Origin of the sequence: Flavobacterium gawalongense (assembly GCF_007097265.1) — a bacterium.
In the GTDB taxonomy this organism is placed as follows: domain Bacteria; phylum Bacteroidota; class Bacteroidia; order Flavobacteriales; family Flavobacteriaceae; genus Flavobacterium; species Flavobacterium gawalongense.
The window spans coordinates 1-57,671 of record NZ_VJZP01000017.1 but is presented as its reverse complement, the minus strand read 5'-3'; the positions used below and the strand labels follow the sequence as shown (position 1 = coordinate 57,671).

54 protein-coding genes and 1 tRNA gene (1 of these 55 running past the window's edge) are annotated in these 57,671 nt (G+C 32.4%); 19 read left to right on the top strand and 36 right to left on the bottom strand.

All coding sequences use genetic code 11. The features are described 5' to 3' along the window. From FNW38_RS10430 to FNW38_RS10370, 13 genes are all read right to left on the bottom strand, one after another. Window positions 1–206 carry the 5' end (the start) of a GNAT family N-acetyltransferase gene (locus FNW38_RS10430; RefSeq protein WP_143387331.1) on the bottom strand. The gene continues 238 nt to the left of window position 1, outside the view, so the window shows 206 of its 444 coding nt (coding positions 1–206); its start codon is at window positions 204–206; its stop codon lies off the left edge, out of view. 88 nt (window positions 207–294) lie between these two features. Then, on the bottom strand, window positions 295–1,155 hold the full coding sequence (gene atpG, locus FNW38_RS10425; protein WP_143387330.1) for an ATP synthase F1 subunit gamma: 861 nt from the start codon (window positions 1,153–1,155) through the stop codon (window positions 295–297). 87 nt (window positions 1,156–1,242) lie between these two features. Beyond that, window positions 1,243–2,820 (bottom strand): F0F1 ATP synthase subunit alpha, encoded by a 1,578-nt coding sequence (gene atpA / locus FNW38_RS10420; RefSeq protein WP_073209437.1) that lies wholly within the window; start codon window positions 2,818–2,820, stop codon window positions 1,243–1,245. 38 nt (window positions 2,821–2,858) lie between these two features. Then, on the bottom strand, window positions 2,859–3,392 hold the full coding sequence (atpH, locus tag FNW38_RS10415; protein WP_143387329.1) for an ATP synthase F1 subunit delta: 534 nt from the start codon (window positions 3,390–3,392) through the stop codon (window positions 2,859–2,861). Window positions 3,393–3,397: 5 nt separating this feature from the next. Further along, window positions 3,398–3,898, bottom strand: a complete 501-nt coding sequence (locus FNW38_RS10410) for a F0F1 ATP synthase subunit B (RefSeq protein WP_143387328.1) — start codon at window positions 3,896–3,898, stop codon at window positions 3,398–3,400. Between the two features lie 116 nt (window positions 3,899–4,014). Further along, window positions 4,015–4,206: an ATP synthase F0 subunit C gene (atpE, locus tag FNW38_RS10405; RefSeq protein WP_073353856.1), complete on the bottom strand. Its 192-nt coding sequence runs from the start codon at window positions 4,204–4,206 to the stop codon at window positions 4,015–4,017. Between the two features lie 96 nt (window positions 4,207–4,302). Next, a complete protein-coding gene (gene atpB, locus FNW38_RS10400) occupies window positions 4,303–5,436 on the bottom strand; it encodes a F0F1 ATP synthase subunit A (protein ID WP_143387327.1) in 1,134 nt (377 codons plus the stop codon). Window positions 5,437–5,556: 120 nt separating this feature from the next. Next, the gene (locus FNW38_RS10395; RefSeq protein ID WP_143387326.1) at window positions 5,557–5,949 is read right to left on the bottom strand and encodes a hypothetical protein; all 393 of its coding nucleotides are present in this window, start codon (window positions 5,947–5,949) and stop codon (window positions 5,557–5,559) included. A 107-nt stretch (window positions 5,950–6,056) separates the two neighbouring features. Next, a complete protein-coding gene (locus FNW38_RS10390; RefSeq protein ID WP_143387325.1) occupies window positions 6,057–6,284 on the bottom strand; it encodes an AtpZ/AtpI family protein in 228 nt (75 codons plus the stop codon). Continuing rightward, window positions 6,253–6,660 (bottom strand): bactofilin family protein, encoded by a 408-nt coding sequence (locus FNW38_RS10385; RefSeq protein WP_143387324.1) that lies wholly within the window; start codon window positions 6,658–6,660, stop codon window positions 6,253–6,255. Before FNW38_RS10385 ends, FNW38_RS10390 begins: the two co-directional genes overlap by 32 nt. 2 nt (window positions 6,661–6,662) lie before the next feature. Beyond that, window positions 6,663–9,290 carry a type IX secretion system periplasmic lipoprotein PorW/SprE gene (gene porW, locus FNW38_RS10380; protein WP_144064522.1) on the bottom strand — a complete coding sequence of 876 codons (2,628 nt, stop codon included), beginning with the start codon at window positions 9,288–9,290 and terminating at the stop codon, window positions 6,663–6,665. 265 nt (window positions 9,291–9,555) lie between these two features. After that, complete coding sequence (locus FNW38_RS10375; protein WP_143387322.1) at window positions 9,556–10,251, bottom strand: ABC transporter ATP-binding protein; 696 nt, start codon at window positions 10,249–10,251, stop codon at window positions 9,556–9,558. Window positions 10,252–10,312: 61 nt separating this feature from the next. After that, window positions 10,313–11,776 carry a DUF5687 family protein gene (locus FNW38_RS10370; RefSeq protein ID WP_143387321.1) on the bottom strand — a complete coding sequence of 488 codons (1,464 nt, stop codon included), beginning with the start codon at window positions 11,774–11,776 and terminating at the stop codon, window positions 10,313–10,315. 124 nt (window positions 11,777–11,900) lie between these two features. Between FNW38_RS10370 and FNW38_RS10365 the strand changes: the two genes are divergently transcribed. From FNW38_RS10365 to FNW38_RS10355, 3 genes are all read left to right on the top strand, one after another. Then, a complete protein-coding gene (locus tag FNW38_RS10365) occupies window positions 11,901–12,953 on the top strand; it encodes a ferredoxin--NADP reductase (protein WP_143387320.1) in 1,053 nt (350 codons plus the stop codon). Window positions 12,954–13,175: 222 nt separating this feature from the next. After that, the gene (locus FNW38_RS10360) at window positions 13,176–13,748 is read left to right on the top strand and encodes a helix-turn-helix domain-containing protein (RefSeq protein ID WP_143387319.1); all 573 of its coding nucleotides are present in this window, start codon (window positions 13,176–13,178) and stop codon (window positions 13,746–13,748) included. A 108-nt stretch (window positions 13,749–13,856) separates the two neighbouring features. After that, window positions 13,857–15,335, top strand: a complete 1,479-nt coding sequence (locus FNW38_RS10355) for a serine hydrolase (protein ID WP_143387318.1) — start codon at window positions 13,857–13,859, stop codon at window positions 15,333–15,335. Window positions 15,336–16,027: 692 nt separating this feature from the next. Here FNW38_RS10355 and FNW38_RS10350 read toward each other — a convergent pair. The 3 genes from FNW38_RS10350 to FNW38_RS10340 all read right to left on the bottom strand — a co-directional run bounded on the left by FNW38_RS10350 (window position 16,028) and on the right by FNW38_RS10340 (window position 19,661). Continuing rightward, the gene (locus tag FNW38_RS10350; protein WP_143387316.1) at window positions 16,028–17,050 is read right to left on the bottom strand and encodes a glycosyltransferase family 9 protein; all 1,023 of its coding nucleotides are present in this window, start codon (window positions 17,048–17,050) and stop codon (window positions 16,028–16,030) included. Between the two features lie 192 nt (window positions 17,051–17,242). Continuing rightward, window positions 17,243–19,021, bottom strand: a complete 1,779-nt coding sequence (locus FNW38_RS10345; protein ID WP_218043719.1) for an ATP-binding protein — start codon at window positions 19,019–19,021, stop codon at window positions 17,243–17,245. 34 nt (window positions 19,022–19,055) lie between these two features. Further along, window positions 19,056–19,661: a DUF4254 domain-containing protein gene (locus tag FNW38_RS10340; RefSeq protein WP_143387314.1), complete on the bottom strand. Its 606-nt coding sequence runs from the start codon at window positions 19,659–19,661 to the stop codon at window positions 19,056–19,058. A gap of 86 nt (window positions 19,662–19,747) precedes the next feature. Here FNW38_RS10340 and upp point away from each other — a divergent pair, with 86 nt between their 5' ends. Further along, window positions 19,748–20,401, top strand: coding sequence for a uracil phosphoribosyltransferase (gene upp / locus FNW38_RS10335; RefSeq protein ID WP_143387313.1), 654 nt, complete (start codon window positions 19,748–19,750; stop codon window positions 20,399–20,401). Here upp and FNW38_RS10330 read toward each other — a convergent pair. Beyond that, complete coding sequence (locus FNW38_RS10330) at window positions 20,396–21,325, bottom strand: DUF6427 family protein (RefSeq protein ID WP_143387312.1); 930 nt, start codon at window positions 21,323–21,325, stop codon at window positions 20,396–20,398. The two genes, upp and FNW38_RS10330, sit on opposite strands and share 6 nt — an antisense overlap. 145 nt (window positions 21,326–21,470) lie before the next feature. Between FNW38_RS10330 and FNW38_RS10325 the strand changes: the two genes are divergently transcribed. Beyond that, a complete protein-coding gene (locus FNW38_RS10325; protein ID WP_143387311.1) occupies window positions 21,471–21,701 on the top strand; it encodes a DUF6341 family protein in 231 nt (76 codons plus the stop codon). Between the two features lie 29 nt (window positions 21,702–21,730). On the opposite strand, the gene purD is transcribed toward FNW38_RS10325, so the two are convergent. After that, window positions 21,731–23,005, bottom strand: a complete 1,275-nt coding sequence (gene purD / locus FNW38_RS10320) for a phosphoribosylamine--glycine ligase (RefSeq protein ID WP_143387310.1) — start codon at window positions 23,003–23,005, stop codon at window positions 21,731–21,733. Between the two features lie 133 nt (window positions 23,006–23,138). Between purD and FNW38_RS10315 the strand changes: the two genes are divergently transcribed. Genes FNW38_RS10315 through FNW38_RS10305 form a run of 3 tightly spaced genes read left to right on the top strand, consistent with a single transcriptional unit; the run spans window position 23,139 to window position 26,730 of the window. After that, window positions 23,139–24,461, top strand: a complete 1,323-nt coding sequence (locus tag FNW38_RS10315; RefSeq protein WP_144064542.1) for a phenylacetate--CoA ligase family protein — start codon at window positions 23,139–23,141, stop codon at window positions 24,459–24,461. Beyond that, window positions 24,458–25,546, top strand: a complete 1,089-nt coding sequence (gene wecB / locus FNW38_RS10310) for a non-hydrolyzing UDP-N-acetylglucosamine 2-epimerase (protein ID WP_144064523.1) — start codon at window positions 24,458–24,460, stop codon at window positions 25,544–25,546. The genes FNW38_RS10315 and wecB overlap by 4 nt, the downstream gene beginning before the upstream one ends. Then, window positions 25,546–26,730 (top strand): glycosyltransferase family 4 protein, encoded by a 1,185-nt coding sequence (locus FNW38_RS10305; RefSeq protein WP_144064524.1) that lies wholly within the window; start codon window positions 25,546–25,548, stop codon window positions 26,728–26,730. The genes wecB and FNW38_RS10305 overlap by 1 nt, the downstream gene beginning before the upstream one ends. Here the strand turns inward: FNW38_RS10305 and FNW38_RS10300 are convergent. Together FNW38_RS10300 and FNW38_RS10295 are read right to left on the bottom strand one after the other, a co-directional pair. Continuing rightward, window positions 26,727–28,094: an undecaprenyl-phosphate glucose phosphotransferase gene (locus FNW38_RS10300; protein WP_144064525.1), complete on the bottom strand. Its 1,368-nt coding sequence runs from the start codon at window positions 28,092–28,094 to the stop codon at window positions 26,727–26,729. The genes FNW38_RS10305 and FNW38_RS10300 overlap by 4 nt on opposite strands. A gap of 61 nt (window positions 28,095–28,155) precedes the next feature. Continuing rightward, window positions 28,156–29,139, bottom strand: coding sequence for a UDP-glucuronic acid decarboxylase family protein (locus FNW38_RS10295; protein WP_143387306.1), 984 nt, complete (start codon window positions 29,137–29,139; stop codon window positions 28,156–28,158). A 208-nt stretch (window positions 29,140–29,347) separates the two neighbouring features. Between FNW38_RS10295 and FNW38_RS10290 the strand changes: the two genes are divergently transcribed. Then, window positions 29,348–30,424 (top strand): glycosyltransferase, encoded by a 1,077-nt coding sequence (locus tag FNW38_RS10290; RefSeq protein ID WP_144064526.1) that lies wholly within the window; start codon window positions 29,348–29,350, stop codon window positions 30,422–30,424. On the opposite strand, the gene FNW38_RS10285 is transcribed toward FNW38_RS10290, so the two are convergent. The 8 genes from FNW38_RS10285 to FNW38_RS10250 all read right to left on the bottom strand — a co-directional run bounded on the left by FNW38_RS10285 (window position 30,393) and on the right by FNW38_RS10250 (window position 39,933). Then, on the bottom strand, window positions 30,393–31,697 hold the full coding sequence (locus FNW38_RS10285) for an O-antigen ligase family protein (protein WP_144064527.1): 1,305 nt from the start codon (window positions 31,695–31,697) through the stop codon (window positions 30,393–30,395). The genes FNW38_RS10290 and FNW38_RS10285 overlap by 32 nt on opposite strands. Then, a complete protein-coding gene (locus FNW38_RS10280; RefSeq protein ID WP_143387303.1) occupies window positions 31,660–32,733 on the bottom strand; it encodes a hypothetical protein in 1,074 nt (357 codons plus the stop codon). Before FNW38_RS10280 ends, FNW38_RS10285 begins: the two co-directional genes overlap by 38 nt. An 8-nt stretch (window positions 32,734–32,741) precedes the next feature. Further along, complete coding sequence (locus FNW38_RS10275; protein WP_143387302.1) at window positions 32,742–33,833, bottom strand: glycosyltransferase; 1,092 nt, start codon at window positions 33,831–33,833, stop codon at window positions 32,742–32,744. 57 nt (window positions 33,834–33,890) lie between these two features. Beyond that, on the bottom strand, window positions 33,891–35,114 hold the full coding sequence (locus FNW38_RS10270; RefSeq protein WP_235890188.1) for an MATE family efflux transporter: 1,224 nt from the start codon (window positions 35,112–35,114) through the stop codon (window positions 33,891–33,893). A 185-nt stretch (window positions 35,115–35,299) separates the two neighbouring features. Continuing rightward, window positions 35,300–36,292: a hypothetical protein gene (locus FNW38_RS10265; protein ID WP_143387300.1), complete on the bottom strand. Its 993-nt coding sequence runs from the start codon at window positions 36,290–36,292 to the stop codon at window positions 35,300–35,302. 9 nt (window positions 36,293–36,301) lie between these two features. Further along, window positions 36,302–37,981, bottom strand: coding sequence for a DUF6909 family protein (locus FNW38_RS10260; protein ID WP_143387299.1), 1,680 nt, complete (start codon window positions 37,979–37,981; stop codon window positions 36,302–36,304). A 35-nt stretch (window positions 37,982–38,016) separates the two neighbouring features. Then, a complete protein-coding gene (locus FNW38_RS10255; RefSeq protein WP_144064528.1) occupies window positions 38,017–39,504 on the bottom strand; it encodes a GH3 family domain-containing protein in 1,488 nt (495 codons plus the stop codon). A 33-nt stretch (window positions 39,505–39,537) separates the two neighbouring features. Continuing rightward, on the bottom strand, window positions 39,538–39,933 hold the full coding sequence (locus tag FNW38_RS10250; protein WP_314895781.1) for a peptidase: 396 nt from the start codon (window positions 39,931–39,933) through the stop codon (window positions 39,538–39,540). Window positions 39,934–40,263: 330 nt separating this feature from the next. On the opposite strand from FNW38_RS10250, the gene tatA reads away from it, so the two are divergent. Then, complete coding sequence (tatA, locus tag FNW38_RS10245) at window positions 40,264–40,440, top strand: twin-arginine translocase TatA/TatE family subunit (protein ID WP_143387296.1); 177 nt, start codon at window positions 40,264–40,266, stop codon at window positions 40,438–40,440. Window positions 40,441–40,481: 41 nt separating this feature from the next. On the opposite strand, the gene FNW38_RS10240 is transcribed toward tatA, so the two are convergent. After that, window positions 40,482–42,605 carry a Tex family protein gene (locus FNW38_RS10240; protein ID WP_144064529.1) on the bottom strand — a complete coding sequence of 708 codons (2,124 nt, stop codon included), beginning with the start codon at window positions 42,603–42,605 and terminating at the stop codon, window positions 40,482–40,484. 121 nt (window positions 42,606–42,726) lie between these two features. Here FNW38_RS10240 and FNW38_RS10235 point away from each other — a divergent pair, with 121 nt between their 5' ends. Beyond that, a complete protein-coding gene (locus FNW38_RS10235; protein WP_235890187.1) occupies window positions 42,727–43,011 on the top strand; it encodes a DUF1294 domain-containing protein in 285 nt (94 codons plus the stop codon). Here the strand turns inward: FNW38_RS10235 and rpiB are convergent. Further along, window positions 43,001–43,429 (bottom strand): ribose 5-phosphate isomerase B, encoded by a 429-nt coding sequence (gene rpiB, locus FNW38_RS10230; protein ID WP_143387293.1) that lies wholly within the window; start codon window positions 43,427–43,429, stop codon window positions 43,001–43,003. The genes FNW38_RS10235 and rpiB overlap by 11 nt on opposite strands. 723 nt (window positions 43,430–44,152) lie before the next feature. Beyond that, the gene (locus FNW38_RS10225; RefSeq protein ID WP_143387292.1) at window positions 44,153–44,386 is read right to left on the bottom strand and encodes a DUF2007 domain-containing protein; all 234 of its coding nucleotides are present in this window, start codon (window positions 44,384–44,386) and stop codon (window positions 44,153–44,155) included. A 119-nt stretch (window positions 44,387–44,505) separates the two neighbouring features. Between FNW38_RS10225 and rnr the strand changes: the two genes are divergently transcribed. From rnr to FNW38_RS10210, 3 genes are read left to right on the top strand one after another with little or no spacing between them, the layout of a single operon-like run. Next, a complete protein-coding gene (rnr, locus tag FNW38_RS10220) occupies window positions 44,506–46,698 on the top strand; it encodes a ribonuclease R (RefSeq protein ID WP_144064531.1) in 2,193 nt (730 codons plus the stop codon). A gap of 5 nt (window positions 46,699–46,703) precedes the next feature. After that, complete coding sequence (locus FNW38_RS10215) at window positions 46,704–47,369, top strand: head GIN domain-containing protein (protein ID WP_144064532.1); 666 nt, start codon at window positions 46,704–46,706, stop codon at window positions 47,367–47,369. A 38-nt stretch (window positions 47,370–47,407) separates the two neighbouring features. After that, entirely contained in the window at window positions 47,408–48,085 is a 678-nt protein-coding gene (locus FNW38_RS10210) for a LysE family translocator (RefSeq protein ID WP_143387289.1), read from the top strand. A gap of 642 nt (window positions 48,086–48,727) precedes the next feature. Here the strand turns inward: FNW38_RS10210 and FNW38_RS17490 are convergent. Next, window positions 48,728–48,798: transfer RNA gene (locus FNW38_RS17490), tRNA-Cys, on the bottom strand. 104 nt (window positions 48,799–48,902) lie between these two features. Further along, window positions 48,903–49,262 (bottom strand): dihydroneopterin aldolase, encoded by a 360-nt coding sequence (gene folB, locus FNW38_RS10205; RefSeq protein ID WP_143387288.1) that lies wholly within the window; start codon window positions 49,260–49,262, stop codon window positions 48,903–48,905. A 127-nt stretch (window positions 49,263–49,389) separates the two neighbouring features. On the opposite strand from folB, the gene FNW38_RS10200 reads away from it, so the two are divergent. The 4 genes from FNW38_RS10200 (at window position 49,390) to FNW38_RS10185 (ending at window position 52,812) form a co-directional block, all read left to right on the top strand. Continuing rightward, window positions 49,390–51,492 carry a glutamine--tRNA ligase/YqeY domain fusion protein gene (locus FNW38_RS10200; protein WP_144064533.1) on the top strand — a complete coding sequence of 701 codons (2,103 nt, stop codon included), beginning with the start codon at window positions 49,390–49,392 and terminating at the stop codon, window positions 51,490–51,492. A 307-nt stretch (window positions 51,493–51,799) separates the two neighbouring features. Further along, entirely contained in the window at window positions 51,800–52,132 is a 333-nt protein-coding gene (locus FNW38_RS10195) for a YtxH domain-containing protein (protein WP_143387286.1), read from the top strand. A gap of 41 nt (window positions 52,133–52,173) precedes the next feature. Continuing rightward, window positions 52,174–52,524 carry a phage holin family protein gene (locus tag FNW38_RS10190; protein WP_143387285.1) on the top strand — a complete coding sequence of 117 codons (351 nt, stop codon included), beginning with the start codon at window positions 52,174–52,176 and terminating at the stop codon, window positions 52,522–52,524. 3 nt (window positions 52,525–52,527) lie between these two features. After that, window positions 52,528–52,812, top strand: coding sequence for a DUF6327 family protein (locus tag FNW38_RS10185; RefSeq protein ID WP_143387284.1), 285 nt, complete (start codon window positions 52,528–52,530; stop codon window positions 52,810–52,812). Window positions 52,813–52,842: 30 nt separating this feature from the next. Here the strand turns inward: FNW38_RS10185 and FNW38_RS10180 are convergent, their stop codons facing one another. Beyond that, a complete protein-coding gene (locus FNW38_RS10180) occupies window positions 52,843–53,832 on the bottom strand; it encodes an SPFH domain-containing protein (protein WP_144064534.1) in 990 nt (329 codons plus the stop codon). A 77-nt stretch (window positions 53,833–53,909) separates the two neighbouring features. Here FNW38_RS10180 and FNW38_RS10175 point away from each other — a divergent pair, with 77 nt between their 5' ends. After that, the gene (locus FNW38_RS10175) at window positions 53,910–54,551 is read left to right on the top strand and encodes a porin family protein (protein ID WP_144064535.1); all 642 of its coding nucleotides are present in this window, start codon (window positions 53,910–53,912) and stop codon (window positions 54,549–54,551) included. An 87-nt stretch (window positions 54,552–54,638) separates the two neighbouring features. Here FNW38_RS10175 and gltX read toward each other — a convergent pair whose 3' ends face one another. Together gltX and FNW38_RS10165 are read right to left on the bottom strand one after the other, a co-directional pair. Further along, the gene (gene gltX, locus FNW38_RS10170; RefSeq protein WP_144064536.1) at window positions 54,639–56,150 is read right to left on the bottom strand and encodes a glutamate--tRNA ligase; all 1,512 of its coding nucleotides are present in this window, start codon (window positions 56,148–56,150) and stop codon (window positions 54,639–54,641) included. An 82-nt stretch (window positions 56,151–56,232) separates the two neighbouring features. Further along, a complete protein-coding gene (locus FNW38_RS10165; RefSeq protein WP_144066687.1) occupies window positions 56,233–57,042 on the bottom strand; it encodes a Fic family protein in 810 nt (269 codons plus the stop codon). Window positions 57,043–57,671 lie beyond the last annotated feature (629 nt).

The following is a 57,671-nucleotide window of genomic DNA, read 5'->3' as shown; positions in this document are numbered from 1 at the left end:
CAAAGTTTTGTTCCCGACCAAAATCCTGAAACAGCAACACAAACATCATTTTCAAAAACGGCTACTTGCTTGTAATTGTGTGGAATCATCTCAACCAGATACGATTCATATTTTTCTAAAGTAAATGTTGGATATAAAAATCGCATTACTTCAATGTTGCTAAGCATTTCATCTAATGTGGTCAGTTCTTTAATTTCTAATTTCATTCTTCCTACTATTATTTTAAACTATAAAATTAAACAAAAAAAGAGCCAACATCTGTTGGCTCTTAATATATTTTGAATCAATAATTTATTATCCATTCAATGCTTCGGCACCACCAACAATCTCTAAGATCTCATTAGTAATAGAAGCTTGACGTGCTTTATTATAAGTCAATTTCAATTGATTTCTCAATTCCGTTGCGTTATCAGTTGCTTTGTGCATGGCAGTCATACGTGCTCCGTGCTCTGAAGCAAATGAATCACGAATTCCTTTATACAATTGTGTTTTCAATGATTTTGGAATCAAAGTCAACACGATTTCTTCTTTTGAAGGTTCAAAGATATAATCGCCAGCTGAAACTGTAAGATCAGATTTTATTGGTGCTAATGGCAAAAATTGTTCTGTTTGAACGATTTGTGTAGCAGCATTTTTAAATTGGTTGTAAATCAACTCAATTTTATCATATTCACCAGAAACGAATTTCTCCGTTAATATATCCGCAATTTTAGCAACATTATCAAAAGTCAATGCATCAAAAATAGCACTTTGATTATCCACAATCGAAAGTGATTTGCTCAAAACATCATTTCCTTTTTTACCAATAGCAAAAATATCAACTTGTTTTCCTGCATAAAACTCAGAACGGCTTTTAGCTTCTTTGATAACATTCGTATTAAATGCACCGCATAAACCTCTATTTGAAGTTATGGCTACAACTAAAACTTTCTTTATCTCACGTTGTGTTGTAAATTCCCCACCTGCATCACCTTCAAGTGTAGCAGAAAGATTTTGCAATAATTCCGTTAATTTTTCGGCATAAGGGCGCATTGCTGTGATTGCATCTTGTGCTTTCTTTAGCTTTGCTGCAGAAACCATTTTCATTGCCGATGTAATTTGCATCGTAGATGAAACGGAAGTAATTCTATTACGGATTTCCTTTAAATTTGCCATTTTATTTATCGTAGATTGTAAAAATTGTAAAATGTATAATGTAAAAAGTGTCTTTCGATACCATTTACATTATACAATATACATTTCTTAGTTATATTTTGCTGATAATTCTTTTGCTACAGTTTCGATTACATCTGTAATTTCGTCTGTTAACTTTCCTGCTTTCAAAGCATCAAGAGTTGCTCTGTGTTTGTTGTTTAAGAATTCCAAGAAATCTTTCTCAAATTCTCTTACTTTATTCACAGGAACATTTCTCAATAAGTTTTTAGAACCAGCATAGATAATCGCAACTTGGTCTTCAACAGTATAAGGATCATTCAAACCTTGTTTCAAGATCTCAACGTTTCTTTTTCCTTTTTCAATTACGTTCAAAGTAACTGCATCTAAATCAGAACCAAATTTAGCAAAAGCTTCCAATTCACGGAATTGAGCTTGATCTAGTTTTAAAGTACCTGCTACTTTTTTCATTGATTTAATTTGTGCATTTCCTCCAACACGAGATACAGAAATTCCTACGTTAATCGCAGGACGAACCCCTGAGTTAAACAAATCTCCATCAAGGAAAATTTGACCATCTGTAATCGAAATTACGTTTGTTGGGATATATGCAGAAACGTCACCAGCTTGAGTTTCAATAATTGGTAAAGCAGTCAATGAACCACCACCTTTTACAATTGATTTCAATGAATCTGGTAAATCGTTCATGTTTTTAGCAATTCCATCATCAGCAATTACTTTACAAGCACGTTCTAATAATCTACTGTGAAGGTAGAAAACGTCTCCAGGATATGCCTCACGTCCCGGTGGTCTTCTTAATAAAAGAGAAACCTCACGGTAAGCAACAGCTTGTTTAGATAAATCATCATAAACAATTAAAGCCGGACGACCTGAATCTCTAAAATATTCTCCAATTGCAGCACCTGCGAAAGGAGCGTAAACTTGCATCGGAGCCGGATCAGAAGCATTAGCAGCAACAATAATGGTATAAGCCATTGCGCCTTTTTCTTCTAACATTTTAGCAATTCCAGCTACAGTTGACGCTTTTTGTCCAATTGCAACATATATACAAAATACAGGTTTTCCTGCATCGTAAAATTCTTTTTGATTTAAGATAGTATCGATACAAACAGTTGATTTACCTGTTTGACGGTCACCAATAACTAGCTCACGTTGTCCACGTCCAACTGGAATCATTGCATCTACTGCTTTTATTCCTGTTTGTAATGGCTCAGTAACCGGTTGACGGAAGATAACTCCAGGAGCTTTTCTTTCCAAAGGCATTTCGTATAAATCTCCACCAATTGGTCCTTTTCCATCAATTGGAAAACCAAGAGTGTTTACTACACGACCTACCATTTGTTCTCCTACTTTAAGAGAAGCAATACGTTGTGTTCTTTTTGCAGTTGAGCCTTCTTTGATTCCTGTTGATGGTCCTAAAAGTACCACACCTACATTATCTTCTTCAAGATTCAAAACAATAGCTTCTAAACCATTGTCAAATTCAACTAACTCTCCATATTGAACATTAGAAAGCCCGTAAACACGAGCAATACCATCTCCAACTTGAAGTACTGTTCCTACTTCTTCCAGTGTAGCACCAGATTCAAAACCTTCTACTTGCTTTCTTAATATTGCTGAAATTTCAGCAGGTTTGATTTCCGCCATCTTAATTTATAATTTAGACACTTAAATGTGTAATAAAACTAATTACTTAACTCTCTTTTTAATACTTGTAATCTGTTGGCTACTGAAGCGTTATACTGCTTGTCTCCTATTCTTAGAATAAATCCTCCAATGATTGAAGCATCTACTATATTTTCTATTGTGATTTTTTTATCTGAAAGGGTTGCAATTTTCGCTAAAACTTTAGCTTCTAATGCTGCATCCATAGGAATAGCTGTAGTTACCTTTGCTACCTCAATGCCATTCATCTCGTCAAACAATTTGTTGTATTCTAAAGCAATAGCTTCAAGAATTTCGAATCTTTTGTTTTCGAACAACAAATGGAAAAGTCCTTTTGTTACCCCATTCGCATCTGCAAAAACTTCCAATAGTGCACTTTCTTTCACTTCAACTTTAATGGTAGGATTTCCAATGAAAGTGTTCAATTCCTTATTTCCATTGATTGTTGAAGCAATTAAAGTCATATCGCTGCTCACCTCATTGTCCACTCCAATGGAGTTTGCTAAGTCTAGAATTGCCTTTGCATAACGAATTGCTGCTCTTGTACTTGCCATAATTGTTAGTTTATCTTTACGTCACCTAACATTTTCTCAACTAATTTAGTTTGAGCTTCTTTGTTAGATAATTCGTCTTTCAATATTTTTTCTGCGATACTCAATGACAAAGTGGAAACCTGTAATTTCAATTCGGCCATAGCTGCATTTTTTTCACTTTCAATTGCTGCTTTCGCTTGCTCGATCATTTTCAGACCTTGAGCTTGCGCTTCGTTTTTAGCATCAGCAACCATTTTCTCTTTCATTTCACGAGCGTCTTTAAGCATGTTGTCACGCTCTAATCTTGCTTCTTGTAAAATGCGTTGGTTATCCGCTTGCAAATTTTGCATTTCTTTTCTAGCGTTCTCAGCTGAAAGCAATGCGTTTTTAATTCCTTCTTCTCTTTCATTAACTGCATCAAGAATAGGTTTCCATGCGAATTTTTTTAACAAGAATATCAATCCAACAAATATTACTATCTGCCAAATAAACAAACCAAACGAAAAATCATTTATTAACTTATCCATTATATCTAATTATAAATTTTAAAGTATGAATTGCTTTTAATCGCAATTTTTAATGTTTTAATTTTAAAAACAATAGTCACAACCAACCGTTGTAACTATTGTTCTTTAAGTTTTAATTAAGATGCGAATAATGCAGCGAAACCAATACCTTCAATAAGTGCAGCTGCAATAAGCATAGCTGTTTGGATTTTTCCAGAAGCTTCTGGTTGACGAGCAATAGCGTCCATTGCTGAACCACCAATTCTACCAATACCTAAACCTGCTCCAATAACAATCAATCCTGCTCCTACAATAGTTGGAATTTCCATAATATATAAATTAAAAATTAAACATTCTTGTTTGAAAGCTATACGCTTTAGGCAGTAAGCCCGTATGCTAAATAGCCTTGTGCATATAGCATATGCCTAATGCGATTCTTCGTGATGATGCTCTTCGTTTCCTGCTCCAAAATAAAGTGCAGATAACATTGTGAAAATATACGCTTGTAAAAACGCCACTAATATTTCAAGGATAGAAAGCGCAAATGCCAATCCAAAAGACAGCGTACTTCCAATCCAGCTTTTAAAGATAAACATTAAACCGATAATACTCATTAAAACTACGTGCCCAGCCAAAATGTTAGCATACAAACGTATCATTAATGAAAATGGTTTGATGATTGTTCCTAGTAACTCTATTGGAGCCAAAATAAATTTCATTGGAGTTGGCACACCTGGCATCCAGAAAATGTGTCCCCAATAACTTTTATTTGCCGAGAAAGTTGTGATTAAATAAGTCAATAAGGCTAAAGACGCTGTAATAGCAATATTCCCAGTTACGTTAAACCCCAGTGGTGTTAAACCTAAGATATTAAGGAAGAAAATAAAGAAAAATATAGTTAACAAATAACTCATATATTTTTTATATCCTTTTTCTCCAATGTTTGGAATTGCGATTTCGTCTCTAATATAGAGTACAATAGGCTCAAAAAAACGTCCGGCTCCAGAAGCGATTCCGTTATTTTTACCGTAAGATTTCGCTAAACCTGCAAACAATAAAAACATCAAAACTGCTATTCCTAAAATTCCCACAACACTTTTAGTAATCGATAGATCAAGTGGGGTTGCATTTGTAGGATGACCGTGTTCTCCTTCTGTTAAAGTTCCATCCGCCTCCGTTTTGTATATTTTTTCGTGGTGCAATACATAATAATTACCATTATGTTCTGCCGTTTTTTCGCCATGATGAAATTTTGAAGAAGAAAAAACCTGAAGACCATTATCCCAAAGAATAATTGGTAATGAAAAACCATAATGCTCACCCGTTTCTTCATTTACAGATAATGTAAAATCATGAGCATCCAAAAGGTGATGATTGATAAATTCCTTGATTTTAGATTTTACATCTGTTGGTTCAGCATGAGCCTCTTCTGTCACTTCATGAGCAGCTTCCGTTTTTACTTTCACAGAACCCTCTTCAGGATTTGCAAAACTAATTAGAGGAAGACACGCTACTAAAGCTACTAATATAAATCTAAGTGGTTTGTTTGAAATCACCATAACAGTTAATTATCTTAATTTATTACGTTTCTGAAATTTGGTGCAAAGGTACATTTTTTATTAATATTCAAAAGAATATAAAAAATTATTTTTGGAACATTTGACACATAAATGACATATTCATTGCTTTTCATTTAATATGCGTATCGTTAATATCGTTTCAATTGCTAAAAAGAGAATAAACATTACAAAAAAATTCTTTTTCTCTACCGCAATGTTTTGAGTTGAAACCTGTAATAATGGTCTTAAAATCAAATAACAAAAAACCATTTTAATGCTTGTTCCCAGAAGAAATGACATTCCAACATTATCAAAACTGCGTTCTTTGACTTTCAACAAAACAATAAAGACTATTGTTGATAAACCTAAAAAAAGTAAATAAAGCGTTTCTATCGAATAATAAAAAGCTTGGTCATTTATATGTAAAACATAAAAAACAATTTTATGAAGGAGGTAAGCTAATCCAGCCAATAACAGTAAGCTTAGAAGCGGTTTGGAATTTTGTAAATTCATTGGGTTTGTTTTTTGTCGCAAAGGCACTACGGCGCAAAGTTATTTTGATTTGTAACAAAATCACAATGTTTTATAGTTGGTTCTTAATGACTTTGTCTTTTGGAAAATTACTGCTTTTTGTTGATTTCGTTTACTTGTCTTATTACATTATACAAAGCCAATGCAACACCAACCATCACTAAAATTTTATTGTAATACACTTTTGGATGGGGATGATTTTCGTCTAACCAGTCTCCCAGATAGGAAAACAGAAAGATGATTGCCCCCATTTGAATCGGGATATTAATCAGGGCCAGCCACTTACTAGCTTGTTTTTTGTTGGGTTTGTTCTCCATCGTTTGGCATTAGATTTTTTATATTGGTCTTCATTGCACAAGAAGCACTAAATTCAGCACCGGGTTCCACAGACAATTTCCCTACTGAAACTTCGCCTTGAATACTTGCTTTGGATTTTACATTCAAGATTTCAGTTACATGAATTTTACCATTGAACTTCCCTTCTATATCAGCATTTTTGCAAACTATATCACCGGTAACGCTTCCCGCAGGTCCAATAACAATTTTACCACTGGATTGAAAATTGCCTATTAATTCCCCATCCAATCTAAAATCGGCCTGAGAAATAATATCCCCTTTTATAGTGGTTCCCTCTACTATTCTATTGGTTTTACCCAAAAGATCAGTATATGATTTTGGCTTTTTATCAAACATGATTATGGGTTTTTAGGGGCTAAATAAGCCTCAAGATTTTTCTTGATTTGGATTACTTTATAGTTTTCTGCGGAAACAACTATTGCTGGTTCGTCAATTTTATACTTCTTATTTTCTTTTAAAACCTGAATGATATTTTTTGCATAAGGCTCCGAATTAATTCCATGAATGGTAATGAAATTTTCTTTTTCAGTATAAATATCATAGGAATAGGAAATCGTCTGAAAATTCTCATTGGCAATGAACAACTTCAATTTATCTTCAATTGCCTTTGTGTTTTTATCGGCTCTTGCGGCTACTTTATAAAGAATTTTCCAATTCTTCGCATCAACAATACTAAAATCCTTTTCTTCTAAAAACGGAATTTGAGTGGTCAGGATTTCTACGGATTTTTTACCTTCTTCACTGTTAGGATAGTTATCCGCCAATTCCTGCAATGCTTTTTTATAGGCTGACAATCCTCTAAGTTTTCCAAGAGTGGTTGCTTTTAAAAGTTCAAATTTTGAAACAATTTCATCACCAGAAAACTGATTAATCAAATCGTCAATTTTTGCTAGCACAACAGCATATTGCTCTTCTTGATACAATTTATACCATTTGTTATATACTTTCTCCGGTGATTCATTATCTGAAGCTACATTCGAATTGGTATTGTTTATTATTTGTGCATAACGAGAATTTGGAAATTGACTCGAAATTTTGTTTTTAATGGCCTCCGCTTTAGCAGCATCTGTAATTTGGTAAATTTTATATAAATTATAAAGTGCCGGAAGAATCAGTTTTTCTTCTGGATTATTTTTTAATAACTGTTCCAGTTTAGCGCTGGCCAATTCATATTCTTTGAATTTTTCTTTATAAATAACCCCAAGTTGATAATAGGCAAAATTACGTTCTTTGGCAATGCTGTCAATCGCGGTTTGATTTGTTGGAAGTTGTTTTAGATAATAATCGGTGGTGTATTTTTCAACTGGCTTGTCTACGGCTAATTTATCTTCCGATGTCGCTTTGTCTCCGTTTATGGAGTCTTTCACAGCAAAATCAGTTTTATTGGCTGACAATCTCCAATTCCCGTTTGAAGATCGGTCTCCCCATGTTTTTTTAAATTCCAGTTTTCCAAAAGCAATAGTCGTAGGATTATAAAAATAGAAAACACTGGTCTGTTGTCCGGAAATACTGGTCATAGTGGGTGGTGCCAAGGATGATTTCTTCGCTGGTTTTCCTGGTTCCTGGTTAGGAGAAGCCGGATCAATAGCAGCGGTTTTAGTGTTCCTTTCTATATTTTCTTGTTTGGCTTTCAGTTTTTCTTCTAAAATTCTTTTGGCTTCATCCGTCTTTTTTAAGTTATAGATATAATTTTCAAAATACAAAACCCTGTCCGTTTCTGACAAAGCAACTACATTCAAAATACTGTCGTTTGTTTTGGCAATAGCTTCGAGTTGTATTACTTCATCTAAATCTTTTCTGGTTTTTTGAATGCGAATGAATTCTCTGGTTTTAACATCCAGCTTTACTAAAGTACTGTCATAATACTTAGCTGCCACCGGATAATCGGCATTTTTGAAATACATATTTCCTAAATCCCTGTAGTTTGAAGCAATCAAATATTGGTCTGTTGTTGCTTTTTTTAGCGACGCATTGTAAAAATTTAAAGCTATTTTTTGTTTGTTGTTTTTATCATAAAACACCGCCTTTTCTCTATAAATTACATCTAGAAATGGTCTGTTTTCTCTGTCGGCAATTAATTTGTTGTATGTTTTTAAAAACGCAGTTGTGTCTCCGCTTTTATAATCGAATAATTGCGCTTTTTTTGCGTAAGCCTGAATAACATATTTCCTTTCGGACTTTCTATTCATATCTATCACCGATTGATAGCTGTAAATGGCGCTGTCCTTTTTACCTAATTCCTCGTACAATTGTCCAAGAATAAAACGATACCTTGCTCTTTCCGCATTTACTTTCGTGTATCTCTCGGCTATTTTTAATTTTATTAAAGCGCTGTCTTTTTCTTCCAAGTTCAAAAAAGCTTCTGATAAAAGTGCATTCGCATCGGCAAAAACTTGTTTTTTCAACTCTCTATCCTTCAGCATTTTGGTCATATTTTTTACTACCAAAGCATCATTCCCAAGTCGCATGTTGGTTTTTTCACGCCAAATTTTGGCTTCATAAATTCTGCTGCTATTGGGATATTTGTATAAAATATAATTGAATGCATCCAGTGCCGGAACGAATCTTTGGTCGTAATAACGGGATTTCCCAAGTAGTAAATACGCTTCATCAATCTGGCTGTTTTTTTCCCTTCCGCCAATGTTCATGGAATGTTTTTGAATTGCCTTTGTGGCTTTGGTCTCGGCCAATTCAAAATCAGCATTTTTAGGTTTTCCTTCTGGAGATATTTCCTCATCCATTTGCATTCTTTCGATAGGCAAACGCTTCCAAAAATTATCTTTACTATTTGATTTTATACCATTAATCCCTTTGTCTAACCCGATTTGCCCGTTGTATAAAATATTATATTTCGTGCTCAAAGCATGGGATTTTCTCGCCAAAAAAGTGTCCTTTTTAGTAGAACACGCTACCAAAAACAACAAAAATACTAGAGAAAATATAGGTTTTAATGTGTTGGTTTTCAATGGTAAACGTTTTTTATCAATTAACTTCTAAAAATACTATTTAGTATAATGACTTGTAAAAATACGTTTCTTTTTGATATCGTGGAAATTATTGGGTTTCTTTTTGATTCCTGGTTTTGCGTGAGATTTGAGATTAAGAGGAGAACAGCCAGTGGCTGTTAGGTATTTATTATTGCTGTTTTAGGTAAAGATTCACTTATTATATTTTATTTTGAAAAAAGCCCGACCCAGAATTTTTCTTTCCGGGTCACGCCCAAATTAAATTTTAAACTGCAAAAAATAGTTCCAGCTCTTGCAAAGTTTCTGCAGATGTTTGAATATCCTTCACGACTTCTCCCTTGTTCAGTGCCACAATTCTATCGCAAACCTCGACGGTATGCAATAAATCATGACTGGAAACCAGAACCGTTACGTCAGGATTTTCGGCTAATTCTTTGATGATTTTTTTCAATCTATTGACCGTTGTCGGATCTAAATTAGCAAATGGTTCGTCTAAAATTACCACTTCCGGGTTACCAATAAGTGTCGCGATAATTCCCACTTTCTTTTGGTTTCCTTTGGATAAATCCCGCAAATACTTTTTGTTTTTTAAGATTTCGCCATTAAAAAATTCCTCGTGGTTGGCTAGCAAAGCATCGATATCCGCTTTGTTCTGTCCGCGTAAATCACCTATGAAATAAAAATATTCTTCGGGTGTTAAGTAGCCAATTAAAAAGCTTTCGTCCAGAAAAGAAGCCGTGAAAGGCTTCCAGTTTTCGCTTGAATTTACTTGAATCTCATTGTTGATAATGTGCCCCGTTGAAGGTTGGATTAAATCCAAAAGCAAACTAAAAAATGTGGTTTTTCCGGCGCCATTATTCCCTACCAATCCAAAACTTTGTCCTTTTGGAATTTCTAGATTTTTAATTTTAAGAACCGTTGTGCCGTTATATGTTTTTGAAAGATCGTTTACTTGTATCATTTTTAGAAAGGTTTATTCGGTTATTCGTTGATTTGGTTAATCGCTTTATGGAAATTGGCTATTAACTCTTTTGCTTGTAAGCGGCTATGGTTTTGTACTTCTCGGTTTTATAAATCTTTTCGATCAATGAAAAGACTTTATCTCTCAAAGCAAAACCTATTATTCCGGCAATAGCCACCATTGTTAAACCTAAATTGGGACTCATTAAAGTGGAACCAATCCAATAAAGTCCCAACGGCAATAGCAATTTAGGCAAGGAGATCAACATGGTATTTACATTAAAGGCTTTTTTATCTCCAAAAGCGCCTTTGCTGGAATCTAAATCTATTGGCGTTTTTGTATAAGCACCCGCAAGAAGCACCAAATGTGAATTCACTCCAATATTATAAATGGCGCCCACAACAATTGTCAGATACACGTGCCATCCAAAATACAAATAGAATGAAGACAAAATCGTCGAAATAACTGTTGCAATAACAATCAGCCACCATTTTGAGCTCAAATATCCTCGATACGGAATGTTTTGTGTCATCATTAATTGATAATAAGAGCTGTCCCAACTAGGCACAAATTGTCCGAAAGTGAATAAAAAACCTCCTGAGACAAAAATTCCTGCGAAAATGTGCATCACCGGATTGTATAAAGCATGATTTTTAAAAAACAGGAGACCATAAAATAAAAACACCACACTCATGATAACTGTAGTTTTTGATCGTTTGTTTCTTTTGATGAGTTTAATGTCATTTTTTAAGAATGTTCCCAATGTTCCAAACTGGTTCAACCAAGTTAAATCCTCCGTTTTGGCGATTTGGTGTTTATTTGAAAGTCCTGAATCAAGATACAAGTTGTTTTTGAAATAGTTGAACGTAACATAATACAGTCCAATTAAAGCCGAAATTGGCAGTAAAAATAGCCATTTTGTATGGAATAGACCCTCAAAGAAAACCGTAGTGTAATTGGTAATATCAAAAACATGATAATACTGACAGCCTCCCAAAACAATCACAATCCCGACGAAAATGGCAAACAAATTGTCTTTATTATTCAATACGATATTTAGAAAATTATTGATATAAATCAACGAAATCATGGCTAAATGCCAAAGCAATACGCTCACCACATCATAACCTTCCATGATTAATACTACTGAAAATGGCAAAAAGAAAAAAGCATGTGCGTAATTAAAAAAAGACAGCATGGTTTTACCCAAAGAAAAATGGACAATTGTTGGTTTCTTAAACGGTAAAACCAATAAGGGACGAATGTTCATTACCGGAATTTTTTGCAACAGCAGACGAATAATTAAATCAAATAAAAAGTAGTAAATCAGGAATTTATTTACTGTTACCAATGGTTCCAAGTTCATTTTCCGGATGAAATAAAAGGCTCCAATTCCCAAAGCCAAAAAAACTAAAGCAAAATAAATAGCCAAAAAAAGCATCAAGATTTTTAAACCTAAATTTGTTGCGAAGGAAGCTGATCTCGTAAAAGCCTTCCATTCGAGATAGATAAATTTTTCGAACATGATTTATAGTTTGGTTTCGTAATTGGTAGTTAAATTCTTGAAATGTTACATCTAATATAAAAAAATCGGCAATTATAATCTCCATTTATTTGTCGTTTCCTACTTTTGTAAAAAAATTAATCACATGCCATCCTTTTTAAAACTTATTATAAAAGAAGTAAAACGTGAAACCAAAGACGCAGTTTCCATACTTTTTAATGTTCCTGAGGAATTAAAACCAAACTATACTTTCATTGCGGGTCAATATATTAATCTTCGGCTTACCTTAGACAATCAGGAAATTCGTCGTGCGTATTCTCTTTGTTCCGCTCCAGAAAGTGGGGAATTACGAATCGCTGTAAAAGCAGTAACAAATGGTGCTTTTTCTCAGTTTGCCAATACAAAATTGAAGGCAGGTGACGCGCTAGAAGTAGGAAAACCAGAAGGGAAATTTACTTTTGAACCACAAGCTGACCGACAAAAAAATTATGTGGCTTTTGTAGCCGGAAGCGGAATCACACCCGTACTTTCTATCCTGAAATCAGTATTGAAAAGCGAACCTAAAAGTTCTTTTGTTCTTGTTTATGGTAACAAATTTCCCGAAGAAACTATCTTTCATCAAGAATTGCACAATTTGCAATTGCAATATGTAGGTCGTCTTTTTGTGCATTATGTTTTCAGTCAAGCCAAAGCAGAAAATGCATTATTTGGAAGAATTGAAAAATCGACGGTAAATTTTGTTTTGAATAATAAACACAAGGAATTGGAATTTGATAAGTTCTATTTATGTGGACCGGAGGAAATGATTAATTCGGTTTCCGGTGTTTTGGCAGCACACAATATCAAAGAATCAGCCATAAAATTTGAATTATTTTCTGCTTCTTCCAAAGAACATAAAATCGAAAAATCATTAGAAGGACATTCGAAAATCACTGTTATGGTAGATGATGAAGAAACGACTTTTGAAATGTCACAAAAACAAACCATTCTTGAAGCAGCTTTAAAACAAGGTCTTGATGCTCCTTATTCTTGCCAAGGCGGAATCTGCAGTAGTTGCCTGGCTAGAGTTACATCAGGAACTGCCGAAATGACTAAAAACTCTATTCTTACTGATAAAGAAATCGCTGATGGATTGATACTTACTTGTCAAGCCCACCCAACATCAGAAAACATTTATGTGGATTATGATGACGTTTAGAAAAATCTAAATGATAACGAAAACTTCTCTGAAAAGGGAAGTTTTTTTATTTTAGGGAAATTGTAATTTTAACTATATTGGCAGAATAATAGGACAATCATCATCTCCCAAGTTTAGACTAAAGAAATGTGATGGAGTCATAGATATAAACCTGATTTGGGATGGCTTTGTATGATTTTATCAGACCTATAAACGAGTTAACGGTAATTTTAAAATCACAGAATGTCAAAATTAAAAAGTATAAGAGAATTACAAAATCTGACTCAACAGGAATTATCTGAAAAATCAGGAGTTTCGGTAAGAACAATTCAGCGAATTGAATCAGGAAAAGAGCCAAAAGGTTATACACTTCGAGTTTTGGCAAAAGCATTAGAAGTAGAAGAAGACGAATTGCTTTACAAAGAATCTGAACAAGAAAAATCCGAGATTGTCGAAGAAAAAAAAGAATCCAAAGAAGCGGTTTTGATTAACTATTCCTCTCTAAAATTAATCAACCTTTCATCAATTCCATTTATCGTAATTCCGCCACTGAACATCCTCGTTCCGCTTGTTCTGATGCTGACGATGAAACAAAAAAATATCTTAACAAAGCAACTCATTTCTGTTCAAATACTTTGGACGATAATTGCACCCATCGTGTTTATGTTAGGCATTTTTTTAAAGCTCGGCAACAAGTTTACCCTAATCATTATGATACTAATTGTTTTATCGAATGTGTTTATTATCCTTCGGAATGCAATAGAAATAGATAGAAACAAAAAACTTCATTTCATGCTGAATTTCAGTCTGATATAAAAATTTGTCGGGATTTTGTCAGGTTATTGTCGGGGAACTTTTTAGGACAGAAAAAATGAATTTCTAACCTTTGCGAAAAAAATAATTACAGCAAAACAAAATTTCGTTATGACAAAAAAGATTCTCTTAAGCTTCATCATTGCCGTCATTTTTAGTGCAAACAGCAAAGCACAGGTTGACAAAAATTCAGACCTCTATAAAGCCATTATTTCTAAAGACAGTTTACTTTTCAATGTAGGTTTTAACACTTGCGACATCTCTCAATTTGAAAATTTGTTGAGTAATAATTTAAAATTTTATCACGACAAAGACGGAATTTCTGACAAAACAAAATTCCTTTATGATCTAAAAAACGGATTGTGCAAAAATCCCGAAACCCGTCAAGTAAAAAGAATTTTAGTAAAAGAAAGCACTAAAATTTTTCCACTTTATAAAAATGGAATGCTCTATGGAGCAGTTCAACAAGGAGAACATTTATTTTATGAAAAACAGGAAAACCAACCCGGAATTGCAAAGTTCACAAACGTTTGGCAATTGGAAAACGGCGATTGGAAATTAGCGACATCTTTAAGTTTTGACCATCAAGCATATCAATTACAAAAAATAGAAAACTCATTTTTTGATAATGATGCTGAAATTGAAAAGTGGCTACAAGAAAATAAAGTTCCAACTCTTGGACTTGGAATTATTGAAAATGGAAAACTCAAACAAATAAAAGTTTTCGGAGAAATAACAAAAGGTGTATCAGCACCTTACAATACTATTTTTAATGTTGCTTCTTTAACAAAACCCGTAACAGCAATGGTAGCGTTGAAGTTAGTAAGTTTAGGAAAATGGAATTTGGACGAGCCTGTTTACAAATATTGGACAGACCTAGATATTGCAAATGACCCACGAAATAAAAAATTGACAACAAGACTTATTTTAAGCCATCAAACAGGTTTTCCGAATTGGCGTTTTTTGAATGAAGATAAAAAACTCCATTTTCAATTTGACCCAAGGACAAAATATCAATATTCTGGCGAAGGTCTTGAATATTTGAAAAAAGCGTTAGAAAAGAAGTTTAATAAATCATTACAACAATTAGCCAACGAACTAATTTTTCAACCACTAAAAATGTATGAGACAAGATATGTTTGGGACAAAAATGTAGATACATCAAGACTTGCTATTGGTTATGACAAAAATGGAAACGCTTATGAAACAGTAAGAAACAAAACACCAAATGCAGCGGATGATTTATTGACAACCATTGAAGATTACGGAAAGTTTTTAGTAAGCGTAATGAATAGCGATGGATTGACACAAAAAGTATTTGATGAAATGATTTCCCATCAAGTTGAAAGTTCAAAAGGAAAACATTTTGGATTAGGTTTTGAAATTTATGATTTAGGAAATGGAGAATATGCTTTGTCACACGGTGGTTCTGACAAAGGTGTTCAAACGATTGCATTTATTTTTCCAAAAACAAAACAAGGACTTTTGATTTTTACAAACTCAGACACAGGCGCAAGTGTATATGAAAACTTATTGAAACATTATTTGGGTAAAAACGGACAAAAAATATTTGACATCGAAACGAAATAAAAAAACTACCGCTAACATCTAGCAAACTAGGCGAAAAAACACGATAGCGTGGATTTGCAATCCGTGCCCGCAAAACTGAGCCAAAAACAACTGTGTTTTACATAAGAAATTTACATTTATTAAGTTTGGTAAAAATGACATCCCAACTGGCGCTCGTTTGTCCACGTTCTCTGGTGCTCGTCTGCGACGAGTGCCTACTTAAATTAAGAGACAAATTATAGCGTTTGCAACGCGGATAGCTAAAACAGGAGTGCCTTTAAACAAGTATACGTCTGTTTTATATTATAGTTTCTTAAAATCAATATATTTGAAAAAAATGTCTGAGAAATATAAAGTTATCGATAGTACAGTATCTACTTTTATAACCATAACGGTTGTAGACTGGGTAGAATCTGTTTATAATAGCCGCGTTGCAAACGCTTTATTTAGTTCACACAAGTAAGTAGGTACCCGTTGTAAACGAGCACCAGTGGGGGATATTGATCATAATGATAAAATTTTAGAGAAAATATATGACATTCTTTTACAACACGAATTTCAGGAACAATTAAGAAATTTTGAATTTGAATAAACCTTCGCAAATCAGTGCTATCGAGTTTATTTGCAAATGAAATTCCAAATTAAAAAATTCCAATTCCAATCGAATCAGGCTGGAATTTGGATTTTTTTTTATTGGAATTTTCGATCTTGTTTTATGAAAACTTGGACTGAATTTTTTCAACTACTTTCTCTGGTAAAATCGTCCGCATCGCATCTTCATAACCTTCCACTTTTTTATTTCCATAAACCGATGTGGGTAATTTTGGAAACAGATTTCTATCGGAAACCAGCGCATTTTCTAACGGTTGATTAAAAGGTGAAAATCCGGCATAAGGATGTGTTGCACCCCAAAGTGTAATCACTTTTACACCAAGCATAGCCGCAATATGTGCATTCCCGGAATCCATGGAAAGCATCACATCAAGATTACTGATGAGTTGTAATTCCTGCTGAAATTTGAGTTGCCCTGCCATAGTAATGACATTTTCTTTGTTGGAAGAAAGCGAATTTAAGATTTCGATTTCCTTTTTTCCTCCGCCAAAAAGAAAAATTTTATATTCTAAATTTTCTGATAATTGATTGATGACTTCTTGCATCAAATCCAACGGATACACTTTAGAATCATATTGTGCAAAAGGTGCAATTCCTATCCATTTCTGGGTTTTTTCTCCAGTAAATTTGATGATTTCAGTATCTAACGCTTGTTTTTCAGGGAAAACCGTCCCGACACTTCGGGATGATAAATCAACTGTAAAACCAAGTTGTCTGAACACTTCTACGTGTCTTTCAAACATCGTTGGCAGTTGTTTGAAAACTTTATTTTCGGGTTGGGTCAATGCTTTTTTCTCCGCTCTTCCTTTATCAACTGAAGCCACTTTTTTTCCGCTTAAAGCAAAAAGGCTTCTGACGATTTTAGAACGCAAAACATTATGCAGATCGGCGAAAGCATCACTATCTAGTTCTTTTAAATCTTGGAACAAACGCAACAATCCTAAAAGTCCTTTGTGTCGTTCTTTTTCATCGAAAGCAAAAAAAGAAACGTTGGGAATGGAATCGAAAAAAGGTTTGAAAAATGGTCTGGAAACGACTGTAATTTTAACTTCTGGATGCTGGTTTACAAAAGCACGTAAAATAGGAACCGTCATGGCGACATCTCCCATTGCGGAAAGTCTCATGACGGCTATATGTTTGATTTTTTCAGGCAAGTTTTTGATTGTTTTATTTGAATACTTTTAGAATATGTGGTGGAATGTTGTAAAAAGCGGCATTTTTTTGGTCTTTCTTTGGCCTTTTCATTTTATAAAAATGACTTGTAAATCAACTGCTCACACGTGACTTATCAACAATCAATTCTAGTTTTTAACAATTCACTGGTCTTTTTCTGGTCTTTTCTTGGCCCTTTCAATTTTTGGGGCTTTATTTTTTTCTAATAACTGAAATCCTAAATTCAATGCTTCAGATATTACTTCCATATCATTTATAAAATTTTCACCTATTTCATAAATCGATGAAGAGCTTTCTCCATCTTGTTTAAGAATTTTATTTTTTACCAATTTTTCAACTCTTAATCTTACTTGTTTTCTTGATAATTTATCCTCAAAGAGTCCAACAAAATCTTTCATTTTTGCTTTTCCTTCTTTAGATAAAAATTGTAAAATAGTTGTCAAAACTTGATTATCATCTAATTCTTGAAGATTATAATATTTTGCTTTTTCATCTGTAAACTCATAATAATCTTTAGACAAAATGTAAAAAATGGCATTTGTCTTTCCTCTTTTTTCAATCAATTTTTTATACAGAAGTTGATTTACTTGCTCTAAATCTAAATCCTTTTTTGAAATCTTATTTTTGATTTTATTTAAAGTGACTATTTCTAAAACCGAAAGCTTTTCATTTATTGGTAATTCTTTCTGAATAGAATCGATGAATAGTGCAAAAGCTCTATCTTCAATTATAGCAGATAATTTTAAATTTACTTGAAAGTTGTCAGATTGAGTATAATCAGGTTCAGCTTTTCCTTCGGAAAGAGTATTGTAATATATTTTATCAACTCCTTGTCCGGAACGTTCAACTATTCCTGTTTTTTGCAAAATATCTGCTAACAGTCTATTCCTGGGAGTGCTGGGAGTTTTTATTAAGTTTTCTAAAGTTACACCAACAGGAAACCCTCCTGCATTAATAACATCAAGTCTTTGAGGGAATTGCTTGATCACTATCTCTGATGTTTTTCTATAATCGCGATGAGATATTGCATTATTAATAGATTCTCGAATAACTTCTTCATTAAAATAGGGAACATTAAAAATGTAAGCCCCGTCTTGAATTGGAAAACTCCCATTTCTTAAATTAATGGTATTCCAAAGTTCATTTATTAAAACAAAAAAAGGTTCTGAAAATTCTATTCTGTTGTCAAAATTGATTTGATTCTCAAAATTTCTGTATTCCAACATTACTTTTGCTTGAGGCAATTTTTCTTGTAGGATTTCTTTTTTAGCCAAAAGAATTAAAGCGGCATTGGTTAGTTTTCCATTTTTTGAAAGTTCTAAATCCGAAAGAATTTGATCATCAGGTAATAACTTAAACTGTGGATTGTTTTGTTTTATAGAATACTTTTCTTTTAATATTGCTATTGCTTTAACATCTAAATCGGCAATTGTTATACCGTCACATATTTGCTGTGAAAAATCAGGCTCTTGTTCTTGAATAATCTTTAAATAGACCTCATCAGACATTGGTTTCAATTCTTCACCAACACGCATTAAAGCTACATCCTCAAATTTAAAAACTTTTCCAGCTGGACGACATGGAACTTCTATTACTAAAACTCTTTTTAGACTTTCAAATAGTTCATAAACAATAGGTCGAATTCCCGTATCTGTATATATTTTAGACTCTAATTCTCCTATTGAATCTAAATTTTGTTTTGTGCCAATTACATCATGAGGATGATTATCACTCATCCCAATAACCAAATACCCTCCTCCTTCGTTACATAATGCCGTCACATAACCTAAAATACATCTTCTTCTGTCAGATGGGTTTATTTTATTTCCTCCATTATAAGAAACATTTCCACCTTCGCCTTTTTTAAATTCAACTTTATCTTCTGACTCCTTGAGTTTTTTAAGTATATCAATAGTTATCATAGACAAATTTACTTTAACAGATTCTTTAAAATTTTTACTTCTTATTCTGGTATAAAACAGGATTCAAATCATCATCATTGTACATTTTCATCTGTTTGTACACTTTCATGAATTTATCTCCATTTTCAATGTCTTTTATTAAGTCATCAATTGCGGTTGACAAATCAGTTCTTTGTTCCAATAGAATATTCAATTTTGCCTGACATTTATCTCTGTGATCTTGGGAAGCTGCTGCACGAGTAGCTTCTTCATTCATGTGGTAAATTTTTAAGGCTAAAATCGACAATCTGTCAAAAGCCCAAGCAGGACTTTCAGAGTTGATTTTTGCACTATCTTTTACTACTACATGGCTGTATTTTTGAAGAAAATAACTGTCAATATATTCCACCATATCCGTACGCTCTTGATTAGAAGCATCGATTCTTCTTTTCAAAGTCAAAGCTGCAACCGGGTCAATATTTGGATCACGAATAATATCTTCAAAATGCCATTGAACAGTGTCAATCCAATTTTTATGATACAATAAATGTTCAAATTTATCCTTCGGAAAAGGATTATTTATGGGCTGATCTACATTATCAAATTGATGATAATCTTTAATACTTTGTTCGAAAACTGAATAAGCTAATTTTGAAAACATATCTTTATATATTAAAAGGCAAAGATACTTTTTTATACTTTTATAGATTAAAAAAACTTTAGAAGTTTAATTCCAAAATTAAAACCATGCAAATCCATATTTTATCAGAAAACAATAGTGTTCTGAACCATTTTTTAGGACAAATTCGAAATGTGAATGTTCATAACGACAGCATGCGTTTTCGTAGAAATATTGAGCGTATCGGTGAAATAATGGCTTATGAATTGAGTAAAGAACTGCATTACAAAAACATAGAAATTCAAAGTCCACTTGGCATAAAAAAAACTACCGAAATTGGAGACCAATTGGTTTTATGCTCCATCTTACGCGCAGGGTTACCTTTGCATTTGGGTTTTTTGAATTATTTTGACAATGCAGAAAATGGTTTTATTTCAGCCTACAGACACCATCCTAATAATGATGATTACTTTGAAATTGTTGTTCAATATCAAGCTATTGCTGATATAAACGACAAAAGTGTGCTATTGATTGACCCCATGCTTGCCACAGGACAATCTATAGTTGCTGCTTTTAATAAACTAATGGAGAGAGGAACTCCTGCGGCAATTCACATTGCAGTTGTAATCGCAGCTCCTGAAGGAATTGCCTATCTCAAAAACCATTTGCCTGACACCTGTCATCTTTGGATAGCTGCTTTAGATGAGAAACTAAATGAACACAGTTACATCGTTCCAGGACTTGGTGATGCGGGAGATTTAGCTTTTGGAGAAAAATTATAATTGGGAGAAAAAAGCAAATAGACTACAGGCAATAAGAACAAATAATACCATTTCCTGTTTTAATTTTAGTTGCGCAATTTCAATATGGCTTGTTGCCATCACGGCCAAAGGGGCAAAGGTAAACATCAACAAATCATTACTTTTATTAGACGAAATCAAGAAAATTACTATTCCAATAAAGAATGAGGCTATTATTTTTTTGAAAGAAACATGTAAAAGCTGTGGCCTGTTAGACAATGTCGCAAACATAGAAACAACAAAAAACAATGCAATAGTAGCATATATCGAAAAAGCAGCATTTTGGTAATTATTAGTAAAATAATCAATCTGGAAATTGACTGTTACACTCCTCGTTATGTATTCTATTATATTAACATTGAATACTGCAGCATATAACAAGAAAATAATTACCGCAGTAAAAAAGGCAATAAACGGCAAGAACCAGTTCCTATAATCTCTGGAAACATGGAAAATTATTGATATAAAAACCAATACAATAAAAATAATACTCCAGAAATGAAATAATGCGGCTAAAAAAATCCACAATGACGCATCAAATATTTTTTCTTTGGAAGCTTTAAGAGATTGTAGTGAAATTAATCGGCGAAGTGCTAATAGAATGAAGAAATTTGAAACAATTAGGTTCGTATTGTCTAATACTGAAGGAAAAAAAAGTAAAAATAAAAAGTAAAAAAAAACGGTGTACGTACTGTCTTTACTCAATCCATTTTTCTTTACAATGAAATTCGTAATAAAAACAGAAGCCAATAAAATACAAAACAGAGTCCCTTTTTTTAAAATCAAAAAAAGGGAATTGGTCCAAGATAAATCTTGAAATTGGTACATTAAAAAGAAAACCAGTATTAAAATTACAACCAATGAAAAATTTAATGGTGTAGATTTTTTAAAAACACTTGTTATCATAAGGATATTTTATACTTTTGTGATTGTAAATATAATACTTGTTTAAAAAGGAAACCCTGCAAGTTCAAAAAGATTCTTCATAAATGAGAACTTTTTTAATATACAGAGTTACCTAAAACAAGTAATAAAATTAATTTTATACATTATGAAATCATTTTTCGAAGGAATAGAATACTTATTTGTAAATATTTTATTTGCTCCTCTAGACTTTTTACGCTCCTTAGAGCTAAAATCTTGGTTTGTTGCTAATACAATCAACTGGATTTTCATGATTATTTGTGCAGCTGCAATGGTATATTGGATCAAACAATTGAAAATCTTTGAAGACAATAAAGAAGAAAACCAAGATACTACGGCTCACTCTTTCTTAAAGTAATTTAAAAAAAAGTGAGCGGTAATTGGAAACTATTTTAAATCGTTTCCAATATCTTTTCTAAAATACATCTTATCAAAATTTAGTTTATCTATGTTTTGGTAAGATTTTTTTATGGCCTCTTCGAAATCATTTCCATAAGAAGTTACGGTTAAAACTCTTCCTCCATTAGAAACAACATTTCCATTATCAAGTTTGGTTCCTGCGTGAAAAACGATGGAGTCTTCAATGGTTTCTAATCCTGAAATCACTTTCCCTTTTTCGAAATCTTCAGGATATCCGCCAGAAACTACCATAATTGTAGTAGCACTTCTTTCGTCAACTTCCAGCGTTATTTCATCTAGCTTTTCATTGGCTACAGCCAAAAATAATTCCACTAAATCTGTTTTCAATCTTGGAACAACCACTTCCGTTTCCGGATCACCCATTCTCACATTGTATTCAATTACAATTGGTTCGTTATTCACATTAATCAATCCAATAAAAACAAATCCTTTGTACGGAATTCCGTCCTTTTGAAAGCCATCAATAGTTGGTTTTACGATGCGTGTTTCAATTTTTTCCATCAAAACAGCGTCAACATAAGGAACTGGAGAAACTGCTCCCATTCCGCCTGTATTTAATCCGGTGTCGCCTTCGCCAATACGTTTGTAATCTTTGGCAGTTGGCAGGATTTTATAATTTTTTCCGTCCGTCAGAACAAAACAGCTTAATTCTATTCCGTCAAGGAATTCTTCAATCACAACTTTAGAACTGGCATCTCCAAATTTTTGGTGCACTAACATGTTTCTTAATTCTTCTTTGGCTTCCGCCAAATCCTCAATAATCAAAACACCTTTTCCAGCTGCTAATCCGTCTGCTTTTAAAACATAAGGCGGTTGCAATGTCTCCAGAAATTCACATCCTTTTTCAACTGTTTCGGCGGTGAAACTATCGTAAGCAGCTGTCGGGATATTATGTTTGATCAAAAATTCTTTGGCAAATTCTTTACTTCCTTCTAACTGAGCACCAATTTTTGATGGCCCAATAACCGGAATATGTTCTAACTCAGCATCATTTAAAAAGAAATCGTAGATGCCTTTTACTAATGGATCTTCTGGTCCCACAACAACCATTTCTACTTTTTCCTGAAGAACAAAAGCTTTTATAGCGTCAAAATCAGTTGGGCTAATGTTTATATTATTAGCTATTGCGGCCGTTCCAGCGTTTCCCGGTGCTACAAAAAGTGTGTCGCAAAGCGGACTTTGAATCATTTTCCATGCAAATGCATGCTCTCTTCCGCCTGAACCCAATAGTAAAATAGTCATGATGTTGTTTTCTTTAGTTGTGGTGCAAAAATAATTGCTTTTGAACTTAAAAAATAATTAATTTTCAAAAAGTTGTTGGTTCTTGGTCATTAGTTGTACGTAAATATTATTTTTGATGAAATATACCTTTAAAATGTTTCCACTTTTCGACTTATCACTGCAACTAAATGGTTTCCCGATGAAGGAAGCTAAAGCCGAATTGCGAAAAATTGTCTCTTTATCAGAAAAAGAACACAAAGCTTTCATTGAAAATAAAAAGTTAGAAATTGTAACATATCATTTACTAAATAATCCCTTTTATCAGGAATTAGTTGGTTCAAATTCTACCAACTGGGACGATTTACCCATTTTGAATAAAAAAAACTTACAAAAACCATTGCTTGAAAGGCTTTCGAATGGGTATTCTCCTAAAAATAGTTACGTTAATAAAACATCCGGTTCTAGCGGTGATCCTTTTATTTTTGCCAAAGACAAATACAGTCATGCTTTGACCTGGGCTTCTGTTGTTTATCGTTTTGGCTGGTACGGAATTGATTTTAACAGTTCATATCAAGCGCGTTTTTATGGTATTCCTATGGATTTTATTGGCAACAAAAAAGAGCGCTTTAAAGATTTTTTAGTCCATCGGTTTCGGTTTTCAATTTTTGATTTATCGGATGAAATTTTAGAAGGATTCTTGAAACATTTTCAAACAAAAAAATTTGATTACATAAATGGTTATACCAGTTCGATTGTTTTGTTTGCCAAATTTTTACAAAAGAGCAATATTGTATTAAAAGACATTTGTCCCACCCTGAAAGTGTGCATGGTGACTTCCGAAATGCTTTTTGAAGAGGATCAAATTCTTTTAAAGCTACAATTTGGAATTCCAATTATTAATGAATATGGTGCTTCTGAGTTAGATTTAATTGCTTTTCAAAACCCTAATGGCGAATGGCAAGTGAACTCGGAAACGTTATTTGTCGAGATTTTAGATGAAAATAATCAAGCTGTTCCAAACGGTGAAGCTGGCCGAATTGTGATTACTTCCTTATTCAACAAAGCGCATCCATTTATACGATATGATATTGGCGATATTGGAATTCTAGACGAAAACAGCACATTAAAAAAACCCATTCTCAAGAAATTAATTGGGAGAACAAACGATGTTGCCCTTTTGCCAAGTGGGAAAAAATCACCCGGATTGACGTTTTATTACGTGACAAAAAGCATCATTGAAGATGACGGAAACGTAAAAGAATTCATAATCAAACAAACAAAAATTGATACTTTTGAAATAGAATATGTGAGCGAAAAAGAATTAACGGCAACACAAATTCAAAAAATTGAAAAAGCAATTGCAACTTATTTAGAAAACGGTTTAACCTTTTCATTCACCCGAAAAGAAAAACTGGAACGAAACAAAAACAGAAAATTAAAGCAGTTTATTTCCTTAATTAAAGAAATCAAAGGATGAAAATCACCATAGTTGCAGGAGCTAGACCCAATTTTATTAAAATCGCCCCTATTATCAAAGCGATAGAGAAAAAGCAAAACGACGGTGCTGCAATTTTCTATCGTTTGGTGCATACGGGTCAGCATTATGACAAAAGCCTGAGCGAAACTTTTTTCGAAGAACTTAATATTCCGCAACCAAATAACAATCTAGAAGTAAAAAGTGGTTCTCAATCCGTGCAAACAGCTGCGATTATGGTGGCTTTTGAACAGGAATTATTACAAAATTCATGTGATTTAGTTTTGGTGGTTGGCGATGTCAATTCGACAATGGCTTGCGCAATTGTAGCAAAAAAACTGAATATCAAAGTTGCGCATGTTGAAGCCGGCATCCGTTCTGGTGACATGACAATGCCCGAGGAAATCAACCGAATTGTCACCGATAGTATTTCGGATTATCTCTTCACCACATCACTTTGGGCAAATGAAAATCTTTTGAAATCTGGAACTTCCAAAGAAAAAATCCATTTCGTAGGAAACGTAATGATTGATACTTTATATCAAAATTTAAATAGAATTACAAAACCTGCTTTTTGGGATGAATACCAATTAGAACTTGAAAATTACATCATTCTCACCTTGCATCGTCCATCGAACGTAGATGAAGAACAATCGTTGCAACAATTATTATTGGGTATTGATATTTTAGCTAATGATAAAAAAGTAATCTTTCCTGTTCATCCCAGAACCAAAGCTGTTTTAGGAGAAAAAAAATTAAACTTTAAAAATATCATTTGTATAGAGCCACAAGGATATTTAGCCTTTATGTATCTTATCAAAAACAGTTTTGCAGTAATTACAGATTCCGGTGGCATTTCTGAGGAAACTACCGTTTTAGAAATTCCTTGTTTTACGATGCGCGAAAATACCGAAAGACCCGAAACACAATCGATTGGAACCAATACTTTGGTAGGAATAGGCATCGAAAAACTGACCGAAATTTACACTTCATTTCTTGAAAATGGAAGGAGAGAAAGTGGTATTCCTGAACTTTGGGATGGTAAAGCTTCTGAACGAATTATTGCTATTTTGCTAACCAAAAACTAATGGAAGAAATTGTAATTATCTCGAATTATTTTCCACCGGAAAAAGGTGCTGCTGCCAATAGAATTGAGCAGTTGGCTTTGAAACTACATCAAAATAATTACAAAGTAACCGTAATTTGTCCGTTGGCTAATTATCCAAAAGGAGCGTTATTTCCGGAATACAAAGGAAGGTTTTTTGTAGAAGAAATGATGCAAAATATAAGCGTGAAGCGACTTTGGATTTATCCAAGCAATAGTAAAAACATCTTCAAACGTATTGTTTCAATAGTGTCTTTTTCTATTGGATTATTTTTTTATTTAGTGTTTAAAAAAACACCAAAAAAAGTAGTGATCCAATCTCCGCCATTATTATTATCTTTTATTAGTGTTTTGGTACTTTCGCTAAAGCGAAAAAAAATTATTTTAAATGTTTCCGATTTATGGCCTTTGGCAGCTATTGAATTGAACGCCCTTCCGGCAGGTTCATTTTCACATAAAGTTTCATTGTTTTTAGAACGGTTTATTTATAAAAATTCAACGCTGATTTTAGGCCAGTCCAATGAAATTATTGCTCATATTCACTCTTTATATCCAGAAAAAAAATGTCGTTTATATCGTAATTTCCCAGACCATCAAATTGAAAATTTTGAATCAAATTTAATTGAAAACCAACCTGTTAAATTATTTTACGCAGGATTACTCGGTGTCGCGCAAGGTGTTTTGGAAGTTTGTGAAAAAATGAATTTGGAAAATCTAAATTTAGAATTTCATATTTTTGGTGATGGCGCTGAAAAAGTTCAAATTGAAGATTATATAAAGGATAATCCTAAAAAAAATATCGTTTTTCATGGGATGCTGGAACGCAATGAATTGATCTCGAAATTAGCAACCTTTGATATTGCTTTAGTTCCATTGAAAACGAGGATTTACGGCTCGGTTCCATCTAAAATATTCGAATATAGTGCTTTAGGAATACCCATTCTTTATTTTGGAGGAGGCGAAGGTGAAACTATTGTATCTAACAATAATTTAGGATGGGTCGCAGAAGTAGCAAATTTCCAACACCTGAATGCTACTATAATCGAAATTTCAAAAATAGATAAACAGCAAATTCAAATAATGAAGCAACAGATTTTTGAAAATGCTAAAAACAACTTTAATCTTGATTCTCAAATAAAAGAATTAATTGAAAAAAATTTTTTTTAATATGCTTTTTCTTCGCCCTTTAAAATATTAACTACCGTTTGGAAAATTATTTTCAAATCTAGAATAAGAGACCAATTTTCGATATAAAAAACATCAAATTTTATTCTGTTAATCATATCGCCTTCTGTTTCAATTTCGCCACGAAAACCTTTAACTTGAGCTAATCCGGTAATTCCCGGCTTCACATAATGGCGTACCATATATTTTTTAACGGTATTCCCATAGACTTTATTTTGTGCCCATAGATGGGGCCTCGGGCCCACAACTGACATGTCACCAAGTAATACATTTAGAAATTGAGGCATTTCGTCCATACTTGTCTTTCTCATAAACTTCCCTATTCTAGTAACCCGAGGATCATTTTTTGAGGCTTCAGTTTCGGTTATCTTATTGATTTTCATAGAACGAAGTTTATAACAGAAAAATTCGTTTTCATCAATTCCAGGTCTTCCTTGCTTGAAAAAAACCGGGCCTCTGGATTCTAATTTTATTAAAATCGCTACTAATGGAATTAGCCAGGATAAGAGAAAAACAATAATAATAAGGGAGAAAACAATATCGAAAAACCTTTTAAATACTTTTGTAGCAGGCTCATGCAGCATCGTTTTCTTTAAAGACAAGACAGGGAAAAACTCGTAATAGTCTATTTTTAAATTTTTAGAGAAAATCTCTTTTGTATCTGGTATAAATTTTATTGTTTTATTGTTTTCATCCGCAAAATCAATCAAATCTTTCAAATGCTCATTGGAAATTTCATTTAATGAACAATAAATTTCATCCACACAATTTTCAATTACAAAAGGCTTTAAATCCGCTAATTTTCCTTTGATATTTTGATTTGATTTCTTATCAGAAAAATAACCTAAAAAACGATATCCATAATCATTTCTTGTTTCAAAAAGATCTTTTAATTGAATTGCTTCTGGCGTATATCCAATAATAACAGTGTTTCTAAAATTACTGCCTGTTAGTATTCTATATTCTTTTAAATAATAAAACAGTAAAAATTTTGAAATAGTAATCAGCAATATAACTGAAGAAATAAACATCGCAATCACTTCTCCGCTAAAAACAACCTGTTTTGAAAATGGAAAAAAAGAAATAATTATCAAAAGAAATAAAACCCCTTGTTTGATTATTTTTGAAATAATTTCAATGGGTGTAGTGAAGCGATATATGTCATAAAACCTTATGAAAAAAGCAGCAATAATCCATCCGATTGCCTGATAAATAAGATAATATTCAATGTCTAAATCGAGTTCTTTGAAGACAGACAAGCTGAGCATTGAAATAATTATTAGATCAATTGAAACACTAATAGGCCGTATGTATTTTGAATATCTTCCTATTTGTGATGCTGTCATAATTAGTGAATGTATTCGATACTATTAATTTAAAAATGAATCCAGAAATGCTATTCTTTCGCTATTTAATATAGCCCGAAAAATCTTTATGTTCCTCTTTAGAAAGTTCTTCTTTGGACAATGATTTAAAATAGTCATAGGTGATTTTCATTCCTTCTGCACGATCTACTTTGGCTTCCCAGCCTAACAGCTTTCTCGCTTTTGTAATATCTGGTTGTCGTTGCAAAGGATCATTTATTGGTAAAGGAAAGTAAACCACTTTCTGATTGGTTCCAGTCAGTTTTATAATTTCTTCAGCAAAATCTTTAATGGTGATTTCGTCCGGATTGCCAATATTTACAGGAAGAACATAATCAGAATGTAATAATCTGAAAATACCCTCAACTTGATCATCAACATAACAAAAAGAACGCGTTTGCATTCCGTCTCCAAAAATAGTTAAATCTTCACCACGAAGCGCCTGACCTATAAATGCTGGAATAACTCTACCGTCATTGAGTCTCATTCTTGGACCATAAGTATTAAAAATTCGAACGATCCGAGTTTCTACTCCATGAAAAGTATGATACGCCATGGTTATCGATTCCTGAAAACGTTTCGCTTCATCATAGACCCCTCTTGGTCCTATTGTGTTTACATTTCCATAGTACTCTTCGGTTTGTGGGTGAACCAATGGATCTCCGTATACTTCAGAAGTGGATGCAATAAGAATTCTAGCTTTTTTTACTCGTGCCAAACCTAAAAGATTATGCGTTCCAAGAGAACCCACTTTTAGCGTTTGTATTGGAATTTTTAAATAATCTATTGGACTTGCAGGCGATGCAAAATGCAAAATATAATCTAACTGGCCCGGAACATGAACAAATTTGGTAATATCATGATGATAAAATTCGAAATTCTCCAGTTTGAACAGATGTTCTATATTTTTTAAATCTCCAGTAATGAGATTATCCATTCCAATGACAAAATAGCCTTCTTTAATAAAACGGTCACAAAGATGTGATCCTAAAAATCCAGCGGCTCCGGTGATAAGTATTCTTTTCATAAAATCAATTTTACGATTGCAAGGTATAAATTATCAAGGAAACTATGGCGTTTTACTTGCTGCAGATTCAATAAATTTTAGGCATAAATCTAATTAATAGTAGTTCATGTGCTTCGGAAGAATTTATTTTTTCTCCCTATTGCAGCTCAAAAAAGAAGTATCGCTAGTTCTATTTTATCTATTTTTGTGTAACTAAAAAACCTCTATTTTGAAAGTTGTCCATGTTGTCGAAGCGGTAGCCGGTGGAGTTCATACTTATTTCAAAGATTTATCCTTTTTTTTTGGAGATCATGAAGTAAATGCGACCATCAACACCACTATTATTTATAGTGGCAATCGAAAAGAAATTGATTCGAAAAAAATAAAAGAGGAATTTTCAAACGGTGTTTTGCTTATTGAAGTAAGCATGGTTAGGAATTTTTCACCAATTAAAGATTTAAAATCAGCACTAGAATTAGCTGCAGCACTCCGAAGACTAAATCCCGATGTTATCCATCTCCACTCTTCAAAAGCCGGAGTTCTGGGAAGATTTGCTTGTTTTCTATTATTTAAGAAAAAGAAAGTGTTTTACACTCCTCATGGCTATTCTTTTCTTCGAACAGACATCTCAATTTGGAATAAAAAAACATATTGGATCATTGAAAAAAGCTTTCAGAAACTATTTGGAGGCGAAACGATTGCTTGTGGTGATACCGAATATGAAATTGCAAAAAAAATAGGGAAATCTTCTTTAGTAAGAAACGGTATTAACATTGAATACGTTACTAAAAAGAGTGCAGAATATAAAAATGAGGTCTTAACGATTGGTATAGTAGGACGCATCACTTTTGCAAGAAACCCGAAACTTTTCAATGCTATTGCCATAAAGTTTCCAGATTTTAATTTTGTTTGGATTGGTGATGGTGAATTAGGACATGAAATAACTGCACCAAATATCCGAATCACCGGGTGGTTCTTGGAAAGAGATCATGCCTTGAAAGAACTCAATGCTATTGATATTTACATTCAAACCTCGCTTTGGGAAGGATTACCCATTGCGGTCTTAGAAGCAATGGCAATGAAAAAGCCTGTCATAGCAACCAATATAATCGGCAATAAAGATGTGGTACGTCATAATGAAACCGGATTTCTTTTTAATGAAATAGAGGAACTCGACAACTATTTTGAAATTCTGAAGGATGAAAAGACAAGAAAAATATTTGGAGAAAAAGCGTTAGAAAGATGCCGCGATTTATTTGATAAAAACAAAAACTTTAAAAAACTAATTCCTCTTTACCAGCGGTAATTTTCTCCTGCAGCCAATAACTTCCAAAAATAGAGAACCACAAACCACTAAATACAATTCCGTCAAAACGAAGCAAAAAATCATCTGTAAGATTCGAAGTAAAAAAGATAAAAAAGAAAGCAATAATAATGGCATTTTTTACCCTAAAACCTAAATAACCAATGGTGAAAATGTACAAAAAAACCACTATTGGTCCCAAAATTCCATATTTTAATAAAAAATCAAGAAACTGATTGTGAGTTGGAAATTCATATTTTGCCAAAAAATGTTGATTCGTTTGCTTGTAATAATTGTCTAATTCAGGTTTTCCATCAGAAGCTCCAACTCCAAAAGGCAGGTTTTTTAACGAAAGTTCCCATGCTGATTTCCAAATAGAAACACGAGTAACAAATGAATTAAATACTTTTATTTCAGGATTTTCTATGGCATCAAGTTTCCCGATTTTATCCATATAAGCAAATGTTGCCGCTGTGTATTTCTCTTTCATATAGGGATTTTTTTGGACAAACAGCAAAAAGATACTACCCAATAAAACCAATCCGACAGCTGCTATTCCAATACCCTTTTTAAAATTATATTTTCTGATAACCTGATAGAAAAAAACCAAAACAAAACCAATTAGCATATTAAACAAGGCCATTCGAGTATTCACAAAAAGGACAAAGAAGAATGATAGTCCAAAAATGGTGAAATTGACAATTTTAATGAGGAAACCTTTTCTTTCACGAAAGGCATTGAAAACAAAATAAAGATTAATAATAGCCACAAAGGACAAATGCATGTTTAGCGCAGGCGCATGAATCCCGATGCTATTAGAAAACTCATATCCCATTTCCCATAAATCAATTCCATTTAGATATTTATTCATTAAATCCGGAGCTATAACCGTAAAACGGATAAAGAAAAAAAGTATAATGCTTGTTGTAAAAAATGAATACAATTGTGTCAGTTTAAAGAATTTAATTCGCTGGAAATTACCCAAAATGAACAATGGAAAAATAAGCAAGGAAATGCTTTTTTCGATAGATTTAATTCCCATTAAATAAGAATTATTGTTCCAGAAAAGTAAAATTTCCAATAGTAATGGAGAAGCGATAACTGCCCCCAGCAACAACGATGTTTGGGTAAACTTTAATTTTTTTAGAAAGAATAAATTAGATACCGCAAAAAGAATAATTAACCAAGTACATGGTTTTCTAAAAATCATTGCAATCGCAATAAAAAACAGAAAGCCATTAAATATTTTGTTGAAGTTCTTTTCTGAAATATTCATAATATAAAGCATAATAAATTAGAGGAAAAACTCCTATTTTATGACGTGTTGCAGTACCTAAATCCGGTTCAAAAATACCTTGAACTATAAAATAAGAAAATAAAATAAGCAAGGTCCAAAGTAAATATCGATGTTTTTTCCGGTCAATCAGACAACGAGAAAAACGCACAAAAAGAATATAGAACAGTAGAATTTGCCAAATTATAAAAGCAATAATTTGAGGTGAAAAAATATGTTTAAACCCTTCCAAAGGAATATTAACTGCAAAAAAACCATATACAATTCCGACAGTTTCTCCATACCAAGTGTCAGTTTTAATGGGCGAAATGATTATTGAATTGGCATCTTTAGAATTCATTCGATCCCTATTTACCACATCACGGGAACTCTCTGATAAATACTTGCCTTTTATAACGCCAACACTTAATGATATAAAAATTGCAATTAACAATCCATAAAAAACAGAGGAAAGCGCTCTGTTTTGAAAATCAATTAAGGTTATAAAATACATCCCAATGGCTATTATTGGAATCAGCAAAAAGTAGGAACGAAAAAAAACACCAAAAAAAGCCACGATCATTAAAGTTATAACGACCTTGTATTTTGATGGTATCCTCGCAGAATGAAAGACAAATGGTATGATTGCCAAATAAATAAAAGTTATAAATTCTTTTGACGGCATAGCGATAAAAATGGCTATCATAAAAAACCCAATATATACCAAAACGTTTTTTACATTTATTTTATGGAAATTGGTCGGTATTCCTATTTTATAAAGAAGATAAATTAGGATTGGATATTGTATTAATGCTACTAAAAAATAAGGCAGGTATTTCAATCCTGTGATTTTATAAAATAAGATCGCAGCGGAATAACTTCCTGAAATTCCTGTTTCATTATATTCATGTAACACAATCGTTTTGGCATCATAAAAAAATTTATCAGGCAAAACAAAAGAAGATGCCATTGCAATAAATAAATTTGCAATAAACAAACCCATAAAAAAAGCCGTTTTCTTCTTAACTAAAATTTGCATTTCATTTTTTATTGAACCAATGATTTATACAATAGAATGTGTTTGTCTACCATAGACTGTATGTCATTTTTCTTAACCCTTTCTTTACAAGAAGACACAATCTCCTGATAATATTCCGGATTATTTATCAATTTGTCAACATGCATGGCAAGTTCTTTTGCATTTCCTTTTTCGAATAAAATACCTGCATCCTTAACAACATCCGATACTCCCGGAACATCCGATGCAATTAAAGGTTTTCCCGCTGCCATTGCTTCTAATGCAACCAAAGGAAATCCCTCATGATTGGTGCTTAAAATTGAAATGTCAGCCGTTTTCAATAATTGAGGCACGTCCATTCGCAATCCTAAAAATAAAACGCGCGCTGACAATTCAAGCTTTTGAACCAAATCTTCACAATTTTTTTTTAAATCACCGGCACCAACCAATACTAATTTTACGTTTTCTTGTAAATATTGTAATGCCTTGATTGCTGTTTCTTGATCTTTTTGTATGCTAAACCTTGCTACTTGAATTAATAAAATGTCTTGCGATCTAAATGAATCCGAAATGTTATTTTTAGAATACGATTTAGCAGCATATATATTTTCTAGATCAATACCATTTTCAATTACAACAAACGTTGATTTTACCTGACCGGTATATTTTTGTATTATTTGACAAACCTCCTCTTTTACACAAACCACTGTATCATAAAACCGATACATCAATTTATCGATTTTACTTATAAAATAGCTTTTCATGCGAGGACTGGTAGTATTATGCTCTGACAATATTAATTTAGCTTTAGAAAAAGAAATTATTTTCGCAAGTACCACCCAATATTGTGAGGGAAATAAGTGCACCTGAACAATGTCGTATTTCCTTAAAAAAGGAATTAACCTTAAAACATGAATCGGATTATATATTGACCCCGAACCTAGCGAATGAATTGTACAACAACCCGTTTCTTTTAACGCTTTCATAAACGGATATTCGTTATCATTCAAAACGAGGAGGTCCATTTCAATTCCTTTTTTTCGATACAAAGGCAATGTATCCAACAGCAATTTTTCTGCTCCTCCCGAACCCATATTGCCTATTATTTGTACTATTTTCATCGCATATTGGTTTACAAACAAAGACCTTTCTAAATAAAATTTTAATTTTTAAAATACTTAATTTAAATACACTTTCACTTTGTCTTTGTAATAAATGACAACCGTGGAAATAAAATTCCAGAAAAACGAACTTGCAACAAATGTAATTGCCGCTCCCGTCATTCCGTATTCAGGTATTAAAAGCCTGTTTAAAACAAAATTAATGAGTACAGCAGCAACAAGAATCACTTGAAAAACATGTTGTCTTCCGGTCATATTCAAATAAACGGATGCTGAACCAAAAGCAGAACAAATTCCTTGTCCTACTATCAAAATAAGCAATGCGTCTTTTGCTGCGACATAATCTTTACCAAAAAAACTCAAAATATATTCCGAAAAAATACCTATCAATACTGTCGCGGGTAATGTTAAGATAAAAATTAAGCGAGAACTGTTTTTTACTATTTTATTCAATTCTGCATTATTTTTAATCGAAAAGTATTCCGCTATTTTTGTAGAAACCGTAATATTAACCGTAACGATTACCATTGACAAAATTGTCATTAACTTCACTGCCAATGAATAAAAAGCGACTGTTGCATCGTCTCTATATTTTTTTAAAAACATAATATCAAAACTCATCAATAAAAACAAAGCCATCCCGCTTATAGCGATGGGATAGGATTTAACAACTATTTCTTTATAAGTAACAGGCTCGTTTATAGTATTGGTTTTTGCTTTGCTAAAATAATTAAAAACCAAAACTGAAGTAATTACGGCAAGAATCACAAAACCAATAAGAAAAACATCCACTAAATAAATTTCCTTTTTGACGTAAAACAATAAAATTGCGCCCAGAATTAAAGGAATATATTTTATGGTATTTCTAAAGAGTTCCGCAACATACAAACGATCCAATGCTCGAAAAACTTCTGTATTTAAAGTAGTTAAAGCCGAAAAAAACAAGATCCCTGATGATTTTAAAAGAATTAAATGAACCCCTTGATCAGAAAAAAAAGTATTAATAAGCTCTTTGTTAGTACATAAAACGATTAAAAATAAAATTATTGACATTGAAAATAGTATTCCAACCATTTTTATATAAATCTCTTTTAAGGCATATAAAGCATTGGCATCTTTTAATCTTCCCCTAAAATATAAAATGGATTGGTCGCAACCCAATAAACAGATACTGCCTATTACCAAAAGAAAAGATCGAACAAAATCATATTGTCCAACAATTTTTGGACTAAAATTATTTGTCAGAAATAAAGTAAATCCAAACAAAATTAGTACTCCCAAAACTCTCAAAATTAATGTGTTTAAACTTTGTAAAATAAAGGGGTTGCTTTTAATTTTCTGAAGATAGTTCGTGAATATTTTCAACATATTAATTTCTAATAATCTATTCTATATTCGTTAAATAAAATAACGATCGATTTGCTATCTTGTTAAAATCAGTTGTAATTATAAATCTATTTTTACACCTAAATTGTACTGTTTTGTTCCGTCTTTAAGGATTGTTTTCTATAAAAAGAAATGAAAAAACTTATAAAAATAAACCCAAGAATTAAAACCGCCGGCAATACAAACTTAAGCTTGCCATTTATGGATTTAGTGTTTTGGATATTCATTATAACTGTACAATCTTTTATTATTTTATCAGAATTAAATAACTGTATTTTTAATGTTCCAATATCCTTAGTTAAGGAATCCTTGGTTTTTATAATGTCATTTAATTGTGTATTTTCATTATAATAAATGAGTTTGTCACTTTTTTGACGATTGCCATTGGAACTTGAATACTGATCCAATATTCCATCTATTTGAGCTATAATTCCTTCTTTCGTTTTTATATTTTGTCGAATATTACTAATTGAAATTTTTTGAGCCCCTCTAAAATAAGGACTTGTATTCAAATAGTTTAATATCGGTTCAACCGTTCTTTTTTGGCTTGTTATTCCTTGTGTCGAAAGGATAATTGTATGAAAATCATAGTTCTTACTTATTGAGGTTTCCTTAGCTATTGTTTTTAAATCCCCATTTTGTGCCATTAGTTGCAATAGTTCTAAATTTTGACCCTCATTGTTAATAAACTTGTATATATCGACAATAGGTTCAATTGAAATTTTATTAATTTCTTGTGTATTTTTAATGCCAATTGACTTTAAAAAAAAAAAATCTTTTTCTGCAATTTTAGAGGCTAATAAATCAATCTTAGAATATAAATAATCCGTTGATTTAAAATTTGGTGCAACTATAATTTGATGTTCATAGTTTTTTTCTGTTTGGTCTAAAAACAATCCTAAACCTACTCCAACTATCAACAAAATCGAAACTACAATCCCATTTTTTACAAAAAACTGAATACATCTGAATAAAAAGGTATTAAATCTTTGAAGAAGACTCCTAATTTTCTTAGAAATTTGCGATAAATCAATCTCCTGATCCTCCAGGTTATTGGGTACGTTTTTATTCATTCTACTATTCTATTTTGCGTTGAAAATTTGTTCCAATATCTTAATGGTAATCAAGTACGTTGGTTTTACACCTGTGGTTCCCAGTCCGCCAGAAGCCAATGTGCTTCCTGTTTCTAGTGGATTATCTGATGCATAATAAGCATATCTTACTTTTATATCCAGAGGAACGCTTTTTCTGATTTTTGATGCCGATTGAATGGCTTTTTGATAATAGGAACCTTCCATTTCTAAACCAATAACACCCCAAGTCGATTCGTGAAAAAACTTTAATAAATCCCTGTTTTGTAATGACGTTCCTAGTACAGTAACCATTGGTCCTGCAAAAACTGCAATATCATTCCCTTCAAACATTGCTGCCGATAATTCATTGTGGAAAAAATAATTATCTGCCGTTCCCTCATTGATGTGCGCATTCGGAATCATGATATCTCCTTTTCCACCTTCCAGAATCCCCGCTTTTCCCATGATGGAAACCGATTCCACATTCAATAAGGTCTCTTTTTTATACGGTTTTAATAATTCGTCAATCGTTTCATACGCTTGCTCGCCAAAAGCGTAATCCATGACAATTAACACCGGTTTTTTATCTGCTGTATTTGCTGTTGGAAATGAGGTTTTGGCCCAGTCGATTTTGGCAGTATCAAAAATTTGCACATCTATATTAGTTCCTGAAGTATCCGGTAACGAAATCATTCCGTATTTCAAAGCCACTTCTTCCACTTGATTGCGAACTTCATAAGCACCTGATTTACTCAATTCTTCATAAATAAAGAAATCTGATTTGTCTTTAAACTTTGTTTTTAATGATGGCATCGCAAATATAGAGTTCATTACACTGTGCATATTGGCGCTAATCACATGAATTGGGCGATCTAAAAGTTGATTTTCTTTCAAAACCTCCTTGATGTTCGTTGCCCATATTTCGCCATGAATATGATGCCCCAATCGTTCTCTTAAAATAGGGCTGAATGTTATGGTTCTTTTGTTGTCATCAACAATTTCTTCTATGGCTAATTTCCCCAACCAATAAATAACATGTAAAAAGCGATCTGGTGTTGTTACGGATCCAAATGTGTCATAAATATCTAAAACTTCCTCAAATGTCCTCCCTAGAATGTTTGATGCATGTGAAATCGCTTTTTCTTTTTCTACAAGAGTCAATTTTTTGTTTTGGGAAACAGCTTGTTCCAGTTTAAACCAATCGCGCGACACTTCTCCTGCATCATCAAGTAAAACCCTGTTTCTTATTTTATGGGATTCAATAAAAATGAACGTTAAATGCGTCAAAATATCATAGATGTCTGAACGTCCACGCGTAATTTCCACATTCATTTGCTCCTCGTCAATTCGATAACAATTACGGCGCCTTTTTGGTGGAACAATAGCTTGAAAATGGGATTTGGAATACCCTTCATCCGAAGTTAAATTAATGAATCTACATTCTTCAATTCCTGTAGGCAGCCGTTCTATAACATACAAAAGACCATTTAACTCCACTTTTTCTTCGCCAATATTTCCGTAGATTTCTGGACGTAAGGCCAACAAAGCTTCTCTCAAAGTATCACCTGAGACACCCATCGGTTTATAAAATCCTCTATTAAACAAATGACGCATCGTGATGTACATTTTTTCAATGGCTGCTGATGATTCCTGTGCTCTGGATCTCGATATATGTTTAGTCTCTTTCATTATTTTTTATTTTCTAAAACTCAAATGTAAACTTTTTATTTTTTGTTTAATAAATCCACAATGCTTCTATCATTAGAAAGTCTTGGGATTTTATTTTGCCCGCCCAGTTTGCCTATCGATTTCATATAATCCTGAAACCCGTTTTTGGCCACTTTCGTAATCACAACTTTTCGCAATACGTGTCCCACAATCAAATCGTCGTAATATACGTTTTGTTTTCGCATAGCATTGTCTATCGCTTCCGCAAAAGTTGCGCTGTCTTCCGGTTCGTTCTCAAATTCAATGAACCATTCGTGATACGGTAATCCTTCCGTTGGTGTGATTTGTGGTGCAACAGTAAATTCATTTATTCGAATAGTAGTCCCAATTATAGCTTCCTGCAACGCACTTTCTACTTCTTTTCCAATAACATGTTCTCCAAAAGCCGAAATATAATGCTTGATTCTTCCCGACACAATCACACGATAGGGTTTTAATGAAGTAAACTGGACGGTATCACCAATATTATAACCCCAAAGTCCAGCATTGGTAGAAATTATTAAAACATAATTCACACCTAATTCCACTTCACCAATGGTATAACGTATTGGTTTTTCGGCATAGAATTCGTCACTTTTTATAAATTCATAAAAAATTCCAGCGTTCAAAAGCAGCAACATACCCTTTTCTTTTTGGGAATCCTGATAGGCAAAAAATCCTTCCGAAGCAGGAAATAATTCAATACTATCTACTTTTCTGCCTATTAGATTTTCAAATTTAGCGCGATACGGTTCGTAATTGACACCTCCGTAAATAAACAAATTAAAGTTTTTAAAGATTTCTCCCACCGGCTTCCCTCCTTTTTGCTGTAATTTTTCAAAATACATTTGCACCCAAGATGGAATTCCTGAAATCACCGTCATATTTTCATTGAATGTTTCTTCAACAATCGCATTTACTTTGGTTTCCCAGTCTTCAATACAATTCGTTTCCCAAGAAGGCATTCGGTTTTTTTGTAAATATTTTGGAACAAAATGAGCTACAATTCCAGATAATCTTCCCAGTTTTATACCGTACTTTTCTTCCAGAATAGGACTTCCTTGAAGGAAAATCATTTTTCCGTCAATAAAATCCGCTTTTCCCGTTTCATGAATATAATGCAAAATAGCATTTCGAGCCGCTTCAATATGAAAAGGCATCGATTCCTTGGTCAACGGAATATATTTTGCTCCAGATGTTGTTCCCGATGTTTTTGCAAAATACAACGGTTTCCCTTTCCAAAGAATGTTTTCCTCCCCTTTTACCACCTTATCAACATACGGTTTCAACTCTTCATAATCCCGAATAGGGACCTTAACCGCAAAATCGGCACTTGATTTAATAGTATGAAAATGGTGGTCGATGCCAAATTCAGTTCCCTTAGCTTCTTTGATTAATTGTTGTAAAACCTTGTTTTGGGTTTCCACGGGATTATTGGCCCAAGCTTGCGTTTTTTTATAAATTTTAAGTGCAAATAGTTTTGCTGCAACTGATTTTATTGACATTTATGTTCTTTAAAAAATTGAAAAGATGTTTTTTTATTTCGTTTTTCTGCTACTCCCCTTCGGGAAGGCTGGGAGGGGATTTTTCTCTTCTTTGTCCACTTGTTCTCTTAATTCTAATTCCTTTTTTGAAGCAGATAAATCCACTGGAGGCTGAACTTCTTCAGTTGCTGCAAGAATGGAATCTTTATTGAATTTTGCGTATTCCAACTCTCCTGTTAATACTTTTTGAATTGATTTAATGTAGGCTTCATTTTTCTTTAAAGCATAAGACAAAGAATCCGCTTTTAAAGCCAACTGGGTTGCATCTCTTTTAAGTTGAGAAGAAGAATATCCCGGAATAAATTCACGTAAAGGTGTAAAAGCAATGATAAAAGTGGTAATCGTTATAATAATTATTGTACTCAAAGAAGCAAACACAAAGACATTCATCAAAGTAAGTTTTAAAGAAAACGTTTCCTCAAAAGTATCCTCGTTTAAAATTATTAAACGTCTTTTATTGAAGAGATTTTCTTTAAGTTTGCGCCGTTTTAGCCGTTTTTTGGACATCCTTTTTTATTATTCAACAAATATAACAATTATTGTCATTGATTGTATTCGCTTGCTTTTGTACCGCTATTCTTAACCTGAATTTATTTTTAATAAATTTTTAACGCTTTTGAAACCAAATAAATGAATTAAAATGAGTTCCTATTAACTAATTCTATATACCTTTGTCTTTAGATTTATTACAAATTTGCTACGGCAATAAATTATTCAATCATGGGAAGATTAGGTGTTACAGAAATCCTTGTTATATTGGCTATTGTTTTATTACTTTTTGGAGGTAAAAAAATTCCAGAACTAATGAAAGGTCTAGGAAGCGGAATAAAAGAATTCAAAAACGCTGCTAAAGACAGTCAGCCAGCTGATAAAAAAGAAGAAGAAGAAACAAAATAAAAAAAAGCCTTTTCATAATTTGAAAAGGCTTTTTTTTATTCTTAGATTATCATACTCAACTGAATACGCTTTCTTTCCTCATCGACTTCCGTCACTTTTACCTGAACGTGTTGGTGTAATTTCACTACTTCATTCACATCACTCACAAAACCCGCTTTGAGTTGTGAAATATGTACCAAACCGCTTTCTTTTACTCCAATGTCCACAAAACAACCAAAATTGGTAATGTTATTCACAATTCCTGGCAAAATCATTCCTGTTTTTACGTCTTTTATCGTTTTTACATTCGGATCAAATTCAAATACTTTGGCTGATTTTCTTGGATCTAATCCTGGTTTTTCAAGTTCTTTGATAATGTCTTTTAAACCTAGCAAACCTATTTCTGGGGTAATGTAATTCTCTGGTTTTATTAAAGCCGTTTTTGCTGCATTGCCAATCAAATCATTCACCGTCAATTTCAAATCTTTTGCCATTTTTTCCACAATTCCATAGGCTTCCGGATGCACTGCTGAATTATCCAATGGATTTTTTGCATTCGAAATTCGAATAAAAGCAACCCCTTGTTGGTACGCTTTTTCTCCTAATCGCGGTACTTTTTTGAGTTGTTTTCGGTCTTGAAAAGGACCGTTTTCAGAACGATATTGCACAATATTTTCGGCCAGCTTCTCTCCTATTCCACTCACATAACTCAACAAGTGTTTACTCGCCGTATTAATATTTATCCCAACGGAATTCACGCAGCGAATCACCGTGTTATCCAATTCCTCTTTTAACTTATTTTGGTCAACATCGTGTTGGTATTGGCCTACGCCAATGGCTTTAGGATCAATTTTCACCAATTCAGCCAATGGATCACTCAATCGTCGCCCTATAGAAACCGAACCACGAACCGTAACATCATAATCGGGAAACTCCTCTCTCGCAATTTTTGATGCAGAATAAACAGATGCTCCGGCCTCAGAAACGATAAAAACGGGAACGGGTTTGTCAAAAGCTATTTTCTTGATAAAGAATTCCGTTTCTCGGGAAGCTGTTCCGTTTCCTATGGAAATCGCATCAATTTTATAAGAATTGACCATCGAACGGATTTTTTTCATTGCCATCGCTTCCTCTTTTTGAGGCGCATGCGGATAAATGGTTTCATTGTATAACAAATCCCCTTTTTCGTCCAGACAAACCACTTTGCAACCACTTCTAAATCCTGGATCAATCGCCAGAATTCGTTTTTCACCCAAAGGCGGTGCTAATAATAACTGTCCAAGATTATTCGCGAAAACCTGAATAGAATTGGCATCGGCCTTGGCTTTTGCTTCTTGCAAAGCTTCATTTGAAATCGCAGGATTTAATAATCTTTTAAAACTATCCTCAATTGCCAATTGTATATGAGGCGTTGTGCTATTTTGGCTTTTTAAAATCAATTCATCAATAATATCATAGGCTTCATCCGTATCAACTTCGATTTTCATTTTCACAAAACCTTCATTTTCGGCACGAAGCATGGCCAATAAACGATGAGATGGCGTTTTGCTTAATGGTTCCGACCAATCAAAATATTGATCAAATTTTTGTGCTTTCTCATCCTCTTTTTTGGTCTTTACAACCTTTGTGGTAATTGTAGCTTTTCGCTGATACAATCTTCGGAGTTGTTTTCGAACATAAATATTTTCATTAATCCATTCCGCAATAATGTCTCTGGCACCTTGTAGCGCCGCTTCTTCATTAATCACATTTTCATTCAAATACTGTGTTGAAATAAAATCAATAGCATCATTATTTTGCGCCATAATGATTTTTGCCAAAGGCTCTAATCCGTTTTCACGAGCGACATCGGCTTTGGTTTTTTTCTTCTTTTTGAATGGCAGATAAAAATCTTCCAGTTCCTGTAAATCAAAACTTTGCTGGATTTTTTTCTCTAATTCTGGACTAAGCGCATTTTGTTGCTGAATGAATTTTAAAATCGCTTCTTTGCGTTTTACAATAACTTCATATTCTTTTTGCAGTTTGGCAATTTGCTCAATTACCACTTCGTCCAGATTACCGGTTTTGTCTTTTCGATAACGTGAAATAAAAGGAATCGTACAATCCTCTTGTAATAATTGAACCGTATTCTGAATATTAATTGCGGCTGTTGTAACAGTTTTAGCTATAAATTGTATATTAGTCATCCTGTAATTAGATAATTTTAAATGTTTTAACTTGAAAAATGTTTAATTAGAAAAAAATGAAATCGTCTAATTAATTTTTTAGCTAAAATAATAGCTTTAAACTTGAAATTTATAATCAATTATGACTTTATTATATAGTTTTTTAATCTTGAATATTTTAACTTTTATAATTACTGCATATGATAAACGATTAGCAATTGCCAATAAAAAAAGGATTTCCGAAGAAACCCTTTTAACATTTGTTGCTTTTGGCGGTACAATTGGTTCGGCATTAGCCATGTATATTTTCAATCATAAAACTTCTAAAAAATACTATCTTTTTAAGTTTTACAAAATTGTAATTATCCAAATTTTAATTGCGGTTGGATTATTTTATTTTTATGAAAAAATAGTTACTAACAGCTAATTTTATTCACTCTTGTTTGATGTCTTCCTCCTTCAAATTTAGTATCCAAGAAAGCTTCCACCATTTCTACTGCTTGCGGAATTGAAGTGTAACGTGCAGGAATACTGATAATATTAGCGTCATTATGTTGACGGGCTAATACTGCAATTTCTTTCATCCAGCATAAAGCAGCACGTACTTTAGACTGTTTATTTACTGTCATTGAAATTCCGTTACCGCTTCCGCAAATAACAATTCCAAAATCAGCTTTTCCTTCAGAAACATCTATGGCAACCGGACGTCCAAAATCAGGATAATCTACACTATCTGCAGAATCAGTTCCATAATTAGTTACTTCATGTCCTTTTGCTTTTAACATTTCAACAATGGCGTGTTTGTATTCTGGACCAGCGTGATCGTTTCCTATGGATATTTTCATTTTTAATGTGTTAAGTTGTATGGTGCAAATTTAAATAAAGAAATTTAGTTTTGTTGAATTTAAATCTCGCTTTCTTTAATAGATTAATTTAATTCAAATAAGTCATTAAAAATTAAAGTAAATTGTAGATTCTATAACTATCAGATTGCTATTTGATTAGGCTTTATTAACAATTCTAATAAATATATAAATAGCTGTGGATCAATGTATATTTTATATTTAAAATGTTAATTTTTCACATTGTTAATAGCAAAACTTAATTGCTTGATATTCAGTTAACTTTAAATTAACATAAGATGTTCATAACTTTGGATAGAATATTAGAAGTTTTTTTTGGTTGTAACCAAAAAATAAGTAATCCAAAACCCATATTAGAAATCCAAATTTTGTTTGTTGAATTTTTAGAATAGTTATCATTATAAAAAAGTAGTTTATCAACAAAAATTCAAAAAATACTTATTTACAAAAACAATTCTATTAGAATTATTAACCATTGTTAATTAAAATTTAAAAACACTTTAAAACTAATCCTTTACCCTAAAATAGTATTGTTGATAAGTCGGTATAACAACTTTAAACTTCATTTCAATACCTTTTAAAATAAATTTATTGTAGCTATTAACAAGCTATAATAACAACCAAAAAATAATTTAAATTTAATTTTTCTTTTTGTTTATATTAATATATGTTGACAACTTTGAAAAATAAAACATTCAAATTGAATTAAACGATGGTTAGATTGTTATTCAAATGATCTAAAATTTCCTGAACCTTTTCAAAATCGTTTAGATGAACTTTTAATTTAATTCCGCCTAAAGCATTTGAATAAAAAGGAGCCACGGATAATGTAGTTTCATTTTCAAAAAAATAAGGGATTTCCTCTTGATCTAAAATATGTTTCAGAACTACAATTTCATGCGAATAATTAAAAATAGCAATGGTTTGAAATTCTTCCATTTTAATTGTTTTTATAAAGATACAACTATTCTGTAAAGTTATATTTTCTTTAAAACTGCTAACCGTTTATTGATAACGATTAACTATTTCGTAATTTTATACGCTATAAGAAAAGATGTATGAGTAAAAGATTAAGAAAGCCGATCAAAAAAGAGAAAGATTTCTCTGATAAAATATTAAAAATATTGTCGCAAAGTGCTAATAAAGCATTCAATTATAAACAAATAGGTGCAAAGCTGGAACTCGATGATACCCAAAGCAGAAATCAAATTATAAAAGATTTGAAGATTCTGGCTTCTCAAAATAAAATTATAGAATCAGAACCTGGAAAATATTTAGTAAAAGCAGTCAGTAAAGATTATTACGAAGGTAAGATTGATATGACAGGTCGTAAAACAGCTTATTTTGTTTGTCCAGATTTAGAAGAAGATGTCTTCATTCCAACCAATAATTTAAATCACGCTTTAGATAAAGATATTGTAAAAGTATATGTTTACAATAGAAGAAAAGGGAAAAGACCTGAAGGTGAAGTGATTGAAGTGATTGAAAGAAATAAAACTGATTTTGTGGGTGTCATTGATATCCAGAAAAACTTCTCTTTTGTTTCTACAGCCAATCCAAAAATGTACACGGATATTTTTATTCCAAAAGATAAAATAGGAGCCGCAGAGCAAGGCGATGTGGTTTTAGTTCATATTGAAGATTGGCCAGACAGAGCGGATAGTCCTTTTGGAAAAGTAATTAAAGTATTAGGGAAACCAGGAGAACATGATACGGAGATTCACGCTATTCTTGCTGAATATGGTTTGCCAGCTGAATTTCCTATTGAAGTGGAAACCTATGCCCAAAAAATAGATACATCGATAGAAGCAAGTGAAATTGCCAAACGTCGTGACATGCGTGATACGTTGACTTTTACGATTGATCCAAAAGATGCCAAAGATTTTGACGATGCCTTATCATTTAAAAAATTAGAAAATGGTAATTACGAAATTGGTATTCATATTGCCGATGTTTCATATTATCTTGAAGAAGGAACAATCTTGGATGACGAGGCGTTTCAAAGAGCTACTTCAGTTTATTTAGTGGATAGAGTAGTACCAATGTTACCTGAAGTATTATCGAATTTTGCTTGTTCATTACGACCAAATGAAGAAAAATATACCTTTTCAGCTATATTCGAAATTACTGAAAAATCACAAGTGGTCAATCAGTGGTTTGGTAGAACAGTAATTTTTTCAGACCAACGATTTTCTTACGAAGAAGCGCAATATATCATAGAGACGAAAGACGATATTATTCCGGAAGAAATTGCAATAACTGGAAGTTCATATCAAGTTGCTGAGGAAATTGTATCAGCTACTTTAAAACTCGATGAATTAGCTAAAATTTTTAGAAAAAGAAGAATGGCCGAAGGGGCAATTTCTTTTGATAAAGTAGAAGTAAAATTTAATTTAGATCAAAATGGTGAACCTCAGGGAGTTTATTTTAAAATATCAAAAGATGCTAATCATCTGATTGAAGAATTTATGCTTTTGGCTAATAAAAAAGTAGCAGAATTCATTGGAAAACAAAAGAAAACTTTTATTTATAGGATTCACGATGAACCAAATGAAGATAAATTAATTGCTATGCAAACAGTAATTGCAAAGTTTGGTTACAAAATTGATTTCCGTAATAAAGGAGATATTTCAAAATCATTGAATGCTTTAATGGAAGAAGTCAATGGTAAAAAAGAGCAAAATTTAATTGATACTTTGGCTATCAGAAGTATGAGTAAAGCAAAATATTCTACTGATAATATAGGGCATTACGGTTTAGCATTTGATTATTATTCCCATTTTACATCACCAATTCGTCGTTATCCCGATGTAATGGTACATCGATTGTTGCAGCATTATTTGGATGGAGGAAAATCTGTAGATGAAGAAACGTATGAAACGAAATGTGTTCATTCTTCAACTATGGAAGGGTTGGCTACAAATGCGGAGCGAGATTCTATTAAATATATGCAGGTAAAATACATGCAAGATCATCAGGATCAAGAATTTTTAGGAGTAATTTCGGGTGTTACTGAATGGGGAATTTATGTAGAAATTATAGAGAATAAATGTGAAGGAATGTGTAGAATTCGAGATATAAAAGACGATTACTACACATTTGACGAAAAACAATATGCACTAACAGGCGCAACTTCGGGTAAACTATTACAATTAGGAGATGAAATTTACGTTAAAGTAAAAAATGCCGATTTAGTTAAAAAACAACTGGATTTTAATTTTTTAAGAAGAATTGAAGAACCATTAAAGTAAAAAAAATGAAAAAATTAGTGATTATTGCTTTTGTATTATTAAGCCAAATAACAAATGCCCAAGTAACCAGAAACTTAGGAGATTTTGATGAATTGAAAGTATTTGATAAAATTAATGTAAAATTAATTTCATCCTCAGAAAATAAAGTTGTTATAACAGGGGACAGAGCGGATGAAGTGGAAACAGTAAATAAAAATGGGGAATTAAAAATCAGAATGCCATTTCCACAATTATTATCAGGTAATAACATTGTGGTAAAACTGTATTTTAAAAACATTGAAAGTATTGTTGCAAACGAGGGAAGTTACATTTCAGGAGAAGCAGCGTTCAAACAAACCATATTGGATTTGAATGCGAAAGCCGGATCAGAAATAAACATTGATATAAATGTTGATAAAGTGAATGTAAAAGCGAATGCAGGAGGAATAATTAAATTATCAGGAAAAGCATTAAATCAAGATGTTGTTATTACATCTGGAGGAATTTTGAAAGCAAGTGAATTGCATACTTCGCAAACATCAATAAGCGTTGCTGCAGGAGGAAAAGCAGAAATCTATGCTACCGCTTTAGTTGATGCAAAAGTGAAAGCTGGTGGCTCGATTTACATTTATGGAAAACCAAAACAAATTAATAAAGAAGTTTTCATTGGTGGTACAATCATAGAAAAATAATAGTTTTGCAATTCTATTCTGATAAATTTTAATTTTTAATGATAAACGATATTTTATCCGGTATTCCTTGGGGAATTTTTTTAAGTTTTATGGTTGGTCCTGTTTTTTTTATTTTACTTGAAACGAGTATTATAAAAGGGTTTAGAGCCGCATTAGTTTTCGATTTAGGAGTTGTTTTAGGCGATATTGTTTTCATTGGGATAGCATATTTAGGCAGTTACAGATTAATTCAAAGTTTAAAAGATAAACCCGCTCTTTTTATTTTTGGAGGAATATTGATGTTAGTTTACGGTATAATTTCCTTTGTAAGATTAAAAAAAGAAGAAAAAATAAACACTGAAGCAATAGATAATGAGATTATAAGAAAGAATTATGGAAGTCTTTTTTTAAAAGGATTTTTATTAAATATTATCAATATTGGAGTTCTTGGTTTTTGGTTAGCCATTATTATTTCTGTAGGACCAAAATTAGAAATGCAAACGTCCAGAATGACAACTTTTTTTATTAGTGTAATACTATCTTATTTACTTATTGATTCCATCAAAATAGTATTGGCCAAACAATTAAAAAGAAAATTAACACCGAATAATATCCTTAAAATTAAGAAAGGAATCAGTATCGTGATGATGGTTTTTGGGATAGTTTTAATAACACAAGGATGGTTTCCAAAAGAAAAAGAAATGGTAAAAAATGCATTCGAAAAAATTGAGAAATAAAAGATTTTAACTCTTATTTTCCTTTATTAAAATAGTAAAGCCTTGATTCTAAATATATAGAATCAAGGCTTTTTTACTATCGAATATTTTATACCATTTTAGTTTTTACTTTAATAAAATTGAATAATAAGTTCATTTTAGTTTTAAAGAATTAAGTTTCATTAATAAATATTATGCTTGTCCGTAATAATACCTAAAAAAGTTTTTTGCCACGAATTACACGAATTAACTCTAATTTTAAATTAATCAATCAAAAAATCTATGCCAATCCGTTTAATCTGTATAATCTGTGTGCTATTTTTAGCCGCTAGGTAACATTGCCGATAAGCATAATATTTATTAATGAAATTTAATTTTCTAAATATCTTAATGGTTTACAATAGAGAATGTTTTATATTTTTTCTTAAAAATTAGCCATAAAAAAACCTCCAAATTACTTTGAATGATTAGATATTCGTCCGGATTCGAACTATACCTTTATTTAATTTTCCCTAAAAATTAGCCATAAAAAAACCTCCAAATTGCTTTGAAGGTTTCAGCCGCATCTCCCGAAGCTTCGGGACGGATTCGAACCAAAACTTTATTTAATTTTTCTTAAAAATTAGCCATAAAAAAACCTCCAAATTGCTTTGAAGGTTTTAGAGGCATCGTCCGGATTCGAACCGGAGTAGGAGCTTTTGCAGAGCCCAGCCTAGCCGCTCGGCCACGACGCCGTAGTTGAACGGATGGCAAAAGTACTTAAAAAGTTTAATGTTTAAAAGTTTAAAGTTTAAAAATTTCAAAAAATATTTATTAAACCCTTTGAAATATTTTTAATTTAACTTCTATATTCTTCCATTTCTATTGTAACCGCTTCAACGTCACCACCAATAGGAGGATTTAATTTTGAAACACCTAGAATAACTCTCGAAATTTCTGGAACTTCTTTCAAAATTCTTGCTATAATACGTTGTGCAACATGTTCTAGTAAGTTCGCTCTGATAGCCATTTCTTCAACTACAATTTGGTTTAATAATACATAATCAACCGTATCAACAAGGTTGTCAGTAATTGAAGATTGTCTCAAATCTGTTTTAACTTTTAAATCAACTGAATAATCAGAACCAATTTTTCCTTCCTCAATCAAACAGCCATGATAGGAGTAGGTTCTAATATTTTTTAGTTTTATAAATCCCATAAATTTTTGTTTAAAGTTTAAGGTTTAAGGTTGGTGGTGCTAACTTTTAACTTTTTATAGGTTTCTAGAGAAACTTTAAACTTTAAACCTTAAACTTTTTTTATCTTTGCTAAAATTAAACAAAAAAATGTCAACCGAAGAAAAATCACTCCATTTTATAGAACAAATCATTGAAGACAGTTTATCTAATGGTTTTCCACAAGATAAATTACGTTTTCGTTTTCCACCTGAGCCTAATGGGTATTTACACATTGGTCACGCTAAATCCATTTGCTTAAATTTTGGTTTAGGATTAAAGTACAATGCGCCAGTTAATTTGCGTTTTGATGATACGAATCCAGCCAAAGAAGAGCAGGAATATGTAGATGCAATCAAAGAAGATTTGAAATGGTTGGGTTTTAATTGGACCGAAGAATTGTATTCTTCTGATTATTTTCAGCAGTTATATGAATGGGCGGTTGCCATGATTAAAAATGGAAAAGCCTATATAGACAGTCAATCTTCTGAAGACATGGCTGCTCAAAAAGGAACGCCAACTCAACCTGGAGTTGATGGACCTTATAGAAACCGTTCAGTTGAAGAAAACATTACTTTATTCGAAGGAATGAAAAATGGTGATTTCCCTGAAGGAAGTCATGTTTTACGTGCTAAAATTGATATGACTTCGACTAATATGTTGATGCGTGATCCATTGATGTACCGTATTTTACACCGTCATCATCATAGAACAGGAAATGATTGGAATATCTATCCAATGTATGATTATGCACACGGAGAAAGTGATTATATCGAACAAATTTCACATTCTATTTGTACACTTGAATTTGTAATGCACCGTGAATTATACGATTGGTTTTTAGACCAGATTTACGATGACTCAAAAGTGAGACCACATCAATATGAGTTTGCTCGTTTGAACTTGAATTACACCGTAATGAGCAAGCGAAAACTCTTGCAATTGGTTCAGGAAAATATTGTAAATGGTTGGGACGATCCAAGAATGCCTACTATTTCAGGATTGAGAAGAAGAGGATATACAGCGAATTCTATTCGTAAATTTTGTGATATAATTGGTGTTGCCAAAAGAGAAAATATAATTGATTTTTCACTTTTGGAATTTTGTTTACGTGAAGATTTAAACAAAACAGCTCCAAGAGTTATGGCAGTTTTAGATCCAATAAAATTGGTGATTATAAATTATCCTGAAGATAAAGAAGAATGGTTAGAAGCTGAAAATAATCAGGAAGATGAAAGTGCAGGATTTAGAAAAGTTCCTTTTTCAAGAGAATTATACATTGAAAGAGAAGACTTTTTAGAAGAAGCTCCGGCTAAATTTTTCCGATTGAGTTTAGGCAGAGAAGTGCGTCTTAAAAATGGGTATATTATTAAAGGAGAAAGTGTTGTAAAAGATGCTGCAGGAAATAGTATTGAAATTCATGTAACGTACGATGAAGACAGTCGAAGCGGAAGTGGGAGTGAAGCCAGTCAAAGAAAAGTGGCCGGAACCTTACATTGGGTTTCTATACAACATGCTTTAGAAGCGGAAGTTCGTTTGTATGATCGCTTGTTTATTGATGAAGCACCAGACAGTCACAAAGAGAAAAATTTCTTGGAGTTTATGAATCCTAGTTCTTTACAAATTGCCAAAGGATTTGTTGAACCAAGTTTAGCAACTGTTGCATCAGGAGAAAAATTCCAATTTCAACGTTTGGGTTATTTCAATGTTGATAAAGATACTACTGAAGGTAAAATTGTCTTTAATAAAACCGTTGGATTGAAAGATGCATGGGAAGAAAAAGGCAAGAAAGAAGAAAATTTATTGATGAATACTCAAAAAGAAATCAATAAATATGTAAAAGAAAAGGACGAAAACAATGCTAATTTGATTATAAATAGTATTGTTGATAACATAAAAAGTATTGATAATTACAGTTTAATTATTCAGACTATTGTCAAAAATATTAAGAATGACAATAACTCGTTGTTGTTTTCTAATTTAATTTTGCATTATTCCGATAAAGTGCAAGTAAAAGATATTGAAGAGGAGTCTTTGACAAAATTATACACGATGTCATTAAAAAGTCAAATGGCTGCCGTTAGAATTTTAGCTATTCAAAATTTACAAAATGATTTGAATAATTTCAGTCTTTTCGAAACTCAACTTTCAGAATTAAAAAAAACAGAAAAAACAGAAAAAGTTTTGGAATTATTAAATAATCTAAAATTATAAGACATAATTTAAAATATAGATTTTAACAATGAAAAGCGCTTTTTATAAGGCGCTTTTTTTATTATTGATATTTTTTATTATAATTCAATTTATTATAAGATTTATTAATTAAAAACAACTTAAATAAATTAGATTTAAAACCTTTTTTTGAGTTTTACGAGTTCCAATATACTTGTTAAAGATTTGTTTCAATAGCGTGTTTTATTTCGTTTTTTAACCTTGTTTAAAATAAATTAACGGCTTGTTAACAGCGATATGTTAATAAAATTCGTAATTTTAGATTATTAACAATCAAAAATGGAATATCATGTCGAATAACGCGGGAAATACATTAATAGCTTTATTAACTGGTGCGGCCATTGGAGCTGGGATTGGAATTTTGTTTGCTCCGGATAAAGGTACAAGAACAAGAGAAAAATTTAAAGATGGTTATGATGATGCAAAAAATAATTTAAGACATAGATTTGAAGATGCATCAGATGAATTGAAAAAAAAATTTTCTTGTAACAAAAAAAATAATTTACAAGAAACTTACGAAGATTTGATTTCAAATGTGAGTCATAAAACGGAGGATGTGATTTCTTTTTTAGAATCAAAATTGGCCGATTTGAAAGAACAAAATGCCAAACTTCAAAAATAATATTGGTTACTGATACTAATTGATATTAAAAAAACAAAAACATGGCTTTTGAAGAATTAAAAGAAAATGCTGAGAACATTCATGATCAAGTGCATGCGTACATTGAAAGCAATGTGTCTTATTATAAATTAAGGGGGTTTAAAGTTGCAATGAAATCGACCACCATGATTTTGAAATTCACATTAATTTTATTGTGTTTCGGCATGGTTTTGTTATTTTGTTCTATTGCTGCTGCTTTTGCAATAGGTGTAGCTTTGGATAGTTATGCGTTGGGTTTTTTAATCGTTGGAGGAATTTATCTTATTTCAACGGGACTTTTATTTTTGGTTAAAGATAAAATCATTGAAGGACCCATTTTGGAGAAATTTTCAGAAATATTTTTTAACGACTAAATTATGGAAACCAAAAAATATTCTTCATATGCTCAAATTAATAGGGAACTTGAAATTTTGAAGATTGAAAAAGAAATCAATTATCAAAAATTGGTTTTTGGTCTAAAAAAAACTAAAGAAAGCTTTACACCACAAAACATTGTAAGTGATCTGTTGGGAACGTATAGTTCAGCTGCAGCTGCATCAAATCCTTACGGGGCTATCATAAATACAGCGGTTCCTTTTATACTAAAAACGGCTGTTCCTTTCATTAAAAATTGGTTATCAAAAAGAAAAAGAGGCGATTAAGCCTCTTTTTTATTTAAATATCTCCATTTATTATATTTCTATTTCAGGATTTTCTGGAGCTTGTGGTGCTTGATAACCCGTTTGAGGTTCATCAATTTTCGGTTTTGGTTTTCTGCTGCGTTTCTTCATCATTTCGCCCACTTGATTTGATGCGCTAAAAGAAGCAATCATATTATTCAACATATCACTTCCAGCTTGTGGGGAATTGGGTAATAAAATCAAATTAGAATTTGTATCTGCACCTATGGCTTGTAAGGTGTCGTAATGTTGTGTTACGACAATTAAAGCTGAGGCTTCCTGGGAGTTTATCCCAACTCTGTTTAATATATCCACACTTTCCACTAAACCACGAGCAATTTCTCTTCTTTGGTCTGCAATACCTTGTCCTTGCAAACGTTTGCTTTCTGCTTCCGCTTTGGCCTTGGCAACAATTCTAATTCTAGATGCTTCTGCTTCAAATTCTGCAACAGTTTTTTCTCTATCCGCTGCATTAATTCTGTTCATCGCATTTTTTACCTGAATATCGGGATCAATATCCGTTACCAATGTATTGATAATCGTGTAACCATAAGTAGTCATCGCTTCGTTTAATTCTCTTTTTACAGCAATGGCAATATCGTCTTTTCGCTCAAAAACATCATCTAGTTTTAATTTTGGTACTTCGGCACGAACCACATCAAACACATAAGACGTAATTTGATCGTGTGGGTATTCCAGTTTGTAAAAAGCATCGTAAACAGTTTCTTTTACGACCATAAATTGAACTGAAACTTTCAATTTCACAAAGACGTTGTCTTTGGTTTTGGTTTCAATAATAACATCCAACTGTTGGATTTTTAGATTGACACGTCCGGCAATTCTGTCAATTAAAGGAATTTTAAGTTGCAGGCCTGATTGTCTAATGCTTAAAAATTTTCCGAATCGTTCAACAACAACAGAGGTTTGCTGCTTGACGGTAAAAAAAGCAGAAAGGAAAATAAATAATCCGAATACAAGAAAAATAATTAATGGAATGTCCATAGTAAGAATAATTTAGTTAAAAAATTACTGTTAAATTACAAAAAAACTTTAGGTTTGTCTTTGTTTAATCTAATTTTATGAAAAAGAGATATTTTACTTTAGTTTTTATTTTGATTTCGATAACTGTTTTTGCTCAATACGACTATAGGGATTCTAACAGAATTGGGATTAGTTTTGGTGTCAATCAATTTACTTTGAACACTAATAATTTCCAGACCAAACCTGGAACAGGATGGAATGCAGGACTTTCTATGCGAGGAAATTTTTACAATGATTGGGATATGGTTTACGCAATGCAGTTTAGCGAAAATAATTTTTCAGTTGCTACAAAAAGTCTTTTTTTAGCAAATGAAGATGTAAATTATAAACTGGCTTCTGCTCAAATATCATTACAATTGAGTTATAAATTGATCGAAAATCATTTGAGTGTAGAGTTTGGACCCTTAGTTCAAGTAAACGGAAAATTTAAAGTAGATAGCGAAAATGAAAATAATATAATTTCAGGAACTACTTTGCTGGCCAAAGATATTGTAGATATTTCCAAGTTTAATTTTTATCCAACAGTTGGAATCACTTTTGGTGTTCGTCATTTTAGAGCTAATATTTCGTATCAATATGGAATCAATAACATGCTTGAAAATTTGAAAAACAAAAATTTAGGAGTAAATTTCAAAGGTAATCCGGGAATTATAAATGGAAATTTGATTCTTTATTTATAAAAGAAAAGCCTCCAATCCAGATTTCAGGATTAGAAGCTTTTTATCATTAAACCCTTTCAGAGTTTCAAATTCTGAAAGGGTTCTTTTTTATAAAGTAGCTATTGCTTTTTGAATTCTCTTGATTGTTTCGTCTTTTCCAATTACTTCCACGATATCAAATAGGTGAGGACCTTTCAGCGCGCCAACCAAACTCAAACGAAATGGCTGCATTACTTTTCCCATTCCAATTTCGTTTTTTGTCATCCAATCTTTAACGATGGTTTCTATATTCATTGAGGTGAAATCTGTAATTTCCTCTATAACAGAAATCAATTCTTGCATTAATGCTGGCGTTTCTTCCTTCCAGTTTTTGCTTGCTTTTTCATCATAAACCGTTGGAGCCACAAAAAAGAAATCACTCAATTCCCAAAATTCCGAAACGAAATGAGCACGGTCTTTGATTAAGGAAACTATTTTGTTCAACTTTGTCATTTCGAGCGCAGTCGAGAAACCTTTTTCAGCAACAATAGGAGCAAAGGCTTTCGCCAAATCTTCCTCTTTTTGTTTTATCAAATATTGGTGATTGAACCATTTGTTTTTTTCCGGATCAAATTTCGCTCCAGCTTTATGAACTCTTTTCAAATCAAAAGCTTGAATTAATTCTTCTAGTGAGAATAATTCTTTTTCGGTTCCGTCATTCCAACCCAATAATGCCAAAAAGTTTATAACGGTTTCCGGAAAAAATCCTTTTTCTCTGTAACCGGATGAAACGCCTTCTGCAGTTTTCCAATCTAATGGGAAAACAGGAAATCCCATTTTGTCACCGTCACGTTTGGATAATTTTCCGTTTCCAACAGGTTTCATAATCAATGGTAAATGTGCAAATTCCGGTGCTTCCCAACCAAAGGCTCTGTACAATAAAACGTGTAAAGGCATGGAAGGCAACCATTCTTCACCACGAATTACATGAGAAGTTTCCATTAAATGATCATCTACAATATTGGCTAAATGATACGTTGGCATTCCATCGCTTTTAAACAATACTTTATCATCTAAAAGATTCGTTTCGAACTTTACATCTCCACGAATGATGTCATGCAAATGCAAGGTTTCGTTTACCGGAGTTTTAAAACGAATCACATAAGCTGAACCGTCAGCAATTCTTTTGGCAGTTGCTGAAGCAGAAATAACCAAAGAAGTGTCTAGTTTTTCTCTGTTGTGGTGATTGTATATAAAGGTTTTTCCTTGTTCTTCTTCTAGCTTTCTATGTGCGTCCAAATCTTCTGCAGTATCAAAAGCATAATACGCATTACCGGAATTGATTAATTCATCAGCGTATTGTTTGTACAAGTGTTTTCTTTCGCTTTGACGGTAAGGTCCAAATTTTTCGTTTTTTCCAATGGTTTCATCTGGTGCAATTCCTAGCCATTCCAACGCTTCCATAATATATTCTTCGGCACCGGGAACATAGCGGTTTTGGTCGGTATCTTCAATTCTTAAGAAGAAAACGCCATTGTTTTTTTTGGCAAACAAATAATTGAATAATGCGGTACGAACTCCGCCAATATGTAAAGGTCCAGTTGGACTTGGTGCAAAACGCACCCGAACTTGTTTAGACATTGCTGTAAATTTTTTGCAAAGATAAGAAGTTCTTTTTGCCACGAAGACACAAAGGCGCAAAGTTTATAGTTTGGAAGTAGATTTACAACATCAATCTAAATCCTTTAAAATCTTTTTTAATTTTTGAAAACGATACAATATCGTCATTCATTTTTTTGGAAAGGGTTTCAATAATATAGTTTTTTACTAAATCAGGTTTCGAATCATAATATTGTTCGACTAGTAAACTATTATAATTCAAATTTTCGGTATCATAAGAAAACAAAGGAAAACCTTCTTTCATCAATAAAAAATTGATTAAAAGTCTTCCCGTTCTTTTATTTCCGTCAACAAAGGGTTGATGAATCCAAATTTCTTGAGCCAGGAAAACTGCTTTGTCCAAGACAGAAGTCTCACTTTTGTTGACATTTTCAATCAAGGCTTCCATATTTTTTTGAACATCATCGGGAGAACTCAAAGGCATTATTTTTTCTTTCTCAACTCCGTTTTGCTTTATGGAAATTACGTTTTGGCTAACCTTAAATTGATTTTGGAGTTGCCCTTTTTCTTTGGCATTCGTATAATAATCTTCATTCCATAGGCTTCCAATAGTCAACCAATTTAATTCTAAAATCAATTTTATCGATAATTCTTCTTTGTTTTTTACCGCCAAAAGCATTCTTTTCAATGCGCGATACATTCCTTTTTGTTCTAAAATATCGAAATTTCGGATGTTATTTCCAGAAATGGTGTCGCTTTTGAATAATTCGGTAGTTTGCAAAAGCGATAATTGATTGCCTTCTAATCGGTTTGTGGTATAAACGTATTCACACATCTGCGCTTGCTCTTCTTCCAAAGACGGAATGACATTTAATACTGCATACTTTTTTAGTAAGTCGATTAGTTTTTCCATTTTTCTATAAATAAACTATTGTAAAAATACGTTTTTTTTAGCTTAATACGAAGTTCTTTTCGCCACGAAGACACAAAGACACAAAGTTCTCTTTTATTTAATTTCCTTTTAAGGTATTTAAGGTCATTTAAGTTAATTCGATACTAACCGTACCTGTTCTTAAATGCCTTTTATGGTTTAATTTATTTTATGCTTGTCCGCAATGTTACCTAGCAGCAAAAAATAGCACACAGATTATACAGATTAAACGGATTAGCACAGATTTTTTTGATTTAAAATTGGTGATAATTCGTGTAATTCGTGGCTAAATTTTTTTTAGGTGTTATTACGGACAAGCACTATTTATTTAATCTTTTGTGAACTTTATGGTGAACCAGTAATCTAATACCATTTAGGCTTTAAATTTACTGTGATAAATCAATTTAACTGTGCGTCAGTTCGAGTGTTTTATTAAAAAATGCGATAGCTTTTTTTAATAAAATGTATCGAGAACCCTGATGTTGTAAACTTCTCGATACAATTTTGAATAGTAAAGCTGTCGCATTACTATTCAAAATCACTACCATTGACGTTTTTGTTTAATGTATTGAAAATCAATAATTTAACAAAATTAACATGCAAGAATAATA

Coding starts and splice junctions, on each gene's coding strand:
- FNW38_RS10185 (WP_143387284.1), top strand. CDS start 52,528: ATGGAAACCAAAAAATATTCTTCATATGCTCAAATTAATAGGGAACTT.
- tatA (WP_143387296.1), top strand. CDS start 40,264: ATGGGAAGATTAGGTGTTACAGAAATCCTTGTTATATTGGCTATTGTT.
- FNW38_RS10175 (WP_144064535.1), top strand. CDS start 53,910: ATGAAAAAGAGATATTTTACTTTAGTTTTTATTTTGATTTCGATAACT.
- rpiB (WP_143387293.1), bottom strand. CDS start 43,429: ATGAAAATATCCATAGGAAACGATCACGCTGGTCCAGAATACAAACAC.
- FNW38_RS10330 (WP_143387312.1), bottom strand. CDS start 21,325: ATGATAACAAGTGTTTTTAAAAAATCTACACCATTAAATTTTTCATTG.
- atpB (WP_143387327.1), bottom strand. CDS start 5,436: ATGGTGATTTCAAACAAACCACTTAGATTTATATTAGTAGCTTTAGTA.
- FNW38_RS10395 (WP_143387326.1), bottom strand. CDS start 5,949: ATGAATTTACAAAATTCCAAACCGCTTCTAAGCTTACTGTTATTGGCT.
- FNW38_RS10275 (WP_143387302.1), bottom strand. CDS start 33,833: ATGAAAATAGTACAAATAATAGGCAATATGGGTTCGGGAGGAGCAGAA.
- FNW38_RS10200 (WP_144064533.1), top strand. CDS start 49,390: ATGTCAACCGAAGAAAAATCACTCCATTTTATAGAACAAATCATTGAA.
- atpA (WP_073209437.1), bottom strand. CDS start 2,820: ATGGCGGAAATCAAACCTGCTGAAATTTCAGCAATATTAAGAAAGCAA.
- gltX (WP_144064536.1), bottom strand. CDS start 56,150: ATGTCTAAACAAGTTCGGGTGCGTTTTGCACCAAGTCCAACTGGACCT.
- FNW38_RS10390 (WP_143387325.1), bottom strand. CDS start 6,284: ATGGAGAACAAACCCAACAAAAAACAAGCTAGTAAGTGGCTGGCCCTG.
- FNW38_RS10360 (WP_143387319.1), top strand. CDS start 13,176: ATGTCAAAATTAAAAAGTATAAGAGAATTACAAAATCTGACTCAACAG.
- rnr (WP_144064531.1), top strand. CDS start 44,506: ATGAGTAAAAGATTAAGAAAGCCGATCAAAAAAGAGAAAGATTTCTCT.
- FNW38_RS10190 (WP_143387285.1), top strand. CDS start 52,174: ATGGCTTTTGAAGAATTAAAAGAAAATGCTGAGAACATTCATGATCAA.
- FNW38_RS10305 (WP_144064524.1), top strand. CDS start 25,546: ATGGAAGAAATTGTAATTATCTCGAATTATTTTCCACCGGAAAAAGGT.
- FNW38_RS10300 (WP_144064525.1), bottom strand. CDS start 28,094: ATGACAGCATCACAAATAGGAAGATATTCAAAATACATACGGCCTATT.
- FNW38_RS10295 (WP_143387306.1), bottom strand. CDS start 29,139: ATGAAAAGAATACTTATCACCGGAGCCGCTGGATTTTTAGGATCACAT.
- FNW38_RS10285 (WP_144064527.1), bottom strand. CDS start 31,697: ATGAATATTTCAGAAAAGAACTTCAACAAAATATTTAATGGCTTTCTG.
- FNW38_RS10250 (WP_314895781.1), bottom strand. CDS start 39,933: ATGAATGTCTTTGTGTTTGCTTCTTTGAGTACAATAATTATTATAACG.
- atpE (WP_073353856.1), bottom strand. CDS start 4,206: ATGGAAATTCCAACTATTGTAGGAGCAGGATTGATTGTTATTGGAGCA.
- FNW38_RS10210 (WP_143387289.1), top strand. CDS start 47,408: ATGATAAACGATATTTTATCCGGTATTCCTTGGGGAATTTTTTTAAGT.
- FNW38_RS10355 (WP_143387318.1), top strand. CDS start 13,857: ATGACAAAAAAGATTCTCTTAAGCTTCATCATTGCCGTCATTTTTAGT.
- wecB (WP_144064523.1), top strand. CDS start 24,458: ATGAAAATCACCATAGTTGCAGGAGCTAGACCCAATTTTATTAAAATC.
- FNW38_RS10340 (WP_143387314.1), bottom strand. CDS start 19,661: ATGTTTTCAAAATTAGCTTATTCAGTTTTCGAACAAAGTATTAAAGAT.
- FNW38_RS10370 (WP_143387321.1), bottom strand. CDS start 11,776: ATGTTCGAAAAATTTATCTATCTCGAATGGAAGGCTTTTACGAGATCA.
- FNW38_RS10225 (WP_143387292.1), bottom strand. CDS start 44,386: ATGGAAGAATTTCAAACCATTGCTATTTTTAATTATTCGCATGAAATT.
- atpG (WP_143387330.1), bottom strand. CDS start 1,155: ATGGCAAATTTAAAGGAAATCCGTAATAGAATTACTTCCGTTTCATCT.
- FNW38_RS10265 (WP_143387300.1), bottom strand. CDS start 36,292: ATGAATAAAAACGTACCCAATAACCTGGAGGATCAGGAGATTGATTTA.
- FNW38_RS10410 (WP_143387328.1), bottom strand. CDS start 3,898: ATGGATAAGTTAATAAATGATTTTTCGTTTGGTTTGTTTATTTGGCAG.
- FNW38_RS10375 (WP_143387322.1), bottom strand. CDS start 10,251: ATGATACAAGTAAACGATCTTTCAAAAACATATAACGGCACAACGGTT.
- FNW38_RS10325 (WP_143387311.1), top strand. CDS start 21,471: ATGAAATCATTTTTCGAAGGAATAGAATACTTATTTGTAAATATTTTA.
- atpH (WP_143387329.1), bottom strand. CDS start 3,392: ATGGCAAGTACAAGAGCAGCAATTCGTTATGCAAAGGCAATTCTAGAC.
- FNW38_RS10315 (WP_144064542.1), top strand. CDS start 23,139: ATGTTTCCACTTTTCGACTTATCACTGCAACTAAATGGTTTCCCGATG.
- FNW38_RS10180 (WP_144064534.1), bottom strand. CDS start 53,832: ATGGACATTCCATTAATTATTTTTCTTGTATTCGGATTATTTATTTTC.
- FNW38_RS10345 (WP_218043719.1), bottom strand. CDS start 19,021: ATGATAACTATTGATATACTTAAAAAACTCAAGGAGTCAGAAGATAAA.
- FNW38_RS10195 (WP_143387286.1), top strand. CDS start 51,800: ATGTCGAATAACGCGGGAAATACATTAATAGCTTTATTAACTGGTGCG.
- folB (WP_143387288.1), bottom strand. CDS start 49,262: ATGGGATTTATAAAACTAAAAAATATTAGAACCTACTCCTATCATGGC.
- FNW38_RS10255 (WP_144064528.1), bottom strand. CDS start 39,504: ATGTCAATAAAATCAGTTGCAGCAAAACTATTTGCACTTAAAATTTAT.
- FNW38_RS10215 (WP_144064532.1), top strand. CDS start 46,704: ATGAAAAAATTAGTGATTATTGCTTTTGTATTATTAAGCCAAATAACA.
- FNW38_RS10165 (WP_144066687.1), bottom strand. CDS start 57,042: ATGGAAAAACTAATCGACTTACTAAAAAAGTATGCAGTATTAAATGTC.
- purD (WP_143387310.1), bottom strand. CDS start 23,005: ATGACTATTTTACTATTGGGTTCAGGCGGAAGAGAGCATGCATTTGCA.
- upp (WP_143387313.1), top strand. CDS start 19,748: ATGCAAATCCATATTTTATCAGAAAACAATAGTGTTCTGAACCATTTT.
- FNW38_RS10260 (WP_143387299.1), bottom strand. CDS start 37,981: ATGAAAGAGACTAAACATATATCGAGATCCAGAGCACAGGAATCATCA.
- FNW38_RS10365 (WP_143387320.1), top strand. CDS start 11,901: ATGCCATCCTTTTTAAAACTTATTATAAAAGAAGTAAAACGTGAAACC.
- FNW38_RS10385 (WP_143387324.1), bottom strand. CDS start 6,660: ATGTTTGATAAAAAGCCAAAATCATATACTGATCTTTTGGGTAAAACC.
- FNW38_RS10280 (WP_143387303.1), bottom strand. CDS start 32,733: ATGCAAATTTTAGTTAAGAAGAAAACGGCTTTTTTTATGGGTTTGTTT.
- FNW38_RS10350 (WP_143387316.1), bottom strand. CDS start 17,050: ATGAGACTTTCCGCAATGGGAGATGTCGCCATGACGGTTCCTATTTTA.
- FNW38_RS10235 (WP_235890187.1), top strand. CDS start 42,727: ATGACTTTATTATATAGTTTTTTAATCTTGAATATTTTAACTTTTATA.
- FNW38_RS10240 (WP_144064529.1), bottom strand. CDS start 42,605: ATGACTAATATACAATTTATAGCTAAAACTGTTACAACAGCCGCAATT.